65 protein-coding genes and 1 tRNA gene (2 of these 66 only partly in view) are annotated in these 53,330 nt (G+C 66.4%); 36 read left to right on the forward strand and 30 right to left on the reverse strand.

What is annotated here, in order from left to right; translation table 11 throughout:
- Positions 1 to 48: the end of an FAD-binding and (Fe-S)-binding domain-containing protein gene (locus tag N6C22_RS17450; protein ID WP_261652407.1), read on the forward strand. The gene continues 3,000 nt to the left of window position 1, outside the view; 48 of the gene's 3,048 nt are visible here — the last part of the coding sequence; the start codon falls outside the window, past its left edge; the stop codon is at positions 46 to 48.
- Positions 49 to 94: 46 nt separating this feature from the next.
- Here N6C22_RS17450 and N6C22_RS17455 read toward each other — a convergent pair whose 3' ends face one another.
- The 4 genes from N6C22_RS17455 to N6C22_RS17470 all read right to left on the reverse strand — a co-directional run bounded on the left by N6C22_RS17455 (position 95) and on the right by N6C22_RS17470 (position 3,471).
- Positions 95 to 571 (reverse strand): hypothetical protein, encoded by a 477-nt coding sequence (locus N6C22_RS17455; protein WP_261652408.1) that lies wholly within the window; start codon positions 569 to 571, stop codon positions 95 to 97.
- Entirely contained in the window at positions 568 to 933 is a 366-nt protein-coding gene (locus tag N6C22_RS17460) for a hypothetical protein (RefSeq protein WP_261652409.1), read from the reverse strand. The genes N6C22_RS17455 and N6C22_RS17460 overlap by 4 nt, the downstream gene beginning before the upstream one ends.
- Positions 934 to 935: 2 nt before the next feature.
- Positions 936 to 2,687: an Nramp family divalent metal transporter gene (locus N6C22_RS17465; protein ID WP_261652410.1), complete on the reverse strand. Its 1,752-nt coding sequence runs from the start codon at positions 2,685 to 2,687 to the stop codon at positions 936 to 938.
- A 145-nt stretch (positions 2,688 to 2,832) separates the two neighbouring features.
- Positions 2,833 to 3,471 (reverse strand): helix-turn-helix domain-containing protein, encoded by a 639-nt coding sequence (locus N6C22_RS17470; RefSeq protein WP_261652411.1) that lies wholly within the window; start codon positions 3,469 to 3,471, stop codon positions 2,833 to 2,835.
- 419 nt (positions 3,472 to 3,890) lie between these two features.
- Here N6C22_RS17470 and N6C22_RS17475 point away from each other — a divergent pair, with 419 nt between their 5' ends.
- The 7 genes from N6C22_RS17475 to N6C22_RS17505 all read left to right on the forward strand — a co-directional run bounded on the left by N6C22_RS17475 (position 3,891) and on the right by N6C22_RS17505 (position 9,829).
- On the forward strand, positions 3,891 to 5,210 hold the full coding sequence (locus N6C22_RS17475) for an ABC transporter substrate-binding protein (protein ID WP_261652412.1): 1,320 nt from the start codon (positions 3,891 to 3,893) through the stop codon (positions 5,208 to 5,210).
- Between the two features lie 48 nt (positions 5,211 to 5,258).
- Positions 5,259 to 6,347 (forward strand): branched-chain amino acid ABC transporter permease, encoded by a 1,089-nt coding sequence (locus tag N6C22_RS17480; protein WP_261652413.1) that lies wholly within the window; start codon positions 5,259 to 5,261, stop codon positions 6,345 to 6,347.
- Positions 6,344 to 7,429, forward strand: coding sequence for a branched-chain amino acid ABC transporter permease (locus tag N6C22_RS17485; protein ID WP_261652414.1), 1,086 nt, complete (start codon positions 6,344 to 6,346; stop codon positions 7,427 to 7,429). The genes N6C22_RS17480 and N6C22_RS17485 overlap by 4 nt, the downstream gene beginning before the upstream one ends.
- A gap of 49 nt (positions 7,430 to 7,478) precedes the next feature.
- Positions 7,479 to 8,282, forward strand: coding sequence for an ABC transporter ATP-binding protein (locus tag N6C22_RS17490; RefSeq protein WP_261652415.1), 804 nt, complete (start codon positions 7,479 to 7,481; stop codon positions 8,280 to 8,282).
- On the forward strand, positions 8,279 to 9,043 hold the full coding sequence (locus tag N6C22_RS17495) for an ABC transporter ATP-binding protein (RefSeq protein ID WP_261652417.1): 765 nt from the start codon (positions 8,279 to 8,281) through the stop codon (positions 9,041 to 9,043). The genes N6C22_RS17490 and N6C22_RS17495 overlap by 4 nt, the downstream gene beginning before the upstream one ends.
- A 260-nt stretch (positions 9,044 to 9,303) precedes the next feature.
- Positions 9,304 to 9,525, forward strand: a complete 222-nt coding sequence (locus N6C22_RS17500) for a hypothetical protein (protein WP_261652418.1) — start codon at positions 9,304 to 9,306, stop codon at positions 9,523 to 9,525.
- Positions 9,526 to 9,574: 49 nt separating this feature from the next.
- Complete coding sequence (locus N6C22_RS17505) at positions 9,575 to 9,829, forward strand: hypothetical protein (RefSeq protein ID WP_261652419.1); 255 nt, start codon at positions 9,575 to 9,577, stop codon at positions 9,827 to 9,829.
- Positions 9,830 to 9,836: 7 nt separating this feature from the next.
- On the opposite strand, the gene N6C22_RS17510 is transcribed toward N6C22_RS17505, so the two are convergent.
- Positions 9,837 to 10,868: an Lrp/AsnC family transcriptional regulator gene (locus N6C22_RS17510; RefSeq protein ID WP_261652420.1), complete on the reverse strand. Its 1,032-nt coding sequence runs from the start codon at positions 10,866 to 10,868 to the stop codon at positions 9,837 to 9,839.
- Between the two features lie 125 nt (positions 10,869 to 10,993).
- Between N6C22_RS17510 and N6C22_RS17515 the strand changes: the two genes are divergently transcribed.
- Both N6C22_RS17515 and N6C22_RS17520 read left to right on the forward strand, forming a co-directional pair.
- On the forward strand, positions 10,994 to 11,479 hold the full coding sequence (locus N6C22_RS17515) for a hypothetical protein (RefSeq protein WP_261652422.1): 486 nt from the start codon (positions 10,994 to 10,996) through the stop codon (positions 11,477 to 11,479).
- Between the two features lie 92 nt (positions 11,480 to 11,571).
- On the forward strand, positions 11,572 to 12,924 hold the full coding sequence (locus N6C22_RS17520; RefSeq protein ID WP_261652423.1) for an MmgE/PrpD family protein: 1,353 nt from the start codon (positions 11,572 to 11,574) through the stop codon (positions 12,922 to 12,924).
- Positions 12,925 to 12,940: 16 nt separating this feature from the next.
- Here N6C22_RS17520 and N6C22_RS17525 read toward each other — a convergent pair whose 3' ends face one another.
- Positions 12,941 to 13,303 carry a hypothetical protein gene (locus N6C22_RS17525; protein ID WP_261652424.1) on the reverse strand — a complete coding sequence of 121 codons (363 nt, stop codon included), beginning with the start codon at positions 13,301 to 13,303 and terminating at the stop codon, positions 12,941 to 12,943.
- Between the two features lie 137 nt (positions 13,304 to 13,440).
- Here N6C22_RS17525 and N6C22_RS17530 point away from each other — a divergent pair, with 137 nt between their 5' ends.
- From N6C22_RS17530 to N6C22_RS17540, 3 genes are all read left to right on the forward strand, one after another.
- Complete coding sequence (locus N6C22_RS17530; RefSeq protein WP_261652425.1) at positions 13,441 to 14,262, forward strand: phosphosulfolactate synthase; 822 nt, start codon at positions 13,441 to 13,443, stop codon at positions 14,260 to 14,262.
- Between the two features lie 64 nt (positions 14,263 to 14,326).
- Positions 14,327 to 15,391 carry an anthranilate phosphoribosyltransferase gene (locus tag N6C22_RS17535; protein ID WP_261652426.1) on the forward strand — a complete coding sequence of 355 codons (1,065 nt, stop codon included), beginning with the start codon at positions 14,327 to 14,329 and terminating at the stop codon, positions 15,389 to 15,391.
- A 43-nt stretch (positions 15,392 to 15,434) separates the two neighbouring features.
- Complete coding sequence (locus N6C22_RS17540; protein WP_261652427.1) at positions 15,435 to 15,842, forward strand: hypothetical protein; 408 nt, start codon at positions 15,435 to 15,437, stop codon at positions 15,840 to 15,842.
- Here N6C22_RS17540 and N6C22_RS17545 read toward each other — a convergent pair whose 3' ends face one another.
- Both N6C22_RS17545 and N6C22_RS17550 read right to left on the reverse strand, forming a co-directional pair.
- Entirely contained in the window at positions 15,843 to 16,820 is a 978-nt protein-coding gene (locus N6C22_RS17545) for a succinylglutamate desuccinylase/aspartoacylase family protein (RefSeq protein WP_261652428.1), read from the reverse strand. It abuts the gene before it with no gap.
- 41 nt (positions 16,821 to 16,861) lie between these two features.
- Positions 16,862 to 17,383: a GNAT family N-acetyltransferase gene (locus N6C22_RS17550; protein WP_261652429.1), complete on the reverse strand. Its 522-nt coding sequence runs from the start codon at positions 17,381 to 17,383 to the stop codon at positions 16,862 to 16,864.
- Positions 17,384 to 17,463: 80 nt separating this feature from the next.
- On the opposite strand from N6C22_RS17550, the gene N6C22_RS17555 reads away from it, so the two are divergent.
- Together N6C22_RS17555 and N6C22_RS17560 are read left to right on the forward strand one after the other, a co-directional pair.
- Positions 17,464 to 17,982 (forward strand): peptidylprolyl isomerase, encoded by a 519-nt coding sequence (locus N6C22_RS17555; protein ID WP_261652430.1) that lies wholly within the window; start codon positions 17,464 to 17,466, stop codon positions 17,980 to 17,982.
- Between the two features lie 107 nt (positions 17,983 to 18,089).
- The gene (locus N6C22_RS17560; protein ID WP_261652431.1) at positions 18,090 to 18,599 is read left to right on the forward strand and encodes a hypothetical protein; all 510 of its coding nucleotides are present in this window, start codon (positions 18,090 to 18,092) and stop codon (positions 18,597 to 18,599) included.
- A gap of 1 nt (position 18,600) precedes the next feature.
- Here the strand turns inward: N6C22_RS17560 and N6C22_RS17565 are convergent, their stop codons facing one another.
- Positions 18,601 to 19,800 carry a PQQ-binding-like beta-propeller repeat protein gene (locus N6C22_RS17565; RefSeq protein WP_261652432.1) on the reverse strand — a complete coding sequence of 400 codons (1,200 nt, stop codon included), beginning with the start codon at positions 19,798 to 19,800 and terminating at the stop codon, positions 18,601 to 18,603.
- A 102-nt stretch (positions 19,801 to 19,902) separates the two neighbouring features.
- On the opposite strand from N6C22_RS17565, the gene N6C22_RS17570 reads away from it, so the two are divergent.
- Positions 19,903 to 20,244: a ferredoxin gene (locus tag N6C22_RS17570; RefSeq protein ID WP_261652433.1), complete on the forward strand. Its 342-nt coding sequence runs from the start codon at positions 19,903 to 19,905 to the stop codon at positions 20,242 to 20,244.
- A 33-nt stretch (positions 20,245 to 20,277) separates the two neighbouring features.
- On the opposite strand, the gene N6C22_RS17575 is transcribed toward N6C22_RS17570, so the two are convergent.
- Entirely contained in the window at positions 20,278 to 20,763 is a 486-nt protein-coding gene (locus N6C22_RS17575; RefSeq protein WP_261652434.1) for a hypothetical protein, read from the reverse strand.
- A 166-nt stretch (positions 20,764 to 20,929) separates the two neighbouring features.
- On the opposite strand from N6C22_RS17575, the gene N6C22_RS17580 reads away from it, so the two are divergent.
- Positions 20,930 to 21,014: transfer RNA gene (locus tag N6C22_RS17580), tRNA-Leu, on the forward strand.
- Between the two features lie 415 nt (positions 21,015 to 21,429).
- On the opposite strand, the gene N6C22_RS17585 is transcribed toward N6C22_RS17580, so the two are convergent.
- From N6C22_RS17585 to N6C22_RS17600, 4 genes are all read right to left on the reverse strand, one after another.
- The gene (locus tag N6C22_RS17585; protein WP_261652435.1) at positions 21,430 to 22,506 is read right to left on the reverse strand and encodes an aminopeptidase; all 1,077 of its coding nucleotides are present in this window, start codon (positions 22,504 to 22,506) and stop codon (positions 21,430 to 21,432) included.
- Between the two features lie 75 nt (positions 22,507 to 22,581).
- On the reverse strand, positions 22,582 to 23,175 hold the full coding sequence (locus tag N6C22_RS17590; protein ID WP_261652436.1) for a hypothetical protein: 594 nt from the start codon (positions 23,173 to 23,175) through the stop codon (positions 22,582 to 22,584).
- A gap of 113 nt (positions 23,176 to 23,288) precedes the next feature.
- Positions 23,289 to 23,591, reverse strand: coding sequence for a hypothetical protein (locus tag N6C22_RS17595; protein WP_261652437.1), 303 nt, complete (start codon positions 23,589 to 23,591; stop codon positions 23,289 to 23,291).
- 54 nt (positions 23,592 to 23,645) lie between these two features.
- Entirely contained in the window at positions 23,646 to 23,933 is a 288-nt protein-coding gene (locus N6C22_RS17600) for a winged helix-turn-helix domain-containing protein (protein ID WP_261652438.1), read from the reverse strand.
- A gap of 277 nt (positions 23,934 to 24,210) precedes the next feature.
- Here N6C22_RS17600 and N6C22_RS17605 point away from each other — a divergent pair, with 277 nt between their 5' ends.
- A complete protein-coding gene (locus N6C22_RS17605) occupies positions 24,211 to 24,594 on the forward strand; it encodes a hypothetical protein (RefSeq protein WP_261652439.1) in 384 nt (127 codons plus the stop codon).
- A gap of 61 nt (positions 24,595 to 24,655) precedes the next feature.
- Positions 24,656 to 25,186, forward strand: a complete 531-nt coding sequence (locus N6C22_RS17610) for a DUF5813 family protein (protein WP_261652440.1) — start codon at positions 24,656 to 24,658, stop codon at positions 25,184 to 25,186.
- 49 nt (positions 25,187 to 25,235) lie between these two features.
- Here N6C22_RS17610 and N6C22_RS17615 read toward each other — a convergent pair whose 3' ends face one another.
- Both N6C22_RS17615 and N6C22_RS17620 read right to left on the reverse strand, forming a co-directional pair.
- On the reverse strand, positions 25,236 to 25,469 hold the full coding sequence (locus N6C22_RS17615; RefSeq protein WP_261652441.1) for an Lrp/AsnC family transcriptional regulator: 234 nt from the start codon (positions 25,467 to 25,469) through the stop codon (positions 25,236 to 25,238).
- Between the two features lie 2 nt (positions 25,470 to 25,471).
- A complete protein-coding gene (locus N6C22_RS17620; RefSeq protein ID WP_261652442.1) occupies positions 25,472 to 26,158 on the reverse strand; it encodes a TrkA family potassium uptake protein in 687 nt (228 codons plus the stop codon).
- Between the two features lie 98 nt (positions 26,159 to 26,256).
- Here N6C22_RS17620 and N6C22_RS17625 point away from each other — a divergent pair, with 98 nt between their 5' ends.
- Complete coding sequence (locus tag N6C22_RS17625; RefSeq protein ID WP_261652443.1) at positions 26,257 to 26,487, forward strand: Lrp/AsnC family transcriptional regulator; 231 nt, start codon at positions 26,257 to 26,259, stop codon at positions 26,485 to 26,487.
- A gap of 8 nt (positions 26,488 to 26,495) precedes the next feature.
- On the opposite strand, the gene pdhA is transcribed toward N6C22_RS17625, so the two are convergent.
- Positions 26,496 to 27,539 (reverse strand): pyruvate dehydrogenase (acetyl-transferring) E1 component subunit alpha, encoded by a 1,044-nt coding sequence (gene pdhA, locus N6C22_RS17630; RefSeq protein WP_261652444.1) that lies wholly within the window; start codon positions 27,537 to 27,539, stop codon positions 26,496 to 26,498.
- A 71-nt stretch (positions 27,540 to 27,610) separates the two neighbouring features.
- On the opposite strand from pdhA, the gene N6C22_RS17635 reads away from it, so the two are divergent.
- A complete protein-coding gene (locus N6C22_RS17635) occupies positions 27,611 to 27,931 on the forward strand; it encodes a hypothetical protein (RefSeq protein WP_261652445.1) in 321 nt (106 codons plus the stop codon).
- Positions 27,932 to 28,000: 69 nt separating this feature from the next.
- On the forward strand, positions 28,001 to 28,777 hold the full coding sequence (locus N6C22_RS17640) for a class I SAM-dependent methyltransferase (RefSeq protein WP_261652446.1): 777 nt from the start codon (positions 28,001 to 28,003) through the stop codon (positions 28,775 to 28,777).
- Between the two features lie 22 nt (positions 28,778 to 28,799).
- On the opposite strand, the gene tmk is transcribed toward N6C22_RS17640, so the two are convergent.
- Positions 28,800 to 29,387 (reverse strand): dTMP kinase, encoded by a 588-nt coding sequence (tmk, locus tag N6C22_RS17645; protein ID WP_261652447.1) that lies wholly within the window; start codon positions 29,385 to 29,387, stop codon positions 28,800 to 28,802.
- Between the two features lie 533 nt (positions 29,388 to 29,920).
- On the opposite strand from tmk, the gene N6C22_RS17650 reads away from it, so the two are divergent.
- The 7 genes from N6C22_RS17650 to N6C22_RS17680 all read left to right on the forward strand — a co-directional run bounded on the left by N6C22_RS17650 (position 29,921) and on the right by N6C22_RS17680 (position 35,458).
- Positions 29,921 to 30,835, forward strand: coding sequence for a complex I NDUFA9 subunit family protein (locus N6C22_RS17650; protein ID WP_261652448.1), 915 nt, complete (start codon positions 29,921 to 29,923; stop codon positions 30,833 to 30,835).
- A gap of 172 nt (positions 30,836 to 31,007) precedes the next feature.
- Complete coding sequence (locus tag N6C22_RS17655) at positions 31,008 to 32,180, forward strand: tubulin/FtsZ family protein (protein WP_261652449.1); 1,173 nt, start codon at positions 31,008 to 31,010, stop codon at positions 32,178 to 32,180.
- The gene (locus tag N6C22_RS17660; protein ID WP_261652450.1) at positions 32,158 to 32,973 is read left to right on the forward strand and encodes a hypothetical protein; all 816 of its coding nucleotides are present in this window, start codon (positions 32,158 to 32,160) and stop codon (positions 32,971 to 32,973) included. Before N6C22_RS17655 ends, N6C22_RS17660 begins: the two co-directional genes overlap by 23 nt.
- 6 nt (positions 32,974 to 32,979) lie before the next feature.
- Positions 32,980 to 33,597 carry a 2-phospho-L-lactate guanylyltransferase gene (cofC, locus tag N6C22_RS17665; RefSeq protein WP_261652451.1) on the forward strand — a complete coding sequence of 206 codons (618 nt, stop codon included), beginning with the start codon at positions 32,980 to 32,982 and terminating at the stop codon, positions 33,595 to 33,597.
- 148 nt (positions 33,598 to 33,745) lie between these two features.
- Entirely contained in the window at positions 33,746 to 34,888 is a 1,143-nt protein-coding gene (cofG, locus tag N6C22_RS17670) for a 7,8-didemethyl-8-hydroxy-5-deazariboflavin synthase subunit CofG (RefSeq protein ID WP_261652452.1), read from the forward strand.
- Positions 34,889 to 34,989: 101 nt separating this feature from the next.
- Positions 34,990 to 35,259, forward strand: a complete 270-nt coding sequence (locus N6C22_RS17675) for a hypothetical protein (protein WP_261652453.1) — start codon at positions 34,990 to 34,992, stop codon at positions 35,257 to 35,259.
- A gap of 52 nt (positions 35,260 to 35,311) precedes the next feature.
- A complete protein-coding gene (locus tag N6C22_RS17680) occupies positions 35,312 to 35,458 on the forward strand; it encodes a hypothetical protein (protein ID WP_261652454.1) in 147 nt (48 codons plus the stop codon).
- A 16-nt stretch (positions 35,459 to 35,474) separates the two neighbouring features.
- Here N6C22_RS17680 and N6C22_RS17685 read toward each other — a convergent pair whose 3' ends face one another.
- From N6C22_RS17685 to N6C22_RS17700, 4 genes are all read right to left on the reverse strand, one after another.
- A complete protein-coding gene (locus N6C22_RS17685) occupies positions 35,475 to 35,870 on the reverse strand; it encodes a DUF2267 domain-containing protein (protein ID WP_261652455.1) in 396 nt (131 codons plus the stop codon).
- 63 nt (positions 35,871 to 35,933) lie between these two features.
- On the reverse strand, positions 35,934 to 36,221 hold the full coding sequence (locus N6C22_RS17690) for a hypothetical protein (RefSeq protein WP_261652456.1): 288 nt from the start codon (positions 36,219 to 36,221) through the stop codon (positions 35,934 to 35,936).
- 30 nt (positions 36,222 to 36,251) lie between these two features.
- A complete protein-coding gene (gene cofH / locus N6C22_RS17695) occupies positions 36,252 to 37,658 on the reverse strand; it encodes a 7,8-didemethyl-8-hydroxy-5-deazariboflavin synthase subunit CofH (RefSeq protein WP_261652457.1) in 1,407 nt (468 codons plus the stop codon).
- Positions 37,659 to 37,741: 83 nt separating this feature from the next.
- Positions 37,742 to 38,380, reverse strand: a complete 639-nt coding sequence (locus tag N6C22_RS17700; RefSeq protein WP_261652458.1) for a helix-turn-helix domain-containing protein — start codon at positions 38,378 to 38,380, stop codon at positions 37,742 to 37,744.
- A gap of 223 nt (positions 38,381 to 38,603) precedes the next feature.
- Here N6C22_RS17700 and N6C22_RS17705 point away from each other — a divergent pair, with 223 nt between their 5' ends.
- A complete protein-coding gene (locus tag N6C22_RS17705; protein ID WP_261652459.1) occupies positions 38,604 to 39,623 on the forward strand; it encodes a phosphoribosylaminoimidazolesuccinocarboxamide synthase in 1,020 nt (339 codons plus the stop codon).
- A 33-nt stretch (positions 39,624 to 39,656) separates the two neighbouring features.
- On the opposite strand, the gene N6C22_RS17710 is transcribed toward N6C22_RS17705, so the two are convergent.
- A complete protein-coding gene (locus N6C22_RS17710) occupies positions 39,657 to 39,794 on the reverse strand; it encodes a hypothetical protein (protein ID WP_261652460.1) in 138 nt (45 codons plus the stop codon).
- Positions 39,795 to 39,948: 154 nt separating this feature from the next.
- Between N6C22_RS17710 and N6C22_RS17715 the strand changes: the two genes are divergently transcribed.
- Genes N6C22_RS17715 through N6C22_RS17725 form a run of 3 tightly spaced genes read left to right on the forward strand, consistent with a single transcriptional unit; the run spans position 39,949 to position 43,924 of the window.
- Positions 39,949 to 41,781, forward strand: a complete 1,833-nt coding sequence (locus N6C22_RS17715; RefSeq protein ID WP_261652461.1) for a PAS domain S-box protein — start codon at positions 39,949 to 39,951, stop codon at positions 41,779 to 41,781.
- Positions 41,782 to 41,834: 53 nt separating this feature from the next.
- A complete protein-coding gene (locus tag N6C22_RS17720; RefSeq protein WP_261652462.1) occupies positions 41,835 to 43,688 on the forward strand; it encodes a DEAD/DEAH box helicase family protein in 1,854 nt (617 codons plus the stop codon).
- A 50-nt stretch (positions 43,689 to 43,738) separates the two neighbouring features.
- Positions 43,739 to 43,924, forward strand: coding sequence for a hypothetical protein (locus N6C22_RS17725; RefSeq protein WP_369684426.1), 186 nt, complete (start codon positions 43,739 to 43,741; stop codon positions 43,922 to 43,924).
- Positions 43,925 to 43,962: 38 nt separating this feature from the next.
- Here N6C22_RS17725 and N6C22_RS17730 read toward each other — a convergent pair whose 3' ends face one another.
- The 7 genes from N6C22_RS17730 to N6C22_RS17760 form a co-directional block, all read right to left on the reverse strand.
- A complete protein-coding gene (locus N6C22_RS17730) occupies positions 43,963 to 44,598 on the reverse strand; it encodes a molybdenum cofactor guanylyltransferase (RefSeq protein ID WP_261652464.1) in 636 nt (211 codons plus the stop codon).
- A complete protein-coding gene (locus tag N6C22_RS17735; protein WP_261652465.1) occupies positions 44,595 to 44,735 on the reverse strand; it encodes a hypothetical protein in 141 nt (46 codons plus the stop codon). Before N6C22_RS17735 ends, N6C22_RS17730 begins: the two co-directional genes overlap by 4 nt.
- The gene (locus N6C22_RS17740; protein ID WP_261652466.1) at positions 44,735 to 46,078 is read right to left on the reverse strand and encodes an MFS transporter; all 1,344 of its coding nucleotides are present in this window, start codon (positions 46,076 to 46,078) and stop codon (positions 44,735 to 44,737) included. Before N6C22_RS17740 ends, N6C22_RS17735 begins: the two co-directional genes overlap by 1 nt.
- The gene (nasA, locus tag N6C22_RS17745) at positions 46,075 to 48,177 is read right to left on the reverse strand and encodes an assimilatory nitrate reductase NasA (RefSeq protein WP_261652467.1); all 2,103 of its coding nucleotides are present in this window, start codon (positions 48,175 to 48,177) and stop codon (positions 46,075 to 46,077) included. The genes N6C22_RS17740 and nasA overlap by 4 nt, the downstream gene beginning before the upstream one ends.
- Positions 48,178 to 48,220: 43 nt before the next feature.
- Positions 48,221 to 49,993, reverse strand: coding sequence for a nitrite/sulfite reductase (locus tag N6C22_RS17750; protein ID WP_261652468.1), 1,773 nt, complete (start codon positions 49,991 to 49,993; stop codon positions 48,221 to 48,223).
- Between the two features lie 274 nt (positions 49,994 to 50,267).
- Entirely contained in the window at positions 50,268 to 51,236 is a 969-nt protein-coding gene (locus N6C22_RS17755) for a formyltetrahydrofolate deformylase (protein ID WP_303647625.1), read from the reverse strand.
- Between the two features lie 99 nt (positions 51,237 to 51,335).
- Positions 51,336 to 51,953, reverse strand: coding sequence for a heme-binding protein (locus tag N6C22_RS17760; protein WP_261652471.1), 618 nt, complete (start codon positions 51,951 to 51,953; stop codon positions 51,336 to 51,338).
- Positions 51,954 to 52,085: 132 nt separating this feature from the next.
- On the opposite strand from N6C22_RS17760, the gene purS reads away from it, so the two are divergent.
- From purS to N6C22_RS17775, 3 genes are all read left to right on the forward strand, one after another.
- On the forward strand, positions 52,086 to 52,340 hold the full coding sequence (gene purS, locus N6C22_RS17765; protein ID WP_261652472.1) for a phosphoribosylformylglycinamidine synthase subunit PurS: 255 nt from the start codon (positions 52,086 to 52,088) through the stop codon (positions 52,338 to 52,340).
- Positions 52,337 to 53,026 (forward strand): phosphoribosylformylglycinamidine synthase I, encoded by a 690-nt coding sequence (gene purQ, locus N6C22_RS17770; RefSeq protein WP_261652473.1) that lies wholly within the window; start codon positions 52,337 to 52,339, stop codon positions 53,024 to 53,026. The genes purS and purQ overlap by 4 nt, the downstream gene beginning before the upstream one ends.
- Before the next feature lie 151 nt (positions 53,027 to 53,177).
- Positions 53,178 to 53,330, forward strand: the beginning of a protein-coding gene (locus N6C22_RS17775; RefSeq protein WP_261652474.1) for a PAS domain S-box protein. 2,967 nt of this gene lie beyond the right edge of the window; 153 of the gene's 3,120 nt are visible here — the first part of the coding sequence; the start codon lies at positions 53,178 to 53,180; the stop codon falls past the right edge of the window.

Raw genomic sequence — 53,330 nt, forward strand, 5'->3', positions numbered from 1 at the left:
GAGGAACCGCCGACGCCCATCCAGCTCGTCGAGCAGGCACTGGCCTGAGATAGCGGTCCGGGAGGACCGACGATAGCGGTCCGACAGGACCGACCTACCGGTCGACGAGGAACCGGCGCAGGCTCTCGCGCGGGCTGAACCCGACACCCTCGACGACCGTGATATCGAATCCCTTCTCGTCGGCGAGGTCGGCCAGCACGTCCCGGAGCGACGCCACCTCGACCGGGGCGTGGATACGGTAGCCGTAGGGCGGTCCGTCACCGGTGTCGATGGCGAGCTTCGGCCGGCCGAAGCGCCCACCGTCGTACAGCCGGACCGACTCGATATCCTCGTAGGAGAGCGAGACGTGTCGCTCGGCATGGTCGAGGACAGCAGTGGGACCCTCGTCGGCACACCGCTGGGCCATCTCCCGGGCACGTTTCCGGTGCCCGCCCGTGACCAGCCCGAACATGGGCGTCACGGTCGCGTACTCGCCGATCTCCACCGAGTCGTCGGTGAACAGCACGTCGGCGATTCGCAGCGGCGTCGTGCCGGCCATGCAGTGGTGGACGTGGACGTGGACGGTGGTCATCGGCCCTCACCCGCAACCGACCGGCGGAGGACGAGCGCGCCGCCGGCGACGAACAGCGCCCCGGCGACCTGGTTCCCGGTGAGGACGGCGTAGCCACCCGCACCCATTCCGACGAGTCCGGCGAGGAAGAGCACGCGCGAGCCGGTCGTCTGCAGGCCGGTCGCTCCCTCGCCGACGTAGGACTCGGCGGCGTAGGTGCAGACCATCACCGCGAGTGCGACGGCGACGATGGGCGTCCGGACGGGTTCACCGAGCCCCCGGGCGAGGACGATAGCGACGAGACCGGCGAGGTAGAGCACGAGTCGGGCCCGGGTGAGCTGGTGGGCGACCCGGTCGAATCGCCCGCCTGCCGTCGCCGACATCGTCACGAGAACAGCCCGTCCGCCTCCCCGGCGTTCTCGACGGTCTCCTCGGCGCGCCACTTCGCCTTGGCCGACGCCGACATCACGTACACCTGGGTGATGGCGAGCACGACGAACAGCGCCAGCCCGCCGGGGGCACTGCCGGTCACGCCGATGGTCACCCGGAACACCGAGAGGCCGAGCAACTGCTCGAAGGTGTTGCCCACGAGCAGCACCGAGAAGTACCCGAAGAAGGCGGTCGCCCACCACATCGCGATGATGCGCGGCCAGCCCGGCTGGGTGTGTTCGGGCAGTCGCCGGGTGTTGATGAGCAGCGTGAGCGCGGTGTACGGCCACATCATCGCCCCGGACATCGCAGCCGCCGTCAGCAGCAGGCCGAACGGCTGTTCGATGGGGATCGGGAGCGTGAGGATGAGGATGCCCCAGCCGGCGAACGCGGTGAGCAGGTACCAGAAGATGCGCGGGAGGCTCCAGCCGCGTTCCCGACCGACCGACTCGTAGATGACGTCGGCGCTGTTGCGGACGACGGACTCCACGATGGCGTACTCCGTCGTGAACAGGGCGAGGAAGAGGACGCCGTACAGGAGCGCCCCCGCCAGCGGTGGGAGGTTCGGTGCGACACCGGTGAGCCACATCTCCACGCCGCCGGCGTCCGTCGCCGTCACGTAGGTCGCCGCGATGGCCATCATCGCCGTCGCGGTCACCAGCACGCCGAGGACGAACGTCACGAGGTGTTCGAGTTGGGCGAGTCGCCACCAGCCGCGCCACCGGCGCATGTTCTCGACGGTCGCCTCGAAGGAGAAGCCGTCGCGGTGGATTATTTCCGGTTCGTCGCCGACGATGGGGTTGAGCACGCGGCCCTGGTAGCGGCCCATACCGTACCCCTTCTCGCGGACCCACAGCGACTGGGAGAGGTTGAGATAGCCGCCTGCGCCCGCGTACGCGAGGCCGCCGAGGAACACCGCGACGTCCTCGTCGGCCGGGAGCGTCCCGATGCTCACCGCGCCGAGCGGGATGTTCGTGAGTTCGCCCGGGTCGCCGACCAGGACGAACAGGCCCATCGCGCACAGGACCGACGAGGCGACGAGGACCGCGGTGACGCGTTCGACCACGTTGTACATCAGCGGTGTGAGCTGGTAGGAGCCCCAGATGAGCAGCATCAACAGGATGCCGTAGGCCTTCCAGCCGAGGAAGTCGTAGCCGAACAGCGTGAACGTGGATTCGATACCGAGGCCGGTCGCCCCGACCTTCGCGGCCGTCGCCGCCCACCCCGGCCAGCCGAAGCTGACGAACCCGAGTATCAGGAAGAGGATGGGCCAGCCCCGGTGGACGCGCTCGAACGCCCGGAAGATACTCTCGCCGGTCGCGAGCGTCCAGCGCTGTATCTCGGTGTTGATGACGAAGTGCGTGAGGACGCCGACCCAGAACGCCCAGTAGATGCTCCAGCCGTTCTGGGCGACGAGCAGGGGCCAGAAGATGGTCTCCCCGCTCCCGAGCGAGGCCCCGAGCATGATGGCACTCGGGCCGAGGACGTGGGTCAGCTTCGGGACGCGAGGCAGGTCCACGAGCCGATACGAGTCGCCCTCACCCGGGTCCGGGTGTTCCTCGTCTTCGGGGGCGACCTCGAGATTGTCGTACGCGGTCGGGGCGTACGCGGAGGCCCGGTACTCGCGGCCCTCCTCCGGCGATGCGTACACCTCCGGCTCCTCGTCGACGGCCGCATCTACAGCCTCTTGCTCACGTTCCATCGCCATCTGTCTGTTACCCGGTCCCGGCCGTGCCTACCCCCACGGGGACCCTGCTACCACGTGCCGTGTCTATCCAGTAGACTGGATGCCGACGGTTTATATCTATCCGTCGGGAGCAGCGAATCTCCGGCCCGTGGCCGGAATCGTGGGGTCATCCCCCGAGGAAGTGCCAGATGTGCCCGCGCTCTTCCGGCGGGTCGACGCCCGGAAGTTGCTTGAGCGCCGGCTGGATGGCGTTCCACCAGCCGTCCGCGGTCTGGAACTCGGCCGGGTGTTCGGGGAAGACGTCCTGGAGGAAATCGCCCTTCTTCGCGCTCGGGTTCTCCGTGAGATAGTCGTAGGCGGCCAGCACCGCGTCCTGTCGTGCCTTCGCGGTGCTCCCCGTTCCGGGAATGTCGACGTCCTCGACCGCGCGCTGGACCGCTGGGGGGTACTCCGCCAGCGGGTCGTCGGCGGCGGGCTGTTCCGCTATAGAGTCTTGTCCGCGTGCACGCGTGCTCGTTTCGAGGGGCTCGTCGACAGCGTCGACCCGAAGCGGCCGCCACCAGACCCGCCCCCGTGCACCGACCTTTCGCGTTTCGAGGTCGCCGCGCTCGACGAGTTCGTTGAGCTTGTTGTGGACGGTCCGGCGCGAGCAGTCCAGCTCTTCGAGTACGTCGCTCGCCGTGAGCGGGCGCGCCCGATCGTCCTGTTCCTCGAACACGTCGAGTGCGGCTTCGAGCGGGATGCGGTCGGAGAACTGGCCGTCGTCGTTCCGGTCCCGCTCCCGCGCGCCACCCTCGGATGCCATGCTATACCGTGGTGCATACCCCCGTATAAGCCTTTACACACGAGTGAACTACCGTTGCAGTCGTGTGAAGCCGCCGTTACATACGTGTGAGTTCGACTCATGGTACCAGTGCACACGACTAAACGGTGCGTTTTCCATCCGGTCAGCCACGGTGATAACCGACAAAATCGCAGTACGTGACCGTTTCAGTCGTGTGAACATTCGATTCAGTCGACTGAATCCTCCGTCGAGCTCCTGGCGTCGCGTGCGAAGGACCAGAGTAATGGTCACAGAACAGACCAACCGAGCGACAGAGACACACAGAACAGCCATTTCAAGGCCCGAAACGCAAGAATAACGCCGTCTACCCCACACCTTAAATAGTAATAACAATTACTACTTGGGAAACCTATTTATACCCTTGTTCGTATGCTTGTTCCATGCCAGAAGACGGCAACAACAGTGGTAGCACGGTGCACAGACGGCGGTACCTGCAGGCACTCGGTACCGGGGCAGTCGCAGCGTTCGCTGGCTGTGCGGACACGAGCGATCCCGACACCAGCGGCGGTGGTGGTGGGAACGGTAACAACGGCGGCACGCAGGGTGGCACGCAGTCCAGTGGGGAGGACATGTCGTTCAAGGTGGGTGTGATCACCTCGCAGTCCGGCTCGTACTCCTTCCTCGGGCAGGGCGAAGTACAGGGCGCGAAGCTCGCGAAGGCCGACCTCGAAGACGAGTTCGGCGTCGACATCGAGCTCGTCACGGCGGACACCGAGACCGACCCAGGGACCGGTCTCGAACGCATGAAGCGCCTCGTCAACGAGGACCAGGTCGACTTCACGCTCGGTGGGGTCTCCTCCTCGGTCGCCATCAAGATGGGTAACTGGGCGTCGGACAACGGCGTCGCGTACATGGCAGCCGGGTCGCACTCCGACGCGACGACGGGTGGCAAGTGCGCCTCGAACATGTTCCGCCCGACGTGTTCGAACTCCATGCTGGCGAACGCGCTCGGCACCCAGATGGCGGACTACGCCGACTCGTGGTTCGTCATGTTCGCGGACTACACGTGGGGCCAGACCGGTGCGAAGGCCATCAAGAACGCCCTGAAGGCCAACGGGGCGACCATCGAGGGCGAGGTCGGCACGCCGTTCCCCTCGCAGGACTACACGCAGTACCTCAACGAGGCGGCGAACTCCGGCGCGGACGGCCTCGCGGTCGTCATCGCCGGGACCGACCAGCGCATCGTCACCAAACAGTTCCTCAACAAGGGCATGGACGAGGACATGAAGATGGCCGGGCCGCTGTTCGAGGAGTCCGTCTTCTGGGGCATCGGGAAGGAGGCCGCCTCGGCCGCCGGCCTGTGGGCCACGCCGTGGGCCGCGTCCTCACCGACGACCGACCTCGGCGAGAGCGTGAAGCAGCGCATCGCCAGCGAGTTCGGCGCGTCGCCGTTCTCCCGGCACTTCATGGGCTACACCTCGATGGACCAGCTCACCCGCGCGGCCATCCGCGCCGGCTCGAAGGACGCCGCCGACATCCGTGGCGCACTCGAGGGCCACGAACTCGAGCACAAGCTCAAGCAGGGCAAGATGTACTTCCGGGCCGACGACCACCAGCTCATCCAGCCGGTGTCGACGGTCCAGGCCAGGGAGCAGTCCGAGATGCAGGACGACCCCTACAAGAGCTGGTTCAAGCACACGAGCAAGACGCCCGGTGACGAGGTCGCCCGCGAGCCCAGCGAGACGGGCTGCAGCCTGTAGCGTCGCCGACCCATCACCAACCACACTATCTAGAGAGAGTACGCAGGAATGACCGAAACACCACAATCAGGTGTCGTCGAACGTCTCAGGGAGGAGGCACTCGCCTCGCCCCGGCTCGCCGCGACAGCGGCCGTGCTGGCGGTCCTCCTCGGAATCGCGTTCGTGACCAACCCCGGCCTGTTCGTCGACCAGGCCATCAGCGGCCTCGTCTACGGGATGATACTGGTCCTCATCGCGCTGGGCCTGTCGCTCATCCTCGGACTGATGAACGTCGTGAACTTCGCCCACGGGGCGCTGTTCATGCTGGGGGCGTACCTCGCCTACCAGCTCGTCGCCGTGATGAACCTCCCGTTCTTCGCGGCGCTAATCGTCGCCCCGCTGCTCGTCGGCGTCGTCGGCGCGGCTATCGAACTGCTCGCGCTGCGTCGGCTGTACGGCCAGGAACCCATCGTCGGCCTGCTGGCGACGTTCGGGCTCACCCTGATGCTCCAGGAGTGGATCCGCTACCAGTGGGGGTCGACCCCGCTGTCGATGGAGATTCCGGCGTCGCTCTCGACGACGACGAACCTGGGCGTCACGAGCGTCAGCACGTTCCGGCTGTTCACCGTGGCGGTGTCGACGGTCGCCATCGTGTTCGTCTACTACCTCGTGACGAACACCGACTTCGGGCTGACCGTCCGGGCGGGCGTCCAGGACGCCGAGATGACCGAGATACTCGGCGCGAACCTGCCCATCCGGTTCACCGCGACGTTCATCCTCGGGGCCAGCATCGCCGGCCTCGGCGGTGTCCTCCGCGGGGCGGAGGTCGGCCTCCAGCCGGACATGGGCATCTCCTTCATCATCATGACGTTCATCGTCGTGGTGGTCGGCGGCGTCGGCTCCATCTTCGGGAGCGTCGTCGCCGGGTTGCTCATCGGGTGGGCCATCTTGCTCACCAAGCCCGTCCTCAAGGGCCTTAGTGAGGTGACCCAGCCCGTCGTCCAGCCGGTCGTCGATGCGGCCGGCCTCGGCATGACCATCGGGCCCGAGTGGCTCGTCATCCCGAGCGTCGGCGGGCTCGTCCCGTTCGTCGTGATGATCGTCGTATTGCTCGCCAGACCGCGCGGCCTGTTCGGCACGGAGGGGTTCCTCGAATGAGCGACGACGCGCCCGACCTCGCCTCCGACGGCGAAGGTTACGGGACCGGCATGGGCGAGGCCACCGACAGGAGCCTCCTCTGGGAGTTCCGTATCCCGCTCGCGCTCATCGCGCTGGTGTTCGTCCTCCGGCCGGTCGTGGCCCACGAGTGGGTACTGGGCTACGGCAACATCGCGACGACCATCCTCATCTGGATGATATTCGTCGCCGGGTTCAACCTGCTGCTGGGGTTCACCGGCGTGCTCTCGTTCGGGCACGCGATGTTCCTCGGTATCGGGATGTACTCGACGGCCATCGGGCTCTCGAAGTTCGGCATCCCGTGGTTCCTCGGGACCGTCATCGGCCTCGTCGCAACCGCCGCGGTCGCGTTCGGCATCGGGAAGATCATCGCCGAGAAGGGCGAAATATACTTCGCGATGCTCACCATCGCGTTCGGGGAGGCGTTCTACTACGTCGTCAACCAGAACCCCGGCGGGCTCACGGAGGGGTCGGACGGCATCTCCAGTAACACCCTGCCGGCGTGGATACTCGCGGACCGGGGCGACAAGTTCGTCTCGTTCGTTGGTATCCCCGACTTCGACTGGTACTGGCTCGTCGCGATATTCTTCGTCGTGGCGACGGTCGGCCTCTGGCAGCTGCTCCGGTCGCCGTTCGGCCGGACGCTCCGGGCCATCCGCGAGAACGAGGAACTCGCCCGCGCCATGGGTATCGACACGACGCGCTACAAGGTGTACGCGTTCACCATCTCGGCGCTGTTCGCCTCGCTGGCGGGCTCGCTGCTCGAGATCAACGACCAGGGTGCGGTCCTGGAGACGTTCCACTGGACGACCTCCGGCGACGCCGTCCTGATGTCGGTGCTCGGCGGGATGAACTACTTCGCCGGGCCGTTCGCCGGCGTGTTCGTCTGGCTGGGGAGCGAGGACTACCTGACCGACTTCGAGCTGTTGCAGCTCCCGCTGTCGGAGTTCGCGCTCGTCACCCTGAACGTCGAACCGTACATGGAGCACTGGAAGTTCCTGCTCGGCCTGCTGTTCGTGCTCATCATCCTCTCCTCGCCCCGCGAGGGCTGTGGGGTGGCCTGAAGGGCGCGAGCCAGCGGATCGCGGGCCGCCTCACCGGAGGTGACACCGAATGAGTACCAAAGAAGCATCCACGACCACCGCCGAACCGACAGACACCGTCGCCTTGCGGACCGAAGAACTGACCAAGGCGTTCGGGGAGCTGTACGCCAACGAGGACGTCTCGTTGGCCATCCCCGAGGGCGAACTGCGCGCCATCATCGGTCCCAACGGGGCCGGGAAGACGACCTTCTTCAACCAGGTCATGGGCGTGCTCGAACCGACGAGCGGGTCGGTGGAGCTCTACGGCGAGGACATCACGGGCCTCCCCGAGCACCGCCGCGCCCACGTCGGCATCGCCCGGTCGTTCCAGTCGAACCAGCTGTTCACCGACGCGACCGTGCTGGAGAACGTCCGCATCGTCGTGCAGACGGCGGAGGCGGGCGAGTTCAGCCTCGACCTGCTCGGACGGGGCCAGTCGGTCGGCCTGAAACGGGCCCGGTCGCTCCTGCGTCGCCTCGGCCTGGACCACGTCGCGGACACCACGGCGAAGAACCTGAGTCACGGCGACCAGCGCCTGCTCGGCATCGCCATGGCGCTCGCGACCGACCCCGACGTGTTGTTGCTGGACGAGCCCACCTCGGGCATGAGTCCCAGCGCGACCACCGAGACCGCCGAGCTCATCCAGGACATCCACGAGGAGTTCGACCTGACGATGCTGCTCATCGAACACGACATGGACGTCGTCCTCTCCATCAGCGACCGGGTCACCGTGTTGAACCGCGGCGAGGAGCTCGCGACCGGCACGCCCGCAGAGGTCCAGGAGAACCAGGCCGTCCAGGACGCCTACCTCGGCGGCGTCAGGGAGGAACTATGAGCGCGGACAGTCCTGCAGACCCCATCGACGCCACCGACCGTCGCCCGGGTGAGGACCCGCTGCTCAGCATCGACTCGCTGGAAGCCGGCTACGAGACCGGGCAGGTCCTGTTCGGTGTCGACATGGAGGTGTACGAGGGTGAGCGCGTCTCGCTGCTCGGCCGCAACGGGGCCGGCAAGACCACGACGATGCGCTCGGTCATCGGGACCGAGGTGCCCGACGTTCGGTCGGGGTCCATCCGGTTCCGCGGTGAGGAACTGGTCGGGAAGGCCCCCTACGAGGTCGCAGCCACGGGGGTAAGCCTCGTCCCGGAGGACCGCCGGTGCTTCCCGGCGCTCACCGTCGAGGAGAACATCCAGATGGCCATCAACCACGCGCCGAACCCGCGTGGCCGCGAGGAGATCCTGGAGTCGTTCCCCGAGTTGCAGGACATGCGGACGAAACACGCCCGGAACATGAGCGGGGGCGAACAGCAGATGCTCGCCATCGCCCGGGCGCTCGCGTCGAACCCCGAGATGATGCTGCTCGACGAGCCATCGGAGGGCCTCGCGCCCTACATCGTCCGGCGCATCGAGGACATCATCACGGACATCAACGAGGAGGAGGGTATCACCGTCCTCTTCGTCGAACAGAACGTCGGGATGGCGATGGCGGTCGCAGACCGTCACTACATCCTGGACGAGGGCCACATCGTCGAGGAGGTGACGACCGACGCACTGCGCGAAGACGAAGCGCTCCGCCAGCGCTACCTCGGCGTCTGAGCGAGCCACCACTGCAGGCATCCCACTGCAGGCATCCCACGATTCCCACACCCTTCTTTCGAGGGTCCACGTTCCAGCCAGCGGCGGCGCATTCGCCGTGCACAGCCCCAGTGACGCTTTTGGTACGTCACGTAGTAGTCACACGTGGACGCACGTCACACGCTCCATGGTTGACAGCACGCGTGCGTCCATCCCCGTACTTCTTCGACACCTGCACCCGAAACCGTGAGTTTCACGCTGGCCCAGCCGTAGGTCCGTGTATGGGAGAACATTCGACGACCGCCCTCGACCGCGAGGAGACGATGTTGGCCGGGCTGACGGTCGCGTTCGGCGTCATCGTCCCCGGAACCCTCAAGTACATGCTGACCGCGGCGGGCTACCCGTTCATCGGGACGGTCGCGTGGGCATGCGGGTTCGGCGGCGTCGCGCTCGCCTTCTGGTTCCGCTGGATTCGCCCCCTCGACCTCACCGGGCCAGAGTAGCCACGTTTCGTTAGCATTAAGGCCGCTTCGTCGGGAGTATCGACCAAGGATGACCGCGCTCCCACTACAGATAATCGACAACTTCCTGCTCCAGTACAACGTCGGGCAGGCGCTCCTGGCAGCGTTCATTCTCTCCGTCGTCGGGGCGCTCCCGCTGAAATCTGCCAAGATAATCGGCATCAACGTCGTCGCGTTCGGCGCGATCTTCGTGCTGACGCCGGCGAGCCTTGCACCTGTCGAGTACACGTTCCTCGGAGTCGGACTGCTCGTGCTCGGCCCGATGATCCTGTTCAGTTCCAAGTAGAACCGCTTCAGACCAGTTCGTCGTACTGCGCACCCGTCTGTTTCAACGTCTCCGTCGAGTAGAGCCGCTCGTGCTCGAACGGGAGGTACTCGCTCGCGAGTTCGTCCACCTTCTCGTCGACGGCCTCTGCTTCGCGCCCGTGAATCATCGTGAACAGGTTGTACGACCAGTCGTGCTCGGGGCGGCGCGGCCGGTGGTAACACAGCGTCACGTAGGGGAGTTCGCCGACTGCCAGCCCGCGCTCGTCGAGTTCGTCGTCGGGAACGTTCCAGACGACCATGCAGTTGTTCGAGAACCCGGTGACGACGTGGTTGACGATGCAGCCGATGCGCTTGATGCAGCCGTTCTCTCCGAGCCGCTCGATGGCCGCGAGCACGTCCTCGACCTCGACCGAGAGGTCGGCCGCGAGGTCACGGTAGGGGGTCTCTGAGAGCGGGAAACCGTCCTGGATGGCGAGCAGGAGGTCGCCCTCGAAGGGGGTGAGGTCTCCCCTCGCGCTCTCGGAGATGCGGGTCGCGGCGACCTCGGTCGACTCCAGGCTCTCGCGAGCGAAGCGGTCCGAGTTCACGACCGGGAACTCCAGGTCGATGTAGTAGTCGGTGAGCATCGGGAGGTTCAGCACCGCACACCCCGTCCGTTCCTCTATCTCGGTGAGGATTCTGTCGCGGGTCTCGCGGGAGCCGGCGGTCACGACGAACCACATGTTCCACTCGTGTTCGCGGCGGTAGTTGTGGTTCACCTGCCGGTAGCCGTTGATGACCCCGGCGACCTCGTCGAACCGGTCCTCGGGGGCCTTGACAGCGGCCAGCGTCGAGGAGCCGATGACGGGCGGGTTCAGCACCGGGCCGAACCGGCGGAACACCCCCGACTCCCGGAGGTGTGTCACGCGCTCGAACGCTTCGGCCGCGGTGACGCCGAGGTCGTCCCCGACGACCTCGAAGGGGTCGGCCGTCACCGGGAAGCCAGACTGGTACTCGTCGATGAGGCGAGCGTCCACGTCGTCGAGGCTCGCTCGCCAGTCACCCGACTGCGTGTTCATCGCCGGTGCTAGGGAGTTCGGGAGGGTAGGTGTTTCGAACGGCGACGTCCACGCCGAACCGGGCAGCCGGCTGCATGAACTGCCATGCAGGAAGGAGAATACGACCGCCTGCGACGACCGAGTCGATGGCCGACCGTGACCACACCCGCCGACGGGTCGTGAAACTGACCGTCGCGACCGCCCTCTCGCTCGGTGTCGGTGGCTGTCTCTCCGATTCGACGCCCGGGACGACGACATCGCCCGGTGCCGCGACCGAGACGGGGACGACCACGTTCAACCAGACCTACCCCACCGACGTCGGCACCGGCGACGACCCCGTCGACGTTCGCGTCTCGAACGGAACCGACGAGACCCGCCGCTTCAGGGTTCGAATCACGGACGAGTCGTCGGGAGCGACCGTGTTCGACGACACGTTCAGCCTCCGTCCGGAGAGACAACGCTACCTCGACCTGTTCGAGCATCGCGCCTCCGGCGTGTATCTCGTGGAGGCGAGCACCGACTCGGCCGACAGTGCCACGTACGAGTGGAACCTCGACGAGCGTCCTGCCTCCGGTCGGTTGTCGGTGTGGGTGGACGAGGATGGCATCCAGTTCGGCTACAGGATCGCGTAGCACGGCGACCCCCGTCAGAACCACCTCCGCACGTCGTTCGGCTTGAGCAGTCGTGGGTACCGGCTTTCCGGGTGTGACCCGCATTCTCTAGCATGGTCGAAACCCAGACGTTCGCCGAGTTCGTGCCCGCCGTCGAGTACGACGCCCTCCCGGACGACGTGGTCGACGAACTGAAAAAACGCGTGCTCGATTCGCTCGGCATCGCGGTGGCCGCCCTCGACGCCGAGACGACAGACACCGTCTTCAGCACCGTCACCGAGTACGGCCGGGACGGGCCCTGTCGGCTGTGGGGCCACCGGGCGCGAGCCAGCCCCGACGAGGCGACGATGCACAACACGAGTCTGGTTCGATACCTCGACTTCATGGACTCGTTCCTCGCCCCCGGGGAGACGCCCCACCCGAGCGACAACATCGCGGCCGCCATCGCCTGCACCGAGGACGCCGCCGGCACCGGGAAGGACCTGCTCGAGGCCATCGGGGTCGCCTACGAGGTGCAGGGCGAACTGGCCTGGAACGCGCCGGTCCGCGACCGCGGCTGGGACCACGTCACCCACACCGTCATCTCGTCGGCCTGCGCCGCCGGGAAGGCCTACGGGTTAGACCCCGACCAGTTGCTGAACGCCATCGGCATCGCCGGCACGGCCCACAACGCCCTCCGGGTGACTCGCACTGGCGGTATCAACGAGTGGAAGGGCGTCGCGAGCGCGAACGCGGCCCGGAACGCCGTCTACGCCACCCGGCTCGCCCGCCACGGGATGGACGGCCCGACGAACCTGTTCGAGGGCCAGAAGGGCTGGCAGCAGGTTATCTCGGGCGACTTCGAGGTCGACCTCGACCCGGGCTGTCCGCGCGTCTTCGACACCATGACCAAGCGCTACGTCGCCGAGACCTATGCCCAATCCGCGGTCGAGGGCATCATCCAGCTCGCCGAGTCCGAGGACATCGACCCCGCACAGGTCGAACGCATCCATCTGGACACCTTCGCGGGCGCGAAGCTCATCATCGGCGGCGGCGAGGGCAGCCGTTACGAGGTCGAGACGAAGGCACAGGCCGACCACTCCCTGCCGTACATGCTGGCGGCCGCGCTGGCCGACCGCGAACTCGGCATCGACGCCTACGACCGCGACCGCATCCACCGCGAGGACGTCCAGACGCTGCTCCGGACCGTCGAGGTCAGCGAGGACGAGGCGTTGACGACGCGGTTCGAGAACGGGGAGATGCCCGCACTGCTCCACGTCACGCTCAAGGACGGGACGACCTACGAGATAGAGAAATCGGGGTTCCAGGGCCACCCGACCGACCCGATGGCCTGGGAGCAGGTTGAGGCGAAGTTCCACGACCTGACCCAGGGACGGTACGACGAGGACCACCGGAACGACATCGTCGAGACGGTGTTGCAACTGGAGCAACACGACGTGGAGGACCTGGTCGCGCTGTTGAAGTAGGGAGACAGGGGCGGCGTCAGCGTCTCGCGTCCGGGTCGTCGTCGGACCCCTCGGAGACGTCGATTCGGATGGCGTCGTCGGTCTGGTGGGTCTCTTCACCGCTTCCGAGGAGCTTCGAGCGCAGGTCGTCGGCGACCGACTGGACCTGGTCGCGCAGCGTGCTGACCTCGCGCTCGAACTGTTCGACAGAGCGCTCGACGTAGTGGACACGCTGGATCGGGATGCGGCGGACGAGGTCCCTGCCGTCCTCCTCGCCGGTCTTCAGGATCCAGTGGTCCTGGAAGTACGCGATGTGCTCGTTCTCGACCGTCTTCTCGACGGTCTCGCCGTCCGGGTCGTCGTACACGATGACCGCCTGTCCGAGTTCTCTGTCGACCATACCCGAGACGAGGGACTCGAGACGGGTAACAGGTGGGCACAGACGGTTAGGCCGTCCGGGACAGGACGCCCACCACACAGATAGTGTCTTGCGTTACCAAGCCGCATCCATAATCGACTCGCGACCCAACATCAGCCATGGCTCGCGCCTTCGACTTCCTGCACATCAACGACCGCCCGGAGAAACCCCGCGACCGCGGCATCACCGAGATTCGCGGGCCGTACTACGACCCGATGGGGCCCCGCGAGTTGCGGGACATCCTTGAGACGATGGGCGAGTACGTGGACATCTACAAGTTCTCGGGCGGGTCGTTCGCCCTGATGCCCGAGAAGGCAGTGAAAGAACTCATCGAGACCTGCCACGAGTTCGACGTGATGGTCTCGACCGGCGGGTTCGTCGAGAACGTCCTCGTCCGCGATAACGACCTCGTGGACCGCTACATCGAGGAGGCGAAGAACCTCGGCTTCGACATCGTGGAGATCTCGTCGGGCTTCCTCGCCATCGACACCGACGACCTCGTCGCCCTGACCGAGACAGTCGCGAACTACGGGCTGAAACCGAAGCCCGAGATCAACGTCCAGTTCGGGGCCGGTGGTGCCTCCAGCGTCGAGGAACTGGAGAGCGAGGCGGCCATCGACCCGACGAGCGCCATCCGCGAGGCCGAGCGCCACCTGGAGGCCGGCGCGTACAAGATAATGGTCGAGTCCGAGGGCATCACCGAGCGGGTGCGAGAATGGCGGACCGACGTGGCCTTCCAGATCGCCAACGAGGTCGGCATCGAGAACTGCGTGTTCGAGGCCGCGGACCCGCCGGTGTTCGAGTGGTACATCAAGAACTTCGGGCCGAACGTGAACCTGTTCGTCGATAACTCCCAGATCGTCGAGCTGGAGTGCATGCGCTCTGGCCTGTGGGGGAAGAAGACCTCGTGGGGGCGGACCGCGAGCTACCGGAAGGAATAGCGAGATTCCCGCGGCCCGGGAACGGACCGGGCGACTTTTGGCCGGACCGTCCCAAGGCCTGCCCATGACGAAAACGTCTCAGGAGTACGGCGAGTGGCCGCTGAAACGGCTGATGACGGAAGTGTGTGGCTCGGGTCCGAAGTCCGCGGAGGACCTGACACGCGAACAGGCCCTGGAGGCGTTCCAGCGCATCCTCGGCGGCGAGCCCGACGACCTTACCCTCGGGGGATTCTGGCTGGCGAACCGCTGGAAGCACAACAACGCGGAGGAACTCGGCGCGTACACCGACGTGATGCGCGAGGAGAGCGTCGTGACGGCCGAGCCCGACTGCGACCCCGTCGACTGCGGCGCGAACTACGACGGCAAGGGTCGCTCGGCCATCTTCGGCGTCGGCGCGGGCGTCGTCGCCGCGGCCGCGGGCACCCCGGTCGTCGCGCACTCCGGCGACCGCGTTCCGACGCAGAAGCAGGACGCCTACAAGCACGTGCTGGACGAACTCGGCATCCGGACCGAGCTTTCGGTGCAGGAGTCCGCCGACATGGTCGACGAGACCGGCTTCGGCTTCTACTACCAGCCCGAGTTCAACCCGAAGGTCCACGCGCTCTGGGAGCAGCGCGACCAGCTCGGCGTGCGTTCGTTCGTCAACACCATCGAGACGCTCGCGAACCCCGCGAACGCCTCGGTCCACCTCGGCTCGTTCTACCACCTCGCGTTCGCGAAGAAGGTGTGTGACACCTTCGCCGAGAGCCGCGAGAGCGACGTGGACAAGGTCGTCATGTTCCAGGGCATGGAGGGGTACGACGACATCCGGCCCGGGTACACGAAGGTCGCCGAATGGGACGGCGAAGAGCTCTCCGACTACGAGATCGAGACCGCGAACTTCGGGATGGACTTCGAGGGCGAGGACCTCGAAGTCGAGAACGTCGCCGAAGAGTCCGCAACCATCACCGAGGCGGTCCTGGCGCGCGAGCGCGACGACCAGTTCGCCGACGCCATCGCCCTCAACGCGGCCTTCCGGATGTACGCCCGCGACGACGTGTCCGACCTCGACGAGGGACTGGCGGCGGCCCGCGAGGCCATCGAATCGGGCGACGCGGCCGCAGTGCTAGACGACCTTCGAGACTTCTGAACTGTAACCGCACCCTTTTGGTCTCGACACTCGAAGCGATGCCATGGACTCTCGGTCACTCTACGCTGCAGATTACGACCTCATCCGCGAGGCCGAAGCCTGCCTCGAAGAACACTTCCACCCGGAGCGACACGACGTCGCCTCCGCCCTCCGGACCGAATCCGGTGAGGTATACACCGCGGTCAACGTGAACTCTCGCATCGGGAACGCCAGCGTCCACTGCGAGCCGGTCACCCTTTCGAACGCGCTCAAGGACGGCCACACCCGCTTCGACTGTACCGCGGCGGTGTACTACCCCGACAACGACCCCGACAACGACCCGGCGGTGACACCGGCCTGTGGGGTCTGTCGCGAACTGCTGTACGATTACGACGTCGAGCTGGACGTCATCGTCATGGACGACGGCGACGTTCGCAAGGCGAGCATCACGGAACTCCTGCCCGGCCGGTAATCACTCTTCCAGCGGGACCGCGACGCTCGCGAGTCGGTCTCCGCCTTTCACCGTCGCTTCCCGCGTTATCGCGTAGAGGATTCCATCGCGGGTCACCTCGGCGCGCTGGAGCACCTCGTACGTCGTCGGGTCGTACACCACACCGAGGTCGTCGCCCGCCGACACCGTCTGCCCCAGTTCGAGCGACTTTGCCGGACGGAACAGCCCCGACTCCTTGGCGTCGACCCGTCCGAGGTGGTTCCGCGCGAGCCGCGGCTCACCGGTCGGAATCACCTGCCCGTCGAGCACGTCGAGCGAGCGAAGCACGTTCAACACGCCACGGACCCCGGTCTTGACCGCGTCCTCGACGATCTGCTTGTTGTGGGCGAGCTCTGGCGTGATGGCCGGGATACCCTCGCGGGCCGCGACGACCCGGAGTTTCCCGTCGAATCCGCGGCGATGCCACGAGTCGGGGGCTTCCTCACCGGCCTGTTCGGCGAGCAGGAGGTCCGTCCCGAAGACGTTCGCGAGGTCGCGAGAACCGGGGTCGCCCTCCATGAACACCGTATGGGTCTGCATGTCGGGACTCCCCGTGTGCAGGTCGACGATGGCGTCGGCCTCGCCGGCGTACTCCCACAGGCTGGCCACCATCCGCTGGTGGACCGTCCCCTCCGGGTTCCCTGGCCAGACGCGGTTCATGTTCGGGTTCACCGAGTCCAGAATCTCCGGCGTGGTGTACGACACGCGGTCGAACGTGAGCGGGTTCGCGACGGGGACGACGACAACGCGACCGCGCAGCTCCGTCGTCGGTAACTCGTCGTGCAGGCGGCGACACACCTCCGTCCCGTTTATCTCTCGGCCGTGCTGGGCGGCCTGCACGTACACCGTCGGTCCGTCGTCGGGGCCCTCGTAGCTGTGGACCGTCGTCGTGACCTCCACGCCCGACGGGAGCCGGGCGAGTGTCACGCGCTCTCTGCGATGGCGAGCCGAGCGGGTCATTCGATAGAATCGTTCGGGTGGCTGGCTCTTGAATCTGCGCACTACCGAGAAGACCGCAAGACCGCGTAGAGGTGGCTATCGACGTGCTCGCCGTCGATGTACTCGTGTTCCCGCAACACCCCTTCGCGCTCGAACCCGCACTTTTCCAGCACCCGCCCGGACGCCTCGTTGCTCGCGAGGGTGTCCGCGGTCACCTTGTGCAGGCGGAGTTCGTCGAAGGCGTAGTCGACCACGAGGGTGACCATCTCGGTGGCGTAGCCCTGCCCCTGGTGCTCGGGGACGACCCAGTAGCCGAGGCGCGCCCGCCCGGGGACGTGCTCAACGTCGAACAGCGCGACGAAGCCGACGCGGTCGCCGCCCTCGGTCGCGATGAACGCGAGATTGTCCCGAACTGTCACCGAATTCAGGAACGATTCGGCGTCGGAGATGGTCTGTGGGAACGCGCGGGTCAGTCGACCCCGGAGGTCGGGGTCGTTCTGGTACTGCCTGAGGAAGTCGAGGTCGGTCGGTTCGACCGCCCGCAACGAGAGCCGGTCCCCCCTGAGGAACGTCGTGTCACCCATGGCGCGTAGAGACGGGTGCAAAGAGGGTAAGCGTGCCGACAATCCACAACGTTTTCCCCCGGCAGGCCGTCGGTCCGAACATGAGTGACCTGACTGCCACCATCCACACGAACCGCGGCGACATCGAGGTAGAGCTGTACGACGAGCGCGTCCCCAACACGGTCGACAACTTCGTCGGCCTCGCCACAGGCGAGAAGGCATGGTCCGACCCCGAGACGGGCGAGACCATCGAGGGCGAGCCGCTGTACGAGGACGTCATCTTCCACCGCGTCATCGAGGGCTTCATGATCCAGGGCGGTGACCCGACCGGGACCGGCCGCGGCGGCCCCGGCTACCAGTTCGACGACGAGTTCCACGAGGACCTCGGCCACGACGGCCCCGGCGTCCTCTCGATGGCGAACGCCGGCCCGAACACGAACGGCTCGCAGTTCTTCATCACGCTCGACGCCACGCCGCACCTCGACGGCAAGCACTCCGTCTTCGGCAAGGTCATCGACGGCATGGACGTCGTCGAGGAGATCGGCTCGCTGCCGACCGACGCCCAGGACAAGCCGACGCAGGACGTCGTCATCGAGTCCATCGACGTTCACGACGAGTAAGTCGCCACAGACACCCGCTTTCTTTCGACGCCACATCGACCAGCGGTGGCGCTCGCGGTCACTGGTTCGGAGATAGGGTTTACTACCGGGCCCCCGACAGGACGGGTATGCTCCGTCGGCTCCGAGAGACCGGCCCCGCACTGCTGGTCCCGCTCGCGTGGACCTTCGCGACCCTGGCGCACCTAGAGGTTGCCAGCACGCACACGGTCCGCGTCGGGATGCTCGTGATGGACGTGTTGCTCGTCGCGTTCACCGTGCTGTCCTGGCAGGACATGCAGGAGGGCGTGTTGCTCGCGTGGAAGGTCGTCCTCGTCGTCGGGACCGCACTGAACCTGCTCGGCACCGTGGCCCTGTTCACCGACCCCGTGAGCACGACGCTCGCGGCCGTGACGGTCGTCGGCTGGATGCTCGTCCCGGCCGGGGGCTACGTCTACACCGGCCTGCACGTCGACCGGAAACCGCAGGTGTACCTCGCGGGTGCCGGGCTCAGCCTGCTCGGGGCGATTCTGTACATCGTGCCGGCGCTCGTGGGTGGGCTCGACACCGCCCTCTCCGGGTTCGCGCTCGTCGGTATCGGCCAGACGGGTGGGATTCTGGCCGCGGTCGTCAGTTACTGAGTCACGAGAGCGCCAGCAGGTGGTACGTTTCTTCGCCGGTCTGGGCGACCACGTAGATGACGCCGTCGTCGATGACCGGGCCCGGCCCGACCTCGCCGTGGAACGACTTCGTCCACCGGGTCGCGGGGCCGTCGCCGAGCACGCCGCCACTGGGCGTCGGGTCCAGCGCGTACAGTTTGTCGCCGCCGACGAACAGGGTGTCGCGGGCGAGCACGGGCGCGGTGTGTCGCCAGTTCCCGGTGTCGTAGGTCCATCTCTGGCCGCCCGTCTCGGGGTCGATGGCGGTCAGCCCCCTGGTTCCGGCCGCGTAGAGGTTTCTCTTCACCGCGAGCCCGCCGTTGTTCCAGCCGGTCTCGGCCTGCCAGTCGACGTCGCCACGGGGCGAGTGCTCGGTCCTGATTCCCCGGGTCATCCCGTCGACGAAGTTGCAGTAGATACCGTCGGTGTCGGCAGTCGGGGGACTCTGCGGCCAGGCCGGAAACGTCCACTCACCTGCACCGACCCCCTCGGGCTCGAGCAGGAACAGCTTCCGCGCCCCGGTGACGACACCGACGTACCAGCCATCGACCAGGACGGGCGGCCCGACTATCGACCCGAACAGCCGGCGTGACCACGCCGTCTCGCCGGTCTCAAGGTCCAGCGCGAACAGCGTCTCGCCATCGGGGACGAACAGGCGGTCGTCAGGGTCCGCCACGGGAGTGCCGACGTGGCCGTGTTCGGTGAGTTCGCGCTCCCAGAACTGGTCTCCCGTCTGCGGGTCGACCGCCAGGAGCCGGTTCTCCACCGGAACGTACGCGGTGTCGTCGGTGACGAGCGGGAGCTTGTCCACGTCGGGGAGTCGCCAGCGGACGCTCCCGTCGCTCGCGTCGAGGGCGTGCAACGACCGGTCGTGGACGTGGTAGACGACGTCGTTCGCGACGAGCGGTTCCAGGCGACGGGTCAGCTGTGGCACCTCGACGCGCCACTTCTCGGTGACCCCGTCGACAGGTGCCTTTCCGTCGCTGACCTGTCGGGTGTGGCTCCGGTCGCTGCCGAAGCTTCCCCATTCGCCATCAGCACCGTAGATGTGGTCGTCGGGGTCGGGTATCGAGTCGACACCTGCCGGTGGTGGGTCGTCGGGGGACGACGTACACCCGGCGAGCATCGTGAGTGAGGCACCGAGGCTGCCCAGGAGGGCTCGGCGGGAGGAGCGGGGGGACATACCGGAGAGTTCACAGATTCGAGACATAAGCCTTCTCCGTCAGGTCGGACACCGAACCCGGGACCGACACACGAAAGTCCCCCGCGCCCCGAACCCCCAGCAATGAGCGACGCCGACGACGCCCACGCCCCCAGCGAGATCGGCGAGGCGAACGCCCCGCCCGTCGAGGAGAAGCCCTACAAGATAATCTTCGAGGCGAACAAGTGCTTCGGGGCGGGCAAGTGCGCCGAGGTCTCCGCGAACTGGGAGATGGACATCTCGACCGCCCTCGCCCGGCCGAAGACGTACTTCTTCGACGAGGACGAACTCGAGCACAACATCAAGGCTGCGGAGGCCTGCCCAGCGAAGAAGGGTGCCGGTATCATCCACGTCGTGGACCGCCGGACTGACAAGGAAATCTCACCAGACCCGCACGGGGACGGCACGCTGAGCGTGGACTGGTAAACGGATTCGTTTTCGGGGCGCGTTGCCCCTCGCCTAAGTGCGGATGGGCCTGCCGCAGCGACAGAGGACCCACCACGAATCGTTGATTCCCTGCCCGTTCGCGTCGCCCGGCTTCTCGTCACCAGCGAAGCGGTAGAGCGGCCAGCCCTCGGCGGTGACCTGGGTCGTGCCGTCGGCGCGTTCGATGGTCGCGACGCTGGCGGTGACGGTCGACGCGACCATCACACTGGCCTCGCCTTCGGTGAGAAGGGGCGGCCAGGCGTTCGCGCAGCCCCCGGTACAGGCGCTCTCGCCGCTCCCCTGCGTGTCCGCCTCGAACATGTAAAGGGTCATCCCGTCGCCGTCGACGAGTACCGGCTCTCCGATGCCCGAGACGGTCCCGGTCTGGAGCGTTGCGGCACCGGTCGCCAGCTGCGGGTCGGTCGGGATGGTGGCCACCGCACCGGCAACGCCGGAGACCCCGGCGAAGCCGAGGGAGGTGGCGCTCGCGAGCAGTACGGACCGACGTGTGTACGTCATATCCGAGTGTAGGGGACCGGCGCGAATAGCGATTTTTTCGCCTGTGGCCGACAGTCGTCTCGAACCGAAAGTACGGCTGGTCAGTTCAGGTGACCGTGAGGACTCCCCCGCAGTGCTGCCTCGTAAGCGAAACCGTCTTAGGGGCGCTCCGAATACGCCAGACTGCGCGAGGGTGGCTGAGCTTGGCCAAAAGCGGCGGACTTAAGATCCGCTCCTGTAGAGGTTCGCGGGTTCGAATCCTGCCCCTCGCATACCGTCTCGAACGCCAGTGAGAGACGTGTATGCGAGCAAAGGATTCCGAACCCTGCGAGTCGCAGCCCGGAACGGCGCGAAGCGCCGCATGCCCGGACCGTCTCGCTCTGGTTCGAATCCTGCTCCTCTTCCCCTCCCACACCGTTCCCGAACGCCAGTGAGAGACGTGTATGCGAGCAACAGATTCCGAACCCTGCGAGTCGCAGCCCGGAACGGCGCGAAGCGCCGCATGCCCGGACCGTCTCGCTCTGGTTCGAATCCTGCCCCACCCTCTCCTCCACACCGCTCTCGAACGCCAGTGAGAGACGTAACTCCGAGCCCCGGATTCCTGCCCCTCGAACGTGCTACGACTCGAACTCGTCTTCACGGCGCACTCCGCTCGCAATCGGAGACGCTCCCTGCGGTCGCGTCTCCCTACTCCTCGAACACGAACGTCCCGTCCCGCTGCACCACCTCACCATCCACCTCGATGGTGGCGTCCTCGCTCACGTCGACGAGCATGTCCTGGTGGATGGCAGATTCGTTGCGTTCGCCGTCCTCACTCACCGTATCCTTGTAGGCGTTCCCGAGCGCGAGGTGGATGGTGTCGCCCATCTTCTCGTCGAACAGCATGTTGGCCGTGAAGCGGTCGATACCGCGGTTCATGCCGATGCCGAGTTCGCCGACCCGGCGGGCACCCTCGTCGGTGTCGAGCAGGGCGTCGAGGCTGTCCTCGTTCCTCTCGGCCGTGAAATCGACGACCTCGCCGTTCTCGAAGGTGAGTCGAACGCCATCGACTGCCTGGCCACGGACGAGGACCGGTTTGTCGAAGGCCACCGTTCCCGCCACCGAGTCCGGGACGGGGGCGGTGTACACCTCGCCTCCGGGAAGGTTGACCTCGCCCGCATCGTTCTTGACGGGGTTGTCGTCCATGCGCATGCGGATATCTGTGTCACCGGTCTGGATGTGGACCTCCTCGCCTGCGTCCAGGATGTCGACCAGTTGCTGCTGGTGCTCGCGCTGGGCGGCCCAGTCACGGTTGATAGCGTTCCAGACGAAGTCCTCGTAGGCGGCCGTGCTCATCTCGGCCTGCTGGGCGTTGGCCGGCGTAGGGAACTGCGTGAAGACCCAGCGCGTCTCAGACTGTGCCTCCTGAACGGGCTGGTGTGCCTTGCCGAAGGCAGTGCCCGTCTCAGGTGGGACATCACTGGTCCGGTAGGCGTTGTGGGTCGCCTTGATGTCGATGATGACATCGGCGGTCTCGACGAAGGCGAGGACGTGCTCCGGGGTATCGAGGGCGTCGGGGTCAACCGCCCGCAGGTACGCCCGGTGTGCTCGCCCGTCGAGCCAGGTCGTCGCCGGACGCGCTCCGCGCTCGCCGATTGCCTCGTGGAGCGCGACGACGAGGTCACGGCCGGCCTGCTGGCTCCGGATGATGACGTGGTCGCCGGCCGCGATGTCGGTCGAGTGCTCGGCGATTATCTCGGCGTGTTGCCGGATGCGGGGGTCCATAGCCGTGATTCGAGGGAATGTGAGAAAAAAGTACGCGGGGGCTGGAACCCACGTCCCAGGGAGTCGCAAGCGAACTCAGTAGTACGGGTCGGTCGTCGTCTCCCCGCCGCCGCTCTCGGTCGGCGTCGCGGTCGCGGTGTCGGTGTCGCTCCCACGGACCACCGTCCCGTCGGGTCGGAGCACCCACCACACGTCGTTGGCACCCTGGCCGTTGGCGTCGCCGGGGGAGCTGTCGCTCGCGAAGTAGTACAGCGGCCACCCGGCGGCGGCGACCTGCATGTCTCCACCGTCACGCTCGAACGTGGTGAGGTCGGCGGTGACGCCATCGCCCGCCGAAGCCATCCCATCGACGGTGAGGGGTGGCCAGGCGCTGGCACAGCCGCCGCTGCAGGTGCTCGACCCGCTGCCCTGCGTGTCGGAATCGAACATGTAGAGCGTCATCCCCTCGGGGCCGACGAGGATGTCGCCGAGGTCCGGATGAGACGAAACCTGCACCGTGGGACCCATGGACTGGGTCTCGGTTGCGGTGGGAGTGGCGGTGTCCGTCGGGGCCGCCGTGTCGGTCGCGGTTGGGGTATCGGTCGCGTCGCCAGCCCCGTCGCCGAGACAGCCAGCGAGGGCCAGGGTGGTTCCCGTGGCGGCGAGCAGGGAGCGTCGTGTGCGTGCCATACCCTATGCTGTAGCTGGATGGTGAAAAGCAGTTTCCGAACTGCGTCCAAAATTCGTCCCGAGTCGCCGAACACCAGCGGGACGATTCGGGGTCAGCGGGGTGTGGTTTGGGGTCAACGAAGCGTGAGGTGTGCCATGAACGCGAGTGCGACGAGTTCGAGCCCGCAGAGCAGGGTCACGCCGATCTGCACGTCGGTACCGGCAGCCTCGAACCACCCGATGAAGGCGGGGTGAAGCAGATAGAAGTAGAGCCAGAGCGCGTTCTCGACGAGGAGGAACGCGGCGAACACGAGCAGGCCGAGCGTGTGGCGCGCACCGTGACGGCGGTAGTTGCCCAGCCAGACCCATCCCAGGGCCAGCAAGAGCACGGCGTTCACGCCCGCGGCGATGCGGGCGGCCTCAAGCCACAGGGTCATCGTCCCTCCGTTGCATCGCGTCGAGTATAGGTGCTGTCCAAAATTCGTCCACAATCATGGGTCCTCCGTGTCCACGACCGCGAGTATCTCTTCGACCACGTCCCAGTTCGACCGGAGCTGGTCGGTGAGCAGGTACACCGCCGCGTAGTCGTCGTCGGTGCGCCGGAGCACGTTGTTCTCCAGCAGGATCTCCGTGTGGTGGCGGATGGTGGTGTAGTCGAGGTCGAGTTCGGTCGCGAGTTCGTTGGCGTTCCGTGGGCGCTGCTCGATGGCGCGGAGTATCCGGACCCGCGTCGCGGCTCCCCGCGAACTCGCCAGCAGGTGCCAGAGAACGCCCTCCATCCGACTCACCTACCCGGAGGGTGGTGAAAAAACTACGCGATACCGCCCATAGAAAGCGACTACCCGGGCATGGCAGCACGGTAGTCGCCGGTGACCAACACGATCAGATGTCATGACAGACAGTCGTCCTGGTCGATGGCCCCCGCGTACGCAGGAACCATTCGGTAATTATACATGTATCTGCTGTAAGTATGCTGGTTCGTGACAAATCTTGATAACGATTTGCGTCGCTGACACACAACATCGCTCTTATGAGCATGGATAGAGGAATAGGACCATGGCGACCCTGTTGACCGAACGTGACGAGGACAGACTGGTGAGCGCGTGTCGAACGACCGTAGGCGACAGCCTCCGTTCCATCACGTACTTCACCCGCGACGACTTCGAGCAGCTCTACCTGCGAAGCGACCTGGAGCGAGACGCCGACCTCTCGACGTTCGTCGGCCACGAGTGGCGGGAGTTCAAGACCACACAGGCCGCCTACGAGACATCCGAGCTGGGCGAGTACGAGTACACCATCCGGAAGTTCGAGAACGGCTTCCTCGTCCGGACCACCACCGACAGCGGCGGCGTGTTCGTCACGACCGACGGCCTGACCCTGTCGAACTTCGACGAACTGGCGATGGCCGTCAAGGGCGTCCTCGCGGACCGCGAGAACTGAGGTCACGACACGAGGGGCGAGAGCGCAACGCCCTTGCCGGCTGGCACCCTAGCGGCGGCGCATGAGCGAGATACCCGAGCCCGTCGACCAGGCGTTAGCGCGTCACGACGCGTTCACCGCCACGGAGTCGGGCTACACCCTCGACACGACCGTGTTCGAGGCCGTCGTAACGGCCAGTAGCGCCGAGGGAAAGCGCGACGGCGAGTTCGCCGTCACCGTCCGCCTCCCCACACTCGACGCCGCGGTCACTGGCGAGACAGTCCACGAGGTCGTCGAAGACGGCTGGTTCGAGACGCTCGAACTGCGCCTCGAAGACACGTTCGACGTCGCCACCACGTCCACCCACGACCCCCCGCAGGTCACCCGGACCGACGACGAGGTCGTGGTCGAACTCTCCTATATCGCCTGGAACGCCAGCGAGGGCGTCGAGGATGCAAAGACCCTCGTCGAGTTCGTCGAAGGGACCTACGCCCAGGGCATCGTCCCGGGGTACGAGTACCGGGGCGCTGCGGCTGAACTGATGCAGTCGGCGGTGCAGAACAGTGAAAACGCGGTCGACGGCGGTGGGTCGAGCGGCGGACCACCGCTGTAGCGTCGGCACGACCCTCGTACCAGAACCACAGCGATGTCCGGGGCCGCGGTCAATCCATCGCGATGTACGTCTGTGTGTCCTCGACGCCGCGGATGCCCTGTATCTGCGAGGCGGCGATGTCCTTGACCTCGCCGGGCGTCTCGACGTGGACCTTCGCGATGACGTCGACGTCGCCCGCGACGATGTAGGCGGATTCGACGCCCTCGATGTCTTCGATGCTGTCTCTGAGCCGGTCCGCCTCGCCCGTGTTCGCCTTGATCATGATGTATGCTGTGACTGCCATGGTTAGACTCCTCCTGCGGGTGCCGCACGACTCGTGTCACCCACGATGAGCTGCCGGACGTCGCCGAGCACGTCGAAATCCGCGAGGACGACGACGCGGTCCCCGAGTTCGAGCGACTCGTCCGGGTCGGGGATGCTCATCGAGTGACCCTGCTTGCCGAAGGCGATCATGGTCGCCGTCTTCGGGAGTTCCACCTCGGCGATGGAGTACCCCTTCATCGGGGATTCCTCCGTGACGCTGAGTTCGACCAGCTGGAGGTGCTGGGCGATGTCCGCGATGGCACGGATGTCACCGCCCAGCAGGGCGTTCTTCGCCCCGATCGCCCCCAGCCGCTCGGGGTAGACGACCTCGTCCACCGCGTCTGCGTACTTCCGGTAGATGTCCTCGCGGTAGTCCTCGTCGATGCGCATGACCGTCCGAGCCCCGTGGTGGTCGGCGATCATGCACGCCGCGAAGTTCGTGTTGAGGTCCCCCGTGAGTGCGCCGACCGCGTCGGCGTCTGCGACCCCTGCCTCGTTGAGGATGTCCTCACGTGACCCGTCGCCTTCGACGACTGTGAAGTCCTGGTCGCGAGCACGCTTGACCTTCCGCTCGTCGGTCTCGATGAGCGTCACCTCGTGTCCCTCGTCCCGAAGAACACGAGCCGTGCGGAGTCCGACTCGACCTGCGCCAATGATAACGAACCGCATATCACTGTGTACGCTCACCCCCCTTGAATAACTTACCCCGGTGCCCTCCCCCGAACAGGGCAAAGGTTTTTGCTATGACAGAGACTACCACAGCACGAATGGTTCACGCGTTCATCATGGTCAAGACGGCGGCAGGAAAGTCCGAAGAACTCCTCGACTCGATCCGTGGCCTCGGCCCGGTCAGCGAGGCCCACATCGTCGCCGGGAACTACGACATCATCACCGAGGTCGAAACCGAGGAGGTGTACGACGTCTTGCACACCGTTGTCGGCAAGTTACAGAAGTTAGACGGCATCGCCGACACCAAGACGTACATCTGCCTGCAGTAGCGGGCCAGCTAATGTTCTAGTTCCTGCACGTCGTGTTCGTCCGCGAACGACCGTAACCAGTCGCGCTGTTTCTCCAGTTTCTTCGGCATCTCGGCGTACACCGAGTCGAACACCTCGTCCGGGTCCGCCGGCTCGCCAGATTCGGCACGCTCGACCGCGTCGGTCAGTTCCTCGTCGGCCTCCTCGTGGATGGTCTCGACGTAGTCGTCGGTGATGACGCCCTGCTCGCGGAGGTACTCCTCGTAGCGCTCCAGCGGGTCACGGGTCCGCCATTCCGGGAGGTCTTCGTCCTCGCGGTAGCGCGAGGGGTCGTCACTCGTGGTGTGGGCACCCTGCCGGTAGGTCATGCTCTCGACGAGCACCGGCTTCCCGTCTCGTGCTGACTCGAGCGCGCTCTGGACGAACTCTCGGACCGCCAGCGGGTCGTTCCCGTCGACCTGCCCGCCTTTGAAGCCGTAGGCTTGGGCGCGGTCGGCGATGGACGCCGCGGCGGTCTGCTTGCGACGGGGCAGCGAGATGGCCCAGTTGTTGTTCTCACAGAAGAACACCGTCGGCGTCTCGAAGACGCCGGCGAAGTTGAGCCCCTCGTGGAAGTCGCCCTCGGAGGTCGCGCCGTCGCCGAAGTAACAGAGGACTGCGCCGTCGTCGTCTTCGTAGTTCATCGCCATGCCCGCCCCGGTCGCGTGAGGAATCTGGGTGGCGATGGGGACCGCCTGCGGGAAGTTCGGCACGTCGTGGTCAGAGGTGTACTCGGGCTGGCCCCGGCGGAAGCGCAGGATGTCGCTCATGGGCACCCCACGGGCGATCTGCATCCCGTTGGAGCGGTAGGTCGGGAACAGCCAGTCTTCGGCCGCCATCGCGTGGGCGGCACCGACCTGCGAGGCCTCCTGGCCCTTGTACGGCGGGTAGCCACTCATCCACCCGCGGCGCTGGAGCGCCAGTGCTCGCTCGTCGAAGCGGCGGGCACGAACCATGTCGCGGTAGAGCGCGCGGGCCTCGTCGGGCGAGAATGGTGTGTCCGAGAGGTCGCGTTCTCCGATGACTCGATGCATGTGCTGTGCAAAACTTGCCCACTTGAAAGCCGTTCCGATACGTCAAAGGCCGTCCGTTTCCTAGGGACGGTATGGTCTCACTCGTGGGCGTCATCGGCCTCGCAGTGCTCGTGGTCGTCAACACGGCCATCGCGGCCGTCTCGACGCGGTTCTTCCGCCAGCGACTCGACACCGACTGGGGTCCAATCGTCTACGTCGCCCTCATCACGCCCGTCCTGCTGTTCGCCACCACGCTGCTCATCTCCGGCGTGTTGCAACTCGGCGCGAACCTCGGCTCGCCACAGCTCGCCCTGCTCGTGAGCATCGCGCTTCCGCTGGTGCTCGGCGTCACGGTCGATTTCTTCTGGATGCCCGCACCGGACGAGATGGAGCTGCCCGAGACGATGCGATAGGCGGGACGGATAGCGGCCAATTTTCCCGACGACAGACCTGTTTATACACCGACCTATGAACGGTCGAACATGCAGGACGCCGACCCCCGGATTGCGCACCACTACGACGAACTCGCCGCGCTCTGGGACGACATCGTCGCTGACCCGTCCAGAGAGCGACTGCTATGGGAGACGCTCGACGGGATGCTCCCGGACCTCGACGGCAAGCACGTGCTCGATGCGGGCTGTGGCTCCGGGTTCTACGCCGAACGGTACGTCGACCGCGGTGCCGACGTGACCGGCGTCGACCTCAGCGAAGACATGCTCGACCGGGCGCGGCAGCAGGTCCCCGACGCCGAGTTCGTGCAGGCGGACCTGGGCGAATCCCTCGACTTCCTCGACGACGACAGCGTCGACGTGGTCGTCTGCCAGCACGTGTTCTCGCACCTGCCGGACCTCTCGGGTCCACTTTCGGAGTTCGCTCGGGTGCTCGTCGACGGTGGCGTGCTCGTCGTCTCGACGCACAACCCGGTCCACGACTACGTTGTCGTCCGCGAGGGCGAGTACCCGACCGAGACGATGCCCGGCGACATGGAGGCGACCGTGGAGACCGAATCGGCGACACCCGTCTACGACGAGACCGAGCGCTACGACATCATATGGAATTCAGGGCCGGATAGCAACCGCGCCACGTACTACCGGCGGTCCATCGAAGGGTTGTTCTCGCCAGTTCTCGACGCTGGCTTCGAGATTCGAGACGTGGTCGAACCGACGCCGGACGAGGCGTTCACTCGTGAAAATCCCGAGATAGCGGCCGGATTCAAGCAGGACGCGGCGAAGTCGGTCTGTCTGAAGGCGGTTCGGTAGCAGGGCACCGGTGAAGGCGGCGCTACTCTTCTTCTAGAATCGCTTCGAAGACCTCCTCGACCGATTCCAGCACCTCCTCTGGCGACCGCGTCGCGTCGATCTGCACGAACCGCTCGGGCTGGAACTCCATGAGCCGCTCGTAGTTCTGCTGGACCTTCGTCAGGTACTTCGACTGCTCGAACTTGTTGGTCGCGCCGGAGCGCTGCATGGCGGTGTGGGGGTCGACGTCGAGGTAGATGGTCACGTCGGGTTCGATGGTGAACGGCTGGTGGACGCCGCGGATGTACTCCATCGGGCGCTTGATTTCGCCTTCGAGGGTCGCGCCCTGGTAGGCGTAGCGCGAGTCCGAGTAGCGGTCGGAGATGACGAGGTCGCCGTCGGCGAGCGCGGGTTCGACGACCCGCGAGAGGTGGTCGGCGTGGTCGGCGATGAACAGGAAGAGTTCGGCGAGCGGGTCGGCGGCGTCGTCCTCGATGGCGCGGTTGACCGACTCACCGTACCACGAGTTGGTCGGTTCGCGCGTGAACGTGGCGTCGGGGTAGGTGTCGTGGAGCGCCTCCCAGACGGTCGTCTTGCCGCTCCCGTCGAGTCCCTCCAGCGTGACGAGCATACCCACGGCTTTCGACGGAGGGGGTTTCTGTCTGTCGTCTCTGTGTCGGGGATGAGCGTCGGGACTGCTTGACTGTCCGAAGCGGGTGTGAATGGCGAGCAGACGGGACTGGCGCGGAGGCGACGCGAGGCTGTCCCGTGCAACCGCTGGACCTCGCGCGGTGGGTCGTCAGTACATGGCGACTGTGGCCGCGTTCTGGTATTTGAACTCTCGTGGCTGTGAGAGTCGTCTCAGTCGTCGGTACGGTCTGACTGTCGGTCATCGCGGTTCGCGACTTCGACAGGCAGTCCACTCGCGCTGGTGGCTGTGACCGCCACCGCTCCGAACCGCGGCCGCACCACACCCTCCCCAGCCGACTGCGCTCCTCGCTGACGCTGCGGTGCTCGTCCCTCGCACGGCTTCGGTTCGCGGCCTCACGTCGCTCGGCACCCTCACCAGCGCGCGCCCGGTGGTTGGTCGCTCCCGTCGCTCACCCCGCTCCCCCACCCCCGTTTGGGGATGCCTTTATCAGAATCCCGGACTATCTATCAAATATGAAAGTAATCGTCGCTGGTGGGACCGGCTTCATCGGGCAACGCCTCTGCGAAGAACTCCTCGACCGCGGCCACGAGGTGACAGCACTGGCCCGGCACCCGGACAGCGCCGACCTGCCGAACACGGTGAACACGGTCATGGGGGACGTGAGCGCGTACGAGTCCATCGTCGACGCCTTCGAGGGCCAGGACGTCGCGGTGAACCTCGTCGCGCTGTCGCCGCTGTTCAAGCCGAAGGGGAACGCGAGTCACGACTCGGTTCACCGCCAGGGAACCGAGAACGTCGTGCGTGCCTGCGAGGAGCACGACGTCGGGAAGCTCGTCCAGATGTCGGCCCTCGGCGCGGACCCGAACGGGACGACCGCGTACATCCGCGCGAAGGGACAGGCCGAGGAGATCGTCACCGCCTCGGAGCTCGACTACGTCATCTTCCGGCCGTCGGTCGTCTTCGGCGAGGGTGGCGAGTTCGTCTCGTTCACGAAGAAGCTCTCGACGCCGGTCGTCACGGGGCTCCCGGGCGGTGGGAAGACGCGCTTCCAGCCCATCTGGGTTGGCGACCTCGTCCCGATGCTGGCCGACGCCGTCGAGGACGAGAAACACGTCGGGCAGACCTACGAAATCGGTGGGCCCGAGGTGGTGACGCTGGCCGAGGTGACCGAGTTCGCCTACGAGGCCGCGGGGAAGTCCATCACCATCCTCCCCATCCCGATGGCGATGGCGAAGCTCGGCCTGACCGTCGCGGGGCCGATCCCGTTCATCCCCTTCGGTCCCGACCAGGCTCGTTCTCTGAAGATGGACAACACTGTGACGGACAACGATGTGACCGCGTTCGGTGTCGACCCAGCCGAGTTGACAACCCTGCAGTCGTACCTCGGACTGACACAGACCGCCGACGCACCGGCCTCACACGCTTAAATAGAGTGGCGAAATGTCACTGAAGAAAGGATTACGTTTCACCGACCATTTTCGGCGATAGAAGCGACCTCTCCCGTTTTTTCAGGCAGTCCTGACACCTGTTAGAGAATCAGACCATCCAAAGGCTTATATCGATAATCCCATTCTTCACATCCAACGGAGACCCCCTTCCATGAAACTGGCGATGATAGGATTCGGTCAGGCCGGTGGGAAAATAGTCGACAGGTTCGTCGAGTACGACGAACGGACCCAGAGTGGCATCATCCGTGCTGCTATCGCTGTCAACACAGCGAGAGCCGACCTGATGGGCCTTGACAACATCCCGGACGAGAATCGTGTGCTCATCGGTCAGTCCCGCGTCAAAGGGCACGGCGTGGGCGCTGACAACGAACTCGGCGCGGAAGTCGCCGAGGAGGACATCGACGAGGTACAGGGAGCGATAGACTCCATCCCGACCCACGAGGTCGACGCGTTCCTCGTCGTCTCAGGTATGGGTGGTGGCACCGGCAGTGGTGGCGCACCCGTCCTCGCAAAGCATCTCAAACGCATCTACACCATCCCCGTCTACGGGCTGGGCGTCCTGCCCGGCTCCGACGAGGGTGGGATCTACACCCTCAACGCGGCACGGTCCTTCCAGACCTTCGTCCGCGAGGTAGACAACCTGCTCGTCTTCGACAACGACGCCTGGCGCAAGGCCGGGGAGTCGGTCGAGGGCGGCTACGACGAGATCAACGAGGAGATCGTCCGCCGCTTCGGCGTCCTCTTCGGTGCCGGTGAGATCGGCGCTGGCGACGAGGTCGGTGAGAGCGTCGTCGACTCCTCCGAGATCATCAACACCCTCGCGGGTGGTGGCGTCTCGACCGTCGGCTACGCGACCGAGGAGGTCGAGATGGAGGACGACGGCGGCCTCCTCTCGCGCTTCACCGGTGGTGACGACGACCAGGTCGACACCGCACACACCACCAACCGCATCACGTCGCTCGTGCGCAAGGCTGCGCTCGGCCGACTCACGCTCCCCTGCGAGATCGAGGGCGCGGAACGCGCACTTCTCGTGATGGCAGGCCCGACGAAGCACCTCAACCGCAAAGGCATAGAGCGCGGGCGGAAGTGGCTCGAGGAGCAGACCGGCTCGATGGAGGTTCGCGGTGGGGACTACCCGCTCAACGAACCCCAGGTCGCGGCCTGCATACTCCTGTCAGGCGTGAACAACGTCCCGCGTATCAAGGAGCTGCAGCAGGTCGCAATCGAGGCACAGGACAACATCGACTCCATCCGTGAGGAAAGCGAAGAGAACTTACAGAACCTAGTCGAAGATGACGAGGATGAACTCGAGCCACTCTTCTAAGTGGGCAACGCTTGCGGTCGTGGCCATCCTCGCGCTCGCGGCGGTCGGGACAGCCACGGCTGTCCAGGTCACGAGCGACGACGTGTCCTCGGAAGCGCAGGTCGATGAGGACTACACCGCGACGGTGACACTCGGGGAGCTGTACCAGAACCCCGACTACACGTCGTGGACGCTCCGCGGTGAGACCGAGCTGACCGACGTCACGTGGACGGTGACGACCACGGACACCGACACCGGGAACCAGATCGACCGGCAGTCCTTCGACGGACAGTCGTTCAACTACTCGAACATCGACGCCGAGGCGAACGACGCCAACCAGATCACCATCGAGGTGACCGGGACCGTCCCCGAGGTCGAGAACTTCACCTACGCCGAAGAGGAGACGTTCGTCGTGGCCGCGCTGACCCAGGTCCGCGACGGTGGGACCTCGAACGAGATCGCAACGCGTGAGGCTCACCACTACACCGAGGACAGCCGGGCCGCGCGCCAGACGATCGCCGATGCCGAGGCTGCCATCGACGAGGCAGCGGCGGCCGGTGGCGACACCTCGACCGCCGAATCCTCGGTCGAGTCGGCCATCTCGGCGTACGAGGGCGAGAACTTCGAGAACGCACAGACGCTCGCCGAGCGTGCCCAGAGCGAGGCAGAGAGCGCCGAGCAGTCGGCCGCGTCGGCCCAGCAGCGTAACCAGCTGCTCATGTACGGTGGAGCCGCCGTCCTGGTGCTCCTCCTCGTCGGTGGGGGCATCTACTGGTACCGGCAGCAACAGGACGACTACAGCCGCCTGGGCTGAGTCGTCATGCGACTTCTCGTTCCGTTCGCGCCCGACCAGCCGAAGACTCGTCTCTCGCCAGTACTCACTCCCGAGGAGCGCGCCGACTTCGCGCGGGTGATGTGCGAGGACGTCCTCGCGGCTGTCCGCGCGGTCGGCCACGAACCGGAGTTGCTGTCGACGAAACCGCTCGACATCGATGCACCCGTCACCGTCGACGACCGGCCGCTCACCGACGCGGTCAACGCGGTCCTCGCCGCGACCAGTGAACCGGTCGCGGTCGTGATGGCCGACCTCGCGCTGGCCACGCCCGGGAGCCTCGACCGGCTTCTCACCATGGAAGGCGACGTGGTGCTCGCGCCGGGACGTGGTGGCGGCACGAACGCGTTCGTCGCCAGACACCCCGAGTTCCGGGTCGACTACCACGGCGCGTCCTACCTCGACCATCGGGAGGCCGCCACGGCGGTCGGTGCCGACGTTTCTGTCGTCGACTCGCATCGCCTCGCGACCGATGTGGACGAACCCGCGGACCTCGTCGAGGTGCTGGTCCACGACGACGGCCGCTGTCGGCACTGGCTCCGCGAGCACGGGTTTCGAATCGAGCGTGGGAACGGCCGGGTGAACGTGACCCGAGTCGACGGCTGAAACCGAGCGAACCCCTTTACGTGGGCCGCTCGTCCGGTGTAGTACACGAGGCCTCGTGTAGGGATAATCCACCAATCCTCCCTTTTGGCTTTCTCTCCGCGCGGTGCGGTGAGATACGCTTTTCTCGGTCGAACACGCACGCCCAGTCGTGATACAGGGCGCTGACGAGTACGACATCGACATCACCTTCGACGACGCCGACGTAGCCGAGTTGCTCTCGGTCACGCCCGACGACGTCGAGCCCGCCGAGGAACTCACCTTCGCCCGCAACGTCTTCCTGCCGCTGACGACCGCCTGCCGGTACACCTGCACCTACTGCACGTTCTTCGACCCGCCCGGGCAGGCGACGCTCATGGACGACGAGGACGTGAACGCGACCCTCGACACCGGGGCCGACGCCGGCTGTACCGAGGCGCTGTTCACCTTCGGCGACGACCCGGACGACCGCTACGAGGAGGTGCACGCGCAACTGGACGCCTGGGGATACGACTCCATCCACGACTACCTGCGCGCCGTCTGCAAGCACACGCTGGAGCGAGGCGTGTTACCCCACTCGAACCCCGGCGACCAGACCCGCGAGCAGATGGCGCTCGTCGCACCCTACAACGCCAGCATGGGCGTGATGCTGGAGACGACTGCCGACGTGTCGGCGCACGCCGGCCCGCGGGTGAAGTCGCCGGCCCAACGCATCAACACGCTCCGGAACGCGGGCGAGCTGAAGGTCCCGTTCACCACGGGTATCCTCGTCGGCATCGGTGAGGACTGGCAGGACCGGGCGGAGAGCTTGCTCGCCATCCGCGACCTGCACGAGCGCTACGGCCACATCCAGGAGGTCATCGTCCAGAACGTCGTCCCGAACGAGCGCTCGCGGTTCGAGCAACCCGACGTCGAGACGATGCGCCGGGTGGTCGCGATGGCCCGGTACGCCCTGCCCGAGGAAGTGTCGGTGCAGGTGCCACCGAACCTCTCGCCCACCCGCGAGCTGCTGGACTGCGGCGTCGACGACCTCGGCGGGGTCTCACCCGTGACGGACGACTACATCAACCCGGACTACGAGTGGCCGGCACTACGCGAACTGCGCGACATCGCCGACGAGGCCGGTGTCCCATTGCGCGAGCGCCTGCCGGTGTACGAGCGCTACCTCCCGGCCGAGCTTCGGTCTCCGGACTTCGACGGCGAGCCTGCGCCCGGCGACGGCTGGCTCTCCGAGCCCATCCGCGAAGCGCTCACCGGTGACACGCCCGCGGGCCGACGCTACCGACGCGTGTTGCGCGGTGAGACGACGGTCTGACGGCGACGTCGCGCGGTGAGGCGGTGGGCTGGCAGTCTATCGAGTGGTCAGCCGCACTCCTAGTCGGATTCATGTTTGATGGTCACGTATGTCGAGGTGGGATGGGAGAGAGTATCACGACGAACGTCCCGAGCGAGAAAGCGATTCTGAGCGCGCTGGACGCCGTCTCGTCGATGCACGTCGCGGAACTGCGACACGCACTCGGTGGCGACCCCGGTCCAGTCGGCTACCAGTGCACACACCTCGAACGCGCCGGGTACATCCGGTCGCGGGACGGGGAGATCTACAGCATCACGAGCACCGGCGAACAGCGCTTGCGGGTCCTGCTCCGGGCGCGGGAACCGGTGCAGGTGCACGACACCGGGCGCTGAAAATCATCCCGTCGTTTCTTGCGTGCTGACGACGTAGCTGTGCATGGGTATCATGCCACACGATATAACCATCTCCGACGACCTGAAGGCACGCCTCGACACGCACCTCGAAGAGGACGAGACCCACGAGGAACTCATCGAGGAACTGCTCAACATCTACGAGAGCACACGGTTCGTGCAGGAAGGGTATTCGGAGTAAGCGCGGTCACCCGGGTTCAGGCGCTCGGCGGCTCCTGTTCGACGAACTCGAACAGCGTGTCGTAGTCGTCGGGGAGCTGGCCGCGAACCTGGTCGAGTTCGCCCGGTGCGACGGTCTCGGCGACCAGGGCGACTATCTGCTGGGCGTGGTATATCGCGTCCGGCCGGTCGGTGTGACTCCGCCGGGCCACGCGGTCGGCGAACTCGTCGAAGTCGAAGCGCTGGCCCGACTCCGCGGTCGTGAGGAACCGGTCGATCTCCATCGGGAGCGACGCCGCGAGGTCCTTGGCCTCGCCGGCTTGCAGTCGCTCGCCGAGCGTGCTGAGGGTCGCGCGGGTCGCCCGGAGCGCTTCCCCTTCGTCCGGGAGACTGAGACGATGCTGGACCTGACCGACGAACTCGCTGAACTTCATACTCACCTCGAGATTACCGGGCTGGGCGTAAGAGACGAGCCTTGATTTCGCCCGCGAGACGCCTCAGCTGTCGGAGACTGGCCTGACGACCCAGTGATTCTCGTCCTGTTTCGCGAGCACCGACGGCTCGCGCATCCGCACGACGTAGCCCGTCGGGTTCTGCTGGACCTCGTGGGCGGCGCGGACGCTCCCGAGGTCGCCGAGCAACTGCGCCGACGGCGGTTTCTGGGCCGCGGCGCAGTCGTAGATGGTGAGCAGGCCGCGCCCACCCTCGCGCTCGTAGACGACGATGTGGGCGTGCTGTGGCAGTCGCCACTGGTCGGCGGCGTCGGCCGGCGCGAGCGTGTTCATGCCCGGTGGTACGGCGACCCGCGGCAAAAGTCAGTCGTCTGCGCTCGCCACGTCCCCGGCGGTCTCGGGTACCTCGCCGGGGTCGAGCAGCGGCGTCCCGTCCGCCTTCGGGCCGAGTTCGGGACCGAACGGGCCGTCGCCCTCGATGGTGCGCCGATGCTCGTAGTCGGTCGAGCGCTCGACCGGGACGCGCCCGATGGCCCGGATCATCTCGACGTACTGGTCGAACGTCCGGAACTCGCCGTACCGGCCGCCGGCGCGCTTGGTTATCTCCTCGGAGAGGATGGTGCCCATGAAGTCGTCGGCACCGCAGTTGAGCATCTTCATGCCGTGTTCGTCGCCGTACTTCACCCACGAGGACTGGACGTGCTCGATGTTGTCGAGGAAGAGCCGCCCGACCGCGATCATGAGTTCGTCCTCGGCCCGGCTCGCGCCCTCGGTGACCACGCCGTGTTCGAACAGCGGCGTGTTCTCGTGGACGAACGAGAGCGGGACGAACTCCGTGATGGCCCCGTCGACGCGCTCTTGCAGGTCACGGAGCTCCTTCAGGTGCATGACGCGGTGGGCCGCGTTGTCGACGTGCCCGTACATGATGGTCGCGGTGAGGCCGAGGCCGACGTTGGCAGCGGCCTCCATCGCCTCGAGCCAGTCGTCGGTGCCGATCTTGCCCGGACAGATGACCTCGCGCACCTCGTCGACGAGTATCTCGGCGGCGGTGCCCGGAACAGAGTCCAGCCCGGCATCCTTGAGTTTCTGATACACGTCCTCGTAGCTCCAGTCGGTGCCGCGCTTCGCGTGGTACGCCTCCTCCGGCGTCATCGAGTGCAGGTGCACGTCGTCGACCGACATGGCCTGCATCTGCTCGACGTAGGTCCCGGGGTCGGTCACGTAGCGCTCGGGCGGCTTGTAGTTCGTCTCCTTCCAGTCGGACTGTCGCAGGATTTCGTGGTGCTCGTCGTCGAGTGCGAACCCCGGATGGAGACCCGAGACGGAGGTTATCTCGTAGACACCGCGTTCGACCGCGTCCGCGACGACACGCCGGGATTCCTCGGGGGTCTTCGTGAACCCGTCGTGCTCCCCGTCGTAGTCCTCCTCGAAGGTGTGCGCCGTGTTCTTGAAGTTACAGAAGAGGCAGCCCGTGTTACACGCCGTGGTGACGTTGTTGTTCAGGTTCGCGACGAAGGTGACCTCGTCACCGACCACGTCCTGGCGGCGCTCGTCGGCCGCCTGCAGCACCTTCTCCTTGCGGACCCGGTCGAACCCGTCGACGTCGGTCCCGGTCGTGATGAGTTCGATACCGTCTGCGACCGTGAGCCGCTCGCCGTCACGGGCCTTCGCGAGCGCGTTCTCGAACGACTGGTCGGTCTCGGGAACGTGTGCGAAGTCGAACCCGTCCGACGGCAGGTCGGCCGCAGCGGTGTCGAACGTATCGGTCATTATCCTTAACCGTCCCGTTCAAAGCGTAAAAACGTCGCGGGAGCGACGGCATCTCGCCGGTATCACTATCGACTCGACGAGTCTCAGAGGTCCAGTCCGGTATCCTGGATCAGCGACTTGACACCGCGCCGGAGCCGCTGGGACGCAGCCGAATCACTGATTCCCATCTGGTCACCCAGTTCACCGAGTGTGGTGTCCCGGGGCACGTCCCAGTACCCTTCCTCGAACGCCAGGGCGATCATCTCGCGTTGCTCCTTCGTGAGCAGTGGGTCCCCCGTCGACGGCGCGGGGTTGAAGATTCGCCGAAGTTCGATCTGGACGCCATGCGCCAGGCAGTCCTCCCGGAACTTCGTGAGGTTCTTGCGCTCGGCGAACAGCAGTCGGAACGTCCACTCGTCGGCGTTTCCGACCGCCCGCAACACGTCGCCCTCGTTCTTCATGAGCGGCTGGATCACCCCGTTGACGTCCGAGCTCCAGACGATCTCGAACAGGCACCGGTCGTCGGTCTCGGTGAGGGACCGAACCGATTTGGTCAGGGCGTCGTCTGCGAGTGCCCGCTGGAGCCTCGCCTCGTCCGCCCCCGACATCCAGAACAACGGCATGATGCCCGTCTCTATCGGGACCAGCCGTTCGAGTTCGACCTCGATGTCGGGGAACGCGTCGAACAGCCGACCGAGGGCGAACTGGGTTGCAGGAATCGAGATGTCGGCGATAACTGTCATGGTTCCCTCGTGTTGCGCGGAATCACCGGCCACAGGCCGTGCCACGCGCTATACGTACCGATACGTCCCCGGACGAGATATAGGTAATCGTCACGATATGTATTCGCCCCGACTACTTTGCGGGGCCACCGACCGGGGCCGCCTCACGAGCACGGAATGAAACCTTCTTGGTGGCGCACTCCGCGCTTTCGCACATGAGCACTCGCGTGCGGGGGTGTCCCCCGTGACGTCCGTCAAGGAGTTCCGCATCGAGGAACCGGCGTCGGCCGACGAACTCGGCCTCGGCGCGTTCGTCTTCACCGACGACTACTCCGTGTTCGACTGGGGCAAGATGCCCGACCAGATTCCCAGCAAGGGTGCGTCGCTCTGTTCGATGGGCGCGTTCAACTTCGAGCTGCTGGAGGACGAGGGCGTCCCCACCCACTATCGCGGCGTCGTCGAGGACGGCGAGGTCGTTCCCCTGCGAGAGGCCTCGCGCCCGCCGTGGGAGATGGCCATCGACCTCACGCAGGTCCCCGACCTCCCCCACGAGGGTCGGGACTACGACTACGACGCGTTCCACGCCGAGGCCGGCGAGAACTACCTCGTCCCTCTCGAGATCGTCTTCCGGAACCGCGTCCCCGTCGGCTCCAGTCTCCGGAGTCGCACCGACCCGGCCGACCACGGCCTCGACTTCGACTCGTGGCCCGACGAGGCCGTCGACCTCGACGAGCCCATCGTCGAGTTCTCCACGAAGTACGAGGAGTCCGACCGCTATCTGAGTCGGGAAGAGGCCGACGACATCGCGGGCATCGCCCACATCGACGACCTCGAAGCTGTCGCGCGCGAGGTGAACCGTATCGTCACCGAGCAGGCTGCCGCGGGCGGGCTGACCCACGAGGACGGCAAGATAGAGTGCCTCTACTTCGACGGCGAGATTCGCGTCGCCGACGTGGTCGGCACCTTCGACGAGAACCGCTTCAGCTACGAGGGCACCCAGATATCCAAGGAGGTCATCCGGCAGTACCACAAGCGAACCCAGCCCGAATGGGTCGAGGCTGTGGGTGCAGCGAAGGAGCAGGCCAAGGCCGAGAACATCGCGGACTGGCGGGAACTGTGTGAGGTCCAGCCTGACCACCTCGACGAGGACGTGCTGCAGGTCGCCAGCGACATGTACACCGCCGGGGCGAACGCCTACACTGGGCTGGAACTGTTCGACGCGCCGCCCATCGACTCGGCCATCGGGGCCGTTCGGCGGCTCTGAGACGGCTGGTTCTGGGTCTCTCGAGTCCGTTTTTCAGGCGCTGGCCAGCCCGATGATGAGCGCGAGCACGACCAAGCCGACGAACAGGACGACGAGCGCGACGAACAGCAGGCGGACGACTCGCGGGAACACGTCGAGGTCCATCGCCATGGGGAGGCTGTTCGAGTCCACCTCTCCCCTCTGTACTGATAGGTGAAAAACCACCGCATCGGCGATATCTCCCTCCCACGCCGGGTTCGTCCACAGGCGCGACGGCTGCCGGTTGTCACTCGAACGAGACCAACCGCGTTACTTACACGCGCTGGTGTCGTACTTCCCACCTGAGATGAGTATCGAAGGCAGGACAAACCGGGGGGACGGCGAGACCATCGACGTCCTGCTCGTCGCAGTCGAGTCCAGCACCCGTAGCCTGCTCACCGAGTCCCTCGAACGCGGCTGTGAGTCGGCGGTCGTCCAGTCGGTCGCCACCCACGAGGCCGCGTTCGACGCACTGGAAACTGACGGGGCGGATGTGGACTGTATCGTCACGGCGTTCTCCGCGCCGGACACAGGGGACCTCTCGTTCCTCCGCGAGTTCCGCCGACGGGAGTTGCCCACCCCGTTCATCGTGTTCTCCGACGACGGGATCGAACAACACGTCGCCGACGCCTTCGCCTCGGGCGTCACGCACTACGTCCAGTGGAACGGGAGCGAATCCCTCGTACTGCTGGCGAAGCAGATAGAGCGGGCCGTCGAGGAGAACAGTCAGCACAGACTGGTCGCTCGCCAGCTGGACGCACTCGACAACGTCAACACGGGCATCAGCATCGTCGACGCCGGGGGGCACTACATCTACGTCAACCACTACTACGCGGAGATGTACGGCTACGAACCGTCGGAACTCCTTGGCACCGCCTGGACCGTCCTCGAACGAGACGGAACGGACCCCGAGTACGCGGACATCCTGTCTGCGGTCCCCCGCGAGGGCGAGTGGACGGGCGAACTCACCCAGCGGCGCAAGGACGGGAGCGACATCCGGGCGGCCCACGCGATCTGGGACGCCGATTCGAGCGCGATGGTCGTCGTCGCCCGCGACCTCACCGACGCGGACAGGAACGAACTCGACCTGTTCGAGGAGCGCGAACGCTTCGACCTGCTGATAGAGGCCATCGAGAACTACGGCATCGTGGGCATCGACCCGGACGGGAACATCACCAGCTGGAACACCGGCTCCGAGCGCATCAACGGTTTCCCCCGGGACGAGATAATCGACGCCAACATCTCCATCCTGTACACCGACGAGGACGTCGCGGCCGGGCTCCCAGCGGAACACCTCCGGCGGGCACGCGAGGACGGACCCGTCCACGAGGAGGGGTGGCGCGTCGAGCGGAACGGCGACCGCTACTGGGTGGATTTCACCCTCTCGGCGGTCGACGACCGCTCGGGCGACCACCGCGGGTTCGTCTGCGTGCTCCACGACAGGACCGAACAGGCGAAACGCGAACGACAGCTCCAGCGCCGCGTCGAACAGCTCGGGCAGTTCGCGAGCGTCCTGAGTCACGACCTGCGGAACCCGCTCACCACGGCGTCGCTGCACCTCGAACTCGCCCGCGGGGACCCGGAAGATGCGGGAGAGCACATCGAGAAGGCCGACCGCGCGCTCTGTCGCATCGAGACCCTCGTCGATTCGCTGCTGCGGCTCGCGAAGGAGGGCGAAATCGTCCAGGAGTTCGACGCCGTCTCGCTCACGGACACGGCCAAGCGCGCCTGGGACGTCGTCGATGCGCCGGACGCCTCGCTCGTCGTCGAGGCGGAACTCCCGTCCGTCCAGGGCGACCCCGAACGACTGCGTGCCCTGTTCGAGAACCTGTTCCGCAACAGTCTGGAACACGGGAAACCCGACGTGACGGTGCGCTTCGGCAGGGTCAACGGCGGGTTCTTCGTCGCTGACGACGGTCCCGGTATCCCGGAGAAGGAGCGAGAGAAGGTGTTCGAGTACGGGTACAGCACCGACGAGCACGGGACCGGCTTCGGGCTCAGCATCGTCGAGAGCATCGCCGTCGCCCACGGCTGGAACGTGACGGCGACCGAGAGCGAGTCGGGCGGGGCTCGCTTCGAGTTCTCGTCCATCCTGAACGAGCCCGCCCTGGAGTCCACGCAGGACACCACCCAAGAGTAACGCGCGCCCCGACGACGAAACCACCTTCTCCCTCCGGCGACAACCACGGTGTAGTGACAGCCGACGAGTCCGAGTCTCCGCCCGACGAACCGACCGACGAGTCGGACGAGGTACCAGTAAACCGCTTCTACGACGCCCTCGAAGCCCACGGCCAGCCGGTCATCACGGCGACCCAGCTCGCCCGCAAGCTCGACACCACGCAGGAGCGCGCCCTCCGCGCCCTCGAACAGCTGGAGCGTCGCGGCGACGTCCAGCACCAGACGGTCGAGACCGACCCGACGGTGTGGTACGCGACCGACTGGGCCGAGATGGTCGACCGCGAAAGGGTCGTCTTCTTCCCGAACCGCCGCCGGCTCGTTGTGGACCAGCCGACGCAGTTCACCCGGGCGCAGTGCTCGCAGTTCGCCCACCTGGTCGACACCACCCGTTCCGGTGGCTATCTCTACGAGATTCGCCAGGAGGACATCTGGCAGGCCCCCTACGACGACTTCGAGAAGCTGATGCGGACCATCCGGCAGGTGATTCCGGAGCGCTCGCCGCACTTCGAGGAGTGGGTCGAGGACCAGTGGAAGCGCGCGAACCAGTTCGTCCTCTCGACCCACGAGGAGGGCTATACTGTCCTCGAAGCCGCCAGCGAGAACCTGATGGGCAACGTCGCCCGCCAGAAGCTCGACGACACCCACCTCAGGGCGCCCATCGACGACACGACGAGCTGGGTGGCCGACGAGAAGATAGCCGAGATAAAGCGGATTCTGTACGAGGCAGGCTATCCCGTCAAGGACGAGCGCGACCTCGAATCGGGAGACGAGTTGCCCATCGAGTTACTGCTCAACCTGCGAGACTACCAGCAGACCTGGGTCGACCGCTTCACCGAGCAGAAGTCCGGCGTGATGGTCGGGCCGCCGGGGAGCGGGAAGACGGTCGCCGCGATGGGCGCGATGGCCGCGGTCCAGGGCGAGACGCTGATTCTGGTCCCGTCGCGCGAACTCGCCAGCCAGTGGCACGAGGAGCTGCTCACGCATACGAGCCTGACCGAAGACCAGATCGGTGAGTACCACGGCGGCACCAAGGACGTCCGCCCGGTCACCATCGCGACCTACCAGACGGCCGGGATGGACCGGCACCGGCAGCTGTTCGACCAGCGGCGATGGGGGCTCATCGTCTACGACGAGTGTCAGCACATCCCGAGCCGGGTGTTCCGACGGTCTGCAGACCTCCAGTCTCGCCACCGCCTCGGCCTCTCGGCCACGCCGGTCAGGGAAGACGACAAGGAAGAAGACATCTTCACGCTCGTCGGCCCACCCATCGGGACCGACTGGGACGCCCTGTTCCAGGCCGGCTACGTGCAAGAGCCGGAAGTCTACATCCACTACGTCCCGTGGGCCGACGAGGACGCGCAGAACGAACACGCCAGCGCGGACCCGGGGCACGAGAAGCGCATGCTGGCGTCGATGAACCCCGCCAAAATCGAGGAGACGCGCCACCTGCTCGAGAAACACCCCGAGAAGAAGGCCCTGCTGTTCGTGGAGTATCTCGACCAGGGTGACGCCTTCGCCGAGGCGCTCGACGCCCCGTTCATCTCGGGCGAGATGCGCCACTCCGAACGCCGGAGGCTGCTCGACGAGTTCCGCCGGGGCGAGCGTCGCCTGCTCGTCATCTCCCGGGTCGGCGACGAGGGTATCGACCTGCCCGACGCCGAGTTGGCCATCGTCGCCTCCGGACTCGGTGGCTCGCGCCGTCAGGGTGCCCAGCGCGCCGGCCGGACCATGCGCCCCGAAGGGAACGCACTGATGTACGTGCTGGCGACGCGGGGCACCAGCGAGGAGGATTTCGCGAACCGACAGCTCCGTCACCTGGCATCGAAAGGTGTGAAGGTCCGGGACGGCCCGGCCGAGGCCGTCGAATAATTGCCAGCGTCGTCGGGCTTGAAGCCCTGCGGGTCGTTCAGGAGAGTAGTATGGTTGACCCGACTTCAGATTTGGGCGACGTCGATCCCGACGAAGCGCCCGCCTGTGCGGTCTGCGGCGCGGCGGTGACGGGGCAGGAACATCGCGTGCGCTCGTGGGTCGAGGATGGCAACGTCGAACACCGACACTTCTGCGACGACGACTGTCTGGACGAGTGGGACGGCGCAGGCGAGTGACGGCGCTGCACCGACACCCGGCGTAACAGACCGATTCCTCAGTCCGCGACGACGCGTCCCTCGACGAGCGTGAGGTCCGCCTGCGAGTTCACGTTCTCGAAGGTCGCTGCGTCCGTCCGTGCACGAACGGTCTCCTCGTCGACGACCGTCGGGTCCAGTCGCGCCACGACATCGCGGAGACACTGCACTCCCGCCCCGAGCGCCCGCAGGCACACCGCGCTGGCGACCGTGGTTCGATACACGGCACACAGGGGCTGGCGACGCCCGTCGAACTCCGGCACCACGCCCGTCTCACCCGCCATCTCGGCGAACAGCGACCCCACGAAGTCGGGGTCCAGCCGCGGCATGTCGCAGCCGGTGACGGCGACGACCGGGGCGTCGCTCGCCCGGAGACCGGTCAGGAGGCCCCCCACGGGCCCCCGCTCTTGAACATCGTCGGCCACGACGCGCGTCTCGACGGCAGTGCCCGCGAGCGCCCGCCGAATCCCGGCGACCTGTGGCTCGCGGCAGGGAACCACGACCTCGTCGACGACTTCCTCGAGGCGGTCCACGACGTGGCGAACCAGCGGGACGCCATCGAGCTCGGCCAGCGCCTTGTCGGGCCCGCCGAAGCGCGTCGAGTGGCCGCCCGCGAGGACGATGGCACCGCGAGCCGAATCGGAAACGCCAGTCACGCCAGGAACCCCGTCTGGCCGCTGAACGCGAGGTACAGCGAGAACACCGTGACGAGCACCGCGATGCCCATCTCGGCGTACAGGGCGACCTTGCCCCACCTGTACCACGAGTCGTACTCCGGCTCGGTTTCGGCCATCAGTCATCACCCCCTGGCGTGGCCGTCGTGCTGCCCGACCCATCGCCGAGCCAGCGGTCGCGCGTCCCGATGCCGTGGGCCTCGATGCCGCTCCCGCTCCGCATCGCCCAGAAGTAGAACAGGATGATGGGCACGAAGAACACGAGCGCGGCGAGCGCGTAGCCCATGTGGATGTTCGGCACGTAGCCGAACACCAGCGGGTAGATGATACCCCCGGTCGTGGAGATGCCACCGATGAAGCCCGACGCGGTGCCCGGCCGGTCCGGGAACATGAGCGGGACGATGGCGAAGACGCCGCCGGTCCCGAAGCTCACCGCGATGCCGAACATCGCGAGGACGACCACGGAGGCCGGCAGGAGGCCGGCGAGGCCGACCGCCGTCAGCAGGACCATCATCACCGTGACGAGCAACAGCGCCGTCAGCAGCCAGTGCACGCGGGGTGCGTACTCCTGTTCGGTCGAGAGGATTGGATAGGGCGTCCAGCCCTTGCGCTGCCACAGGTCGGACATGTAGCCCGAGAACGGGCGGAACAGCGACGCGTTGAACGACTGGACGGCCGCGAACGTCCCCGCGGCGGTCTGGATGGCCGCCACGTCGGTGAAGCCGAGGTCACGGATGGACCCCGCGAAGCCCTCGGTGTAGTAGCTCGGGAGCCAGGAGTTCATCGCGATCTCCAGCCCGAACGTCATGGCGTACGCCAGCATCAGCGCGATGGCGGCGTAGCGCGTCCAGACGTACAGCGTGTCGCCGAGCGACGTGTTCTGCTTCGCGATCTCGGCGGTCGCGACGTCACGTGCCGGTTCGCCACGTACCTTGTACAGCACGGCGACGAAGAGCGCGAGGATGCCGAGGTGCAGGAACGCGTCGGTGTAGTTGGTCCCGTAGATGCGCGGGAGCATGAGCGCGCCCACGCCGGCCCCGACGTTCCCGGTCCCGGCGTAGAGGCCCTCGGCCGTGCCAATCTCGTGCTCGTCGAACCACTGGGCGACGTGCTGGATGCCGACGACGAAGCTGATGCCGGCGGAGGCGACGACCAGCCGTTCGAAGAACAGTATCTCGTAGCTGGTCGCGAACGCCGACATGATGCTGACGATGCCGGAGTAGCCGAGGATGATGGCGAACACGTTGTGCGCGCCGAGGCGGTCGGCCGCCCAGCCGGCGGCGACCCTCCCTGGCGGCGCGAGCCAGATGGCCGAACTCGCCAGCAGGCCCAGTTCGGCCGTCGTGAGCGAGAACGACTGCCCGATGGACGGGCTGAACGCGGCGGTCGAGAACCACAGCAAGAACGCGGTGAAGAAGCCGAGCGTCGCGATGAGCAGCTGCTCGACCTTGCGGGATATCATACGCGCTCACCTCCCACGACCACGATCTCGGGCTGTGGAGCCACGAGCCGGACCGCACACTGCTTGAGGTTCGGTTCGGCAGACCGCGGGTCGGTCGCGGGGCTCGTGAGCGCGTTCGTCGCCGGGTGGTGGATCGGCAGCCAGACCAGCCCCTCGGGGACGGCGTCGTCCGCGTCGACCCGGGCCGTGACGCTGGCGCGTCTCGTCTCCAGGGTGACCTGCTCGTCGATGCCGTCCGCCGGTTCGAGCCGGTCACTGTGCGCCTCGAGCGTGTCGGGGTGGACCCGCGCCCGCACCGGTGGGGCGTCCCCCGTGGACCCTCGCGAGCGAATCCCGGTGTTGTACCCGTCGGCCTCGCGGCCGGTCGTGAGCGTCAGGGGGTACTCCTCGTCAACTGGTTCGGGCAGCTCTCTTCCCGTGCCGCCGGCGAACCGCGCCCTGCCGGACGGCGTCGGGAACGACCAGTCCTCCGTCTCCTCGTCGTAGTACCGGTAGCCGCCGCTGTCTTTCGGCCCCGGGGCGGGCCACCGGACCGCGTACTCGGCCTCGAGACGCTCGTAACTGATTCCCGAACAGTCGGCGAGGGTGCCCGCGGTGAGGTCGGCGAACTCCCGGAAGAGGGATTTCGGGTCGGTGGCCTCGCCGAAGAGGCCGTCCGCGAGCGCGTTCCCGATGCTCGTGATAATGTCGAGGTCGGTCCGCACCCCGCTTGGGACGTCGGTCGCGGGGCGCACCCGCGACACCGTCCGCTCCATGTTGATGGCGGTGCCATCCGATTCGCCCCACGTCGCAGCGGGCAAGACCACGTCGGCGAACTCGGTCGTCTCGGTCTCGAACGCGTCCTGGACGACCAGGAACGCATCGTCGAGTTTCTCGGCGACCGCGGAGGCGTCGGGCATCCCAGCCACGGGATTGGTCGCGACGGCGTACACCGCCTCGACCGGGCCGTCGGCGATGGCGTCCATGGTCCCGACCGGCCCCGGGCCGGTGTCGTCGGGGAGCCGGTCGACCGGGACGTCCCATTCCGATGCGATGAGTTCGCGCTCGTCCGGGTCGGCGAAGTCGCGCTGGCCGGGCCACGAGCCCTTCGAGGAGCAGACGCGGGTGCCCATCGAGTTGGCCTGGCCGGTCAGCGAGAACGGGCCGTTGCCGGGGCCCATCGACCCCGTCGCGAGACAGATGTCGATGAGCGCGCCGGAGGTCTCGGTCCCCTGGACGCTCTGGTTGACGCCCATCCCCCAGTAGACGAGGGCGTCGTGGTCGAACGCGGCCGCGAGGGCTTCGACGTCCTCGAAGGGGACGCCGGCGCGCTCGGCGGCGACTTCCGGGTCGGGCAGGTTCTGCTTCAGGTCGTCGTAGCCGGTCGTCGACTCCTCGACGAACGCCTCGTCCACGCGCCCCGTCTCGCAGACCTGCGCGAGCACCGCCCGCGCGAGGTCGAGGTCCCCACCGGGGTCCGGGCTGACGTGGCGGTCCGCGGCCTCGGCAGACTCGGTCCGCACCGGGTCGACCACGACGAGTTCGCTGTCGTCCTCGTCCGCGCTGTTGGTTATCCACCGGAACATCACCGGGTGGGCGACGGCCGGGTTCGCGCCCCAGACGACGTGCCGGTCAGCGTCCGGGATGTCGTCGTAGGTCGGCGGGGGCGCGTCGCTCCCGAACGCGTCGTAGTACGCCGTCACCGCGCTGGCCATGCACAGCGTGGTGTTGGCGTCGTAGAATCGGGTGCCGATGCCGCCCCGGGCGAGCTTGCCGAGGGCGTAGGCCGCCTCGTTGGTCTGCTGGCCACTCCCGAGGACGGCGATGCTATCGCGGTCGCCCGCCATCGCCTCGCGGAACTCGGTGACGACCCGGCCGAGCGCCACGTCCCACGTGGTCTTGCGGAGCTCGCCGTCGCTCCGGACCATCGGCTGGGTGAGCCACTCGCCCTCGGGGTCGGCCGTCTCGCTGACGCCGCGCTGGCACGCGAGGCCGCGGTTCACGGGGTGCATCGCGTCGCCCCGGACCGTGTCCAGCCCGTAGCCGATGTCGACGCCGCGCTGGACGTGGCCACAGCCGACGGCACACCGCATGCAGGTGGTCGAGACCCAGTCGGTCACGAGGCGACCACCTCCGTCGTGCTGTCGAACGAGGTCGCCCCGGTCATTCGCCCTCCTCCGTCACCGTGATCGGTTCCGTCGGGACCTCCGGGGCCGGCGTGTCGTCGTCCACGAACGGGTACCACGACTGCTTCGCGTCGGTGAGACACGGGTCCTCGTACCCGTCGACCTCCTCGGGCTCGGCGAGTTCGATGAGCGTCTCCTGCCCGGTCGCGTTCACCCACTCGCGGAAGGTCTGGCCGTCCTGGCGCAGGGCGGCGTACGCCTCCACGAGGTTCTTGAGGAGGCCAGGGACCTCGTCGGCGGGCACGCGCTGGCGGACCCACTCGATGAAGGTTGGCTCCTCCCCGATGCCGCCGCCGACACCGACGTCCATCGCCTCGACCATCTCGCCGTTCTTGCGGGCCCGCATGCCCTGGAGGCCGATGTCGGCGGTCATCGCCTGGCCACAGTCGGCGGTACAGCCCGAGAAGTGTATCTTGATGCGCTCGACGTCGTCGGGCAGTTCGACGTTGGCCCGGAGCCACCGGAGCATGATGGCCATGCGGGCCTTCGTCTCCGTGAGTGCGAGCGAGCAGAACTCGGTGCCCGTACAGGCCATCGCGCCGCGGACGAACGGGTTCGGTTCCGGCTTGTGCGTCTCGAGCAGGGGTTCAGCGAGCAACTCGTCGAGTGCCGCATCCGGGACGTCCACGACGACCGGGTTCTGCCGGCGGGTGAGTCGGATCTCCCCGGACCCGTACTCGTCGGCCAGGTCCGCGAGTTCGATGGTCTCCTCGGCGGTCATCCGACCGACCGGGACGTTCAGTCCGACGTAGTTCCGCCCGTCGCGCTGGTCGTACACGCCGACGTGGTCGTGCGCGCCGCGCTCGGTGGGCTTCCCGGCGTTGTAGGTGTACTCGCCGCGGAAGTCGGTGCCTGCGCGTTCCAGGTCGAAATCCAGACGTTCGTCCAGTTCTTCGCGGATGGCGTCGGTGCCCCAGTCGTCGACGAAGAACCGGGCGCGGTTCTTCGCGCGGTTCTGCCGGTTCCCCTCCTCGTGATACAGTTCGACGAACGTCCGGACCGTCTCGACGGCCTGCTCCGGCCGAACGAACAGGTCCAGCGGGCGGGCAGGTCGGGGTTCACGACCGCCCAGGCCGCCGCCGACCCGGACGTTGAAGCCCGGCGTCTCCTCCCCGTCGATGAACTTGTGCGCCGGTTCGAGCCCCACGTCGTTGATGGAGTCCTGCGCACAGCCCTGGCGACAGCCAGTCACCGAGATGTTGAACTTCCGGGGCATGTTGCTGAGCGCGTCGTCGTTCCGGATGGTCTCCTGGATCTCGTCGAGGATTCCCCGCGAATCGACGTACTCCTCGGCCTTCCCGGCGACGGGGCAGCCCGAGATGTTCCGCATCGTGTCACCGCCGGCAGACCGGGAGGAGACGCCTGCCGCCTCCAGTTTCTCCCAGACCTCGGGGATGTCTTTCAGCTCGAGCCAGTGCAACTGGATGGACTGTCTGGTCGTGAAGTCGACCCAGCCGTTCCCGAACTCGGGGTTCTCTGCGGGTCCGGTCGCGTAGTCGCGGGCGACCTCGCCGATGGCCCGGAGCTGGCCCGGTTCGAGGATGCCCCCGCAGTTCGTCAGCCGCATCATGAAGTACGACTCCTGTCCCGAGCGCTGGTGGAACACGCCCCAGAACTTGAAGCGCGTGAACCACTCGTCGCGTTCGTCCTCCGGGATGGAGGCGAAGCCGCGCTCTGCGAACTCCTCTATCTTCTCCCGGACCGCATCACCGTACAGCTCGCCTTTCACGTCCTCTTTCTTGTGTGCCATGCTCAGGCACACACCTCATCCGCACGCTGGACTTCTTCAGCCATTTTCGTTTTTTCAGTCCAAACGCCCACATATATCGGTTATCGTTAATCAAGTGTTGACAGTTACGAGACTACACAGGTCATGTGGTAACCCCGGGTATGGACAAGGAACTGGAAGGTGTTTATACAGTTAATATGATATGAACGTCCGTGTGAAATCCTGCCACAGGTCGGCGCGCCGGCGGTAGTGTCGCCACTGGCAGGCCGAACACAGAGAAGTCCGCCGGGACCGCCTAGTCGTCGGATGCGCCGCCGTCACCGGCGACGATGTCACCGAGACCGTCGACCGGCCGGTCCGGGTTCGCGTCGCGGGCCGCCGTCGAGAGGCCCAGCTGGTAGGAGTTCTCGTGCGCCTCGCGGAGCCGGGTCCGGCCGCGGTGGACCGACACGTCTCCGTTGAGGTGCAGGCGGACCGCCTCGAGGAGCGCCTCGGCCTCGAGGGGCTGGCCGCGCTCCTTGAGGTCGCCGATGCTCGCGTCGTCGGGGACGTCGAACGCGCGCTGGGTGATGATGGGCCCCTGGTCGAGGTCCGTCGTCACGTAGTGCGCGGTGACGCCCGCGATGCGGACGCCCTCCTCCAGTGCCTGCCGGTAGGCCTTCGCGCCCGGGAACGCCGGGAGCAGGCTCGGGTGGATGTTGATGATGCGGTCCTCGTACCGGAAGACGACGTCCGGGCTGAGGATGCGCATGTAGCGTGCGAGGACGATGAGGTCCGCGTCGTACTCCGCGAGCAGGTCCAGTATCTCCTCCTCGTCGGGCGTCCCTTTCTCGTCACCGACGTCGTGGAACGGAATCTCGTACTTCTGGGCGAGGGGCTCGAGGTCGTCGTGGTTGGCGATAACGACCGAGATGTCCGCGCCGAGGTCGCCGCTGGCCCACGCCTGGAACAGGCGCTCGAGACAGTGGCTCTCCTGCGTGGCGAGGACGGCGATCTGCTGGGTCTCCCGGTCGCTCGGGAACCGGACCTGCACGTCCACGCCGAGGTCGTCCCCCAGGTCGTGGAGGTCGTCGCGCAGGGTCTCGGGCTTGCAGACCATGTCCGTCGTATCGACGTGCATGGTCATCCGGAAGATATCGTCCCGGACCGCCTGGTCGAGGTCCTCGATGTTGATTCCGCGCTCGAACAGCAACGAGGTGACGCGTGCGATGAGTCCAGTCTTGTCTCCTCCGATGACCGTAATTTCGGTCAAGTCAGTCGTCATCGACACCACCTCCTGATGCTGCTCGAAAGAGACATCACGATAGGCTCAGGCGACTGGGGGGCAAAAGACTTCGTATCCGTGCGAAGGTTACGCCCGGCCTCAGGAGATGGAGACCGCGACCTCGTTCTCCCGCATGAACGGCGGCGTCCACGGGTCGTCGTAGCCCATGAAGAACGGCTCGCCGGTGGGTTCGATGCCGTGGCTCTCCAGGGTCCGGAGCAGTTCGTCCTCCTTCGCGTCGACCGTCTTCGAACTCGCCCAGCCCGAGAACGAGAGCACCGCGAGGTTGCGCGGGCCGACGAGTTCGAGCGACACGAGGTCGTCCAGCGGCTCCGGGGCGTCCTCGTAGTCGTAGTCTGCGGGCAGGTAGAACGACATGGTGACGCCCTCGGGGACCTGGCTCGACGTGACGGGGGCGGTCATCGGGATGGTCTCGCCCTCCATCGCGACGGGGGTGGTCATCGACACCTTCTCGCCCAGCGTGTTGTTCCCGGAGATGTACCGGAACAGCCGGCGGAACGCCTCGTCGCCGGAACTCGCGGTCGTACTGACCGCGATGGTCGCGGGGTACCGGCGGAGCTCGATACCGTCGAAGTGGGCGACGCGGTCGTACTGGACTCGTTCGGTCGTGTAGTCGACGTAGAGGCCCCAGGCCGTCCACAGGCCCAGCACACCCGCGAGGAACCCGGCTCCGGCGTAGAGGATGCGACGCTTCATACCCTATAGTGGCACCGAGAGAGCATAACCCACGTGCCGAACACGCCAGGTCGCCCGCGAGTAGTATCCACGTTCGTGTCCATCCGGGCGCTTCCAAAACCCCTATCATGCATGACCACGCACCATCGACCGATGACTGGCTACACCGCCACGGTGACCGTCCGACTCAAGCAGGGGGTGCTCGACCCCGAGGCCGAGACGACCAAGCGCGCGCTCGAACGCCTCGGCTTCGACCTGCAGGACCTCCGGTCGGCCGACCGCTTCGAGGTGGACCTGGACGCCGAAACCGACGAGGACGCCCGCGAACGCGCCTCGGAGATGGCCGAGCGACTGCTCGCCAACCCGACCATCCACGACTACGACGTGGAGGTCGCCGAGCAGGGATGACCGTCGCCATCATCCGCTTCGGCGGCTCGAACTGCGACCGCGACGCCCTGGGCGCGCTCACCGACCTCGATATCGACGCCGAGATCGTCTGGCACGAGGACGGCCTCCCCGAGGACACGACGGGCATCATGCTCCCCGGTGGCTTCTCCTACGGGGACTATCTCCGTGCCGGCGCGATGGCGGCCCGCTCCCCCGTGATGAACGAGGTCCGCGAACTCGCCAGCGATGGCGTGCCCGTCCTCGGCGTCTGCAACGGCGCGCAGGTGGGCTGTGAGTCCGGGCTCACCGAGGGCGCGTTTACCACGAACGCGAGCGCCCGCTTCCAGTGCGAACACGTCTATCTCCGCGTCGAGCGCGCGGACACCCCCTGGACCGAGGGGTACGAGGAAGGCGAGGTCATCCAGTTGCCCATCGCCCACGGTGAGGGCCGCTACGAGGTCGACGAGGACCGTCTCACCCAGCTGGAGACCGAGGACCGAATCCTCTTTCGCTACTGCGACGAGACCGGCGAACTGACCGAGGACGCCAACCCGAACGGGTCGAAGCACAACGTCGCCGGTATCCTCGGCGAGCACGACTCGGTCGCCGTCCTGATGCCCCATCCCGAGCGCGCGGCGCTGGAAGACATCGGCGGTATCGACGGTCGCCCCCTCCTTCGGGGGTTCGCCAGAGCCGTCGCGGAGTAGCGCAGAACCGCCCGTAGCGACCCTATTCCTCGAGTATTTCCGACTTTTCCGGGCCGAACTCAGCAGCCGTAATGGCTCAAAGATATAAGAGTGTGCAGGGATAGGGTTGAGGTGAAACAGGGGTGTGGGGCTACCCCGACAGAGCCAGAGAATGACGGATGGTGGAACACGCGTCCTCGTCGTCGGCTTCACGCCGGACGAGGCGAATCAGATGCTGCCCACGCCCCCAGAACGCGTCGTGACCGCGGCGGACACCGCGACCGCACTCGACGCTGTAACGAGCGATGGCGCAATCGACTGCGTC

The sequence above is a fragment of the Haloarchaeobius sp. HME9146 genome, from assembly GCF_025399835.1.
Classification (GTDB): domain Archaea; phylum Halobacteriota; class Halobacteria; order Halobacteriales; family Natrialbaceae; genus Haloarchaeobius.

Coding starts and splice junctions, on each gene's coding strand:
- N6C22_RS17455 (WP_261652408.1), bottom strand. CDS start 571: ATGACCACCGTCCACGTCCACGTCCACCACTGCATGGCCGGCACGACG.
- N6C22_RS17460 (WP_261652409.1), bottom strand. CDS start 933: ATGTCGGCGACGGCAGGCGGGCGATTCGACCGGGTCGCCCACCAGCTC.
- N6C22_RS17465 (WP_261652410.1), bottom strand. CDS start 2,687: ATGGCGATGGAACGTGAGCAAGAGGCTGTAGATGCGGCCGTCGACGAG.
- N6C22_RS17470 (WP_261652411.1), bottom strand. CDS start 3,471: ATGGCATCCGAGGGTGGCGCGCGGGAGCGGGACCGGAACGACGACGGC.
- N6C22_RS17475 (WP_261652412.1), top strand. CDS start 3,891: ATGCCAGAAGACGGCAACAACAGTGGTAGCACGGTGCACAGACGGCGG.
- N6C22_RS17480 (WP_261652413.1), top strand. CDS start 5,259: ATGACCGAAACACCACAATCAGGTGTCGTCGAACGTCTCAGGGAGGAG.
- N6C22_RS17485 (WP_261652414.1), top strand. CDS start 6,344: ATGAGCGACGACGCGCCCGACCTCGCCTCCGACGGCGAAGGTTACGGG.
- N6C22_RS17490 (WP_261652415.1), top strand. CDS start 7,479: ATGAGTACCAAAGAAGCATCCACGACCACCGCCGAACCGACAGACACC.
- N6C22_RS17495 (WP_261652417.1), top strand. CDS start 8,279: ATGAGCGCGGACAGTCCTGCAGACCCCATCGACGCCACCGACCGTCGC.
- N6C22_RS17500 (WP_261652418.1), top strand. CDS start 9,304: ATGGGAGAACATTCGACGACCGCCCTCGACCGCGAGGAGACGATGTTG.
- N6C22_RS17505 (WP_261652419.1), top strand. CDS start 9,575: ATGACCGCGCTCCCACTACAGATAATCGACAACTTCCTGCTCCAGTAC.
- N6C22_RS17510 (WP_261652420.1), bottom strand. CDS start 10,868: ATGAACACGCAGTCGGGTGACTGGCGAGCGAGCCTCGACGACGTGGAC.
- N6C22_RS17515 (WP_261652422.1), top strand. CDS start 10,994: ATGGCCGACCGTGACCACACCCGCCGACGGGTCGTGAAACTGACCGTC.
- N6C22_RS17520 (WP_261652423.1), top strand. CDS start 11,572: ATGGTCGAAACCCAGACGTTCGCCGAGTTCGTGCCCGCCGTCGAGTAC.
- N6C22_RS17525 (WP_261652424.1), bottom strand. CDS start 13,303: ATGGTCGACAGAGAACTCGGACAGGCGGTCATCGTGTACGACGACCCG.
- N6C22_RS17530 (WP_261652425.1), top strand. CDS start 13,441: ATGGCTCGCGCCTTCGACTTCCTGCACATCAACGACCGCCCGGAGAAA.
- N6C22_RS17535 (WP_261652426.1), top strand. CDS start 14,327: ATGACGAAAACGTCTCAGGAGTACGGCGAGTGGCCGCTGAAACGGCTG.
- N6C22_RS17540 (WP_261652427.1), top strand. CDS start 15,435: ATGGACTCTCGGTCACTCTACGCTGCAGATTACGACCTCATCCGCGAG.
- N6C22_RS17545 (WP_261652428.1), bottom strand. CDS start 16,820: ATGACCCGCTCGGCTCGCCATCGCAGAGAGCGCGTGACACTCGCCCGG.
- N6C22_RS17550 (WP_261652429.1), bottom strand. CDS start 17,383: ATGGGTGACACGACGTTCCTCAGGGGGGACCGGCTCTCGTTGCGGGCG.
- N6C22_RS17555 (WP_261652430.1), top strand. CDS start 17,464: ATGAGTGACCTGACTGCCACCATCCACACGAACCGCGGCGACATCGAG.
- N6C22_RS17560 (WP_261652431.1), top strand. CDS start 18,090: ATGCTCCGTCGGCTCCGAGAGACCGGCCCCGCACTGCTGGTCCCGCTC.
- N6C22_RS17565 (WP_261652432.1), bottom strand. CDS start 19,800: ATGTCCCCCCGCTCCTCCCGCCGAGCCCTCCTGGGCAGCCTCGGTGCC.
- N6C22_RS17570 (WP_261652433.1), top strand. CDS start 19,903: ATGAGCGACGCCGACGACGCCCACGCCCCCAGCGAGATCGGCGAGGCG.
- N6C22_RS17575 (WP_261652434.1), bottom strand. CDS start 20,763: ATGACGTACACACGTCGGTCCGTACTGCTCGCGAGCGCCACCTCCCTC.
- N6C22_RS17585 (WP_261652435.1), bottom strand. CDS start 22,506: ATGGACCCCCGCATCCGGCAACACGCCGAGATAATCGCCGAGCACTCG.
- N6C22_RS17590 (WP_261652436.1), bottom strand. CDS start 23,175: ATGGCACGCACACGACGCTCCCTGCTCGCCGCCACGGGAACCACCCTG.
- N6C22_RS17595 (WP_261652437.1), bottom strand. CDS start 23,591: ATGACCCTGTGGCTTGAGGCCGCCCGCATCGCCGCGGGCGTGAACGCC.
- N6C22_RS17600 (WP_261652438.1), bottom strand. CDS start 23,933: ATGGAGGGCGTTCTCTGGCACCTGCTGGCGAGTTCGCGGGGAGCCGCG.
- N6C22_RS17605 (WP_261652439.1), top strand. CDS start 24,211: ATGGCGACCCTGTTGACCGAACGTGACGAGGACAGACTGGTGAGCGCG.
- N6C22_RS17610 (WP_261652440.1), top strand. CDS start 24,656: ATGAGCGAGATACCCGAGCCCGTCGACCAGGCGTTAGCGCGTCACGAC.
- N6C22_RS17615 (WP_261652441.1), bottom strand. CDS start 25,469: ATGGCAGTCACAGCATACATCATGATCAAGGCGAACACGGGCGAGGCG.
- N6C22_RS17620 (WP_261652442.1), bottom strand. CDS start 26,158: ATGCGGTTCGTTATCATTGGCGCAGGTCGAGTCGGACTCCGCACGGCT.
- N6C22_RS17625 (WP_261652443.1), top strand. CDS start 26,257: ATGGTTCACGCGTTCATCATGGTCAAGACGGCGGCAGGAAAGTCCGAA.
- pdhA (WP_261652444.1), bottom strand. CDS start 27,539: ATGCATCGAGTCATCGGAGAACGCGACCTCTCGGACACACCATTCTCG.
- N6C22_RS17635 (WP_261652445.1), top strand. CDS start 27,611: ATGGTCTCACTCGTGGGCGTCATCGGCCTCGCAGTGCTCGTGGTCGTC.
- N6C22_RS17640 (WP_261652446.1), top strand. CDS start 28,001: ATGCAGGACGCCGACCCCCGGATTGCGCACCACTACGACGAACTCGCC.
- tmk (WP_261652447.1), bottom strand. CDS start 29,387: ATGCTCGTCACGCTGGAGGGACTCGACGGGAGCGGCAAGACGACCGTC.
- N6C22_RS17650 (WP_261652448.1), top strand. CDS start 29,921: ATGAAAGTAATCGTCGCTGGTGGGACCGGCTTCATCGGGCAACGCCTC.
- N6C22_RS17655 (WP_261652449.1), top strand. CDS start 31,008: ATGAAACTGGCGATGATAGGATTCGGTCAGGCCGGTGGGAAAATAGTC.
- N6C22_RS17660 (WP_261652450.1), top strand. CDS start 32,158: ATGAACTCGAGCCACTCTTCTAAGTGGGCAACGCTTGCGGTCGTGGCC.
- cofC (WP_261652451.1), top strand. CDS start 32,980: ATGCGACTTCTCGTTCCGTTCGCGCCCGACCAGCCGAAGACTCGTCTC.
- N6C22_RS17675 (WP_261652453.1), top strand. CDS start 34,990: ATGGGAGAGAGTATCACGACGAACGTCCCGAGCGAGAAAGCGATTCTG.
- N6C22_RS17680 (WP_261652454.1), top strand. CDS start 35,312: ATGCCACACGATATAACCATCTCCGACGACCTGAAGGCACGCCTCGAC.
- N6C22_RS17685 (WP_261652455.1), bottom strand. CDS start 35,870: ATGAAGTTCAGCGAGTTCGTCGGTCAGGTCCAGCATCGTCTCAGTCTC.
- N6C22_RS17690 (WP_261652456.1), bottom strand. CDS start 36,221: ATGAACACGCTCGCGCCGGCCGACGCCGCCGACCAGTGGCGACTGCCA.
- cofH (WP_261652457.1), bottom strand. CDS start 37,658: ATGACCGATACGTTCGACACCGCTGCGGCCGACCTGCCGTCGGACGGG.
- N6C22_RS17700 (WP_261652458.1), bottom strand. CDS start 38,380: ATGACAGTTATCGCCGACATCTCGATTCCTGCAACCCAGTTCGCCCTC.
- N6C22_RS17715 (WP_261652461.1), top strand. CDS start 39,949: ATGAGTATCGAAGGCAGGACAAACCGGGGGGACGGCGAGACCATCGAC.
- N6C22_RS17725 (WP_369684426.1), top strand. CDS start 43,739: ATGGTTGACCCGACTTCAGATTTGGGCGACGTCGATCCCGACGAAGCG.
- N6C22_RS17735 (WP_261652465.1), bottom strand. CDS start 44,735: ATGGCCGAAACCGAGCCGGAGTACGACTCGTGGTACAGGTGGGGCAAG.
- N6C22_RS17740 (WP_261652466.1), bottom strand. CDS start 46,078: ATGATATCCCGCAAGGTCGAGCAGCTGCTCATCGCGACGCTCGGCTTC.
- N6C22_RS17750 (WP_261652468.1), bottom strand. CDS start 49,993: ATGGCACACAAGAAAGAGGACGTGAAAGGCGAGCTGTACGGTGATGCG.
- N6C22_RS17755 (WP_303647625.1), bottom strand. CDS start 51,236: ATGACGACTGACTTGACCGAAATTACGGTCATCGGAGGAGACAAGACT.
- N6C22_RS17760 (WP_261652471.1), bottom strand. CDS start 51,953: ATGAAGCGTCGCATCCTCTACGCCGGAGCCGGGTTCCTCGCGGGTGTG.
- purS (WP_261652472.1), top strand. CDS start 52,086: ATGACTGGCTACACCGCCACGGTGACCGTCCGACTCAAGCAGGGGGTG.
- purQ (WP_261652473.1), top strand. CDS start 52,337: ATGACCGTCGCCATCATCCGCTTCGGCGGCTCGAACTGCGACCGCGAC.